This window comes from Chitinophagales bacterium (assembly GCA_020636495.1).
Lineage (GTDB): Bacteria > Bacteroidota > Bacteroidia > Chitinophagales > Chitinophagaceae > UBA5543.
The window spans coordinates 115,343-173,013 of record JACJXQ010000008.1 but is presented as its reverse complement, the minus strand read 5'-3'; the positions used below and the strand labels follow the sequence as shown (position 1 = coordinate 173,013).

46 protein-coding genes and 1 riboswitch (2 of these 47 running past the window's edge) are annotated in these 57,671 nt (G+C 44.7%); of the genes, 14 read left to right on the top strand and 32 right to left on the bottom strand.

Annotation, left to right across the window (positions count from 1 at the left end):
* Positions 1 to 892: the 3' portion of a glycosyltransferase family 2 protein gene (locus H6550_00815; GenBank protein MCB9044655.1), read on the top strand. 71 nt of this gene lie to the left of the window's left edge; only the last 892 of its 963 coding nucleotides appear in the window; its start codon lies off the left edge, out of view; its stop codon occupies positions 890 to 892.
* 11 nt (positions 893 to 903) lie between these two features.
* Here H6550_00815 and H6550_00810 read toward each other — a convergent pair whose 3' ends face one another.
* The 8 genes from H6550_00810 to H6550_00775 all read right to left on the bottom strand — a co-directional run bounded on the left by H6550_00810 (position 904) and on the right by H6550_00775 (position 11,477).
* A complete protein-coding gene (locus H6550_00810; protein ID MCB9044654.1) occupies positions 904 to 2,754 on the bottom strand; it encodes a 2-oxoacid:acceptor oxidoreductase subunit alpha in 1,851 nt (616 codons plus the stop codon).
* Positions 2,755 to 3,328: 574 nt separating this feature from the next.
* Complete coding sequence (locus H6550_00805) at positions 3,329 to 3,781, bottom strand: hypothetical protein (GenBank protein ID MCB9044653.1); 453 nt, start codon at positions 3,779 to 3,781, stop codon at positions 3,329 to 3,331.
* The gene (locus H6550_00800) at positions 3,726 to 4,868 is read right to left on the bottom strand and encodes a DUF4221 family protein (GenBank protein ID MCB9044652.1); all 1,143 of its coding nucleotides are present in this window, start codon (positions 4,866 to 4,868) and stop codon (positions 3,726 to 3,728) included. The genes H6550_00805 and H6550_00800 overlap by 56 nt, the downstream gene beginning before the upstream one ends.
* Positions 4,869 to 4,950: 82 nt before the next feature.
* Entirely contained in the window at positions 4,951 to 5,367 is a 417-nt protein-coding gene (locus H6550_00795) for a hypothetical protein (GenBank protein ID MCB9044651.1), read from the bottom strand.
* A 264-nt stretch (positions 5,368 to 5,631) separates the two neighbouring features.
* Positions 5,632 to 5,847 carry a hypothetical protein gene (locus tag H6550_00790; protein MCB9044650.1) on the bottom strand — a complete coding sequence of 72 codons (216 nt, stop codon included), beginning with the start codon at positions 5,845 to 5,847 and terminating at the stop codon, positions 5,632 to 5,634.
* A 1-nt stretch (position 5,848) separates the two neighbouring features.
* Entirely contained in the window at positions 5,849 to 6,583 is a 735-nt protein-coding gene (locus tag H6550_00785; GenBank protein ID MCB9044649.1) for a hypothetical protein, read from the bottom strand.
* On the bottom strand, positions 6,567 to 7,484 hold the full coding sequence (locus tag H6550_00780; protein ID MCB9044648.1) for a hypothetical protein: 918 nt from the start codon (positions 7,482 to 7,484) through the stop codon (positions 6,567 to 6,569). Before H6550_00780 ends, H6550_00785 begins: the two co-directional genes overlap by 17 nt.
* Before the next feature lie 843 nt (positions 7,485 to 8,327).
* A complete protein-coding gene (locus H6550_00775) occupies positions 8,328 to 11,477 on the bottom strand; it encodes an ATP-dependent helicase (GenBank protein ID MCB9044647.1) in 3,150 nt (1,049 codons plus the stop codon).
* A 74-nt stretch (positions 11,478 to 11,551) separates the two neighbouring features.
* Here H6550_00775 and H6550_00770 point away from each other — a divergent pair, with 74 nt between their 5' ends.
* Positions 11,552 to 12,064 carry a thioredoxin fold domain-containing protein gene (locus H6550_00770; protein MCB9044646.1) on the top strand — a complete coding sequence of 171 codons (513 nt, stop codon included), beginning with the start codon at positions 11,552 to 11,554 and terminating at the stop codon, positions 12,062 to 12,064.
* A gap of 5 nt (positions 12,065 to 12,069) precedes the next feature.
* On the opposite strand, the gene H6550_00765 is transcribed toward H6550_00770, so the two are convergent.
* Both H6550_00765 and H6550_00760 read right to left on the bottom strand, forming a co-directional pair.
* The gene (locus tag H6550_00765; GenBank protein ID MCB9044645.1) at positions 12,070 to 12,831 is read right to left on the bottom strand and encodes a DUF3108 domain-containing protein; all 762 of its coding nucleotides are present in this window, start codon (positions 12,829 to 12,831) and stop codon (positions 12,070 to 12,072) included.
* Between the two features lie 85 nt (positions 12,832 to 12,916).
* Positions 12,917 to 13,858, bottom strand: a complete 942-nt coding sequence (locus H6550_00760) for a flippase-like domain-containing protein (GenBank protein ID MCB9044644.1) — start codon at positions 13,856 to 13,858, stop codon at positions 12,917 to 12,919.
* A 14-nt stretch (positions 13,859 to 13,872) separates the two neighbouring features.
* On the opposite strand from H6550_00760, the gene ruvC reads away from it, so the two are divergent.
* Together ruvC and H6550_00750 are read left to right on the top strand one after the other, a co-directional pair.
* Positions 13,873 to 14,469 carry a crossover junction endodeoxyribonuclease RuvC gene (ruvC, locus tag H6550_00755; protein MCB9044643.1) on the top strand — a complete coding sequence of 199 codons (597 nt, stop codon included), beginning with the start codon at positions 13,873 to 13,875 and terminating at the stop codon, positions 14,467 to 14,469.
* Positions 14,470 to 14,750: 281 nt separating this feature from the next.
* Positions 14,751 to 15,461 carry a response regulator transcription factor gene (locus tag H6550_00750; GenBank protein ID MCB9044642.1) on the top strand — a complete coding sequence of 237 codons (711 nt, stop codon included), beginning with the start codon at positions 14,751 to 14,753 and terminating at the stop codon, positions 15,459 to 15,461.
* Between the two features lie 74 nt (positions 15,462 to 15,535).
* Here H6550_00750 and H6550_00745 read toward each other — a convergent pair whose 3' ends face one another.
* From H6550_00745 to H6550_00715, 7 genes are all read right to left on the bottom strand, one after another.
* Entirely contained in the window at positions 15,536 to 16,594 is a 1,059-nt protein-coding gene (locus tag H6550_00745) for a PorP/SprF family type IX secretion system membrane protein (GenBank protein ID MCB9044641.1), read from the bottom strand.
* A 22-nt stretch (positions 16,595 to 16,616) separates the two neighbouring features.
* A complete protein-coding gene (locus H6550_00740) occupies positions 16,617 to 25,259 on the bottom strand; it encodes a PKD domain-containing protein (GenBank protein MCB9044640.1) in 8,643 nt (2,880 codons plus the stop codon).
* Between the two features lie 254 nt (positions 25,260 to 25,513).
* Positions 25,514 to 26,230 carry a pyridoxine 5'-phosphate synthase gene (locus H6550_00735; GenBank protein ID MCB9044639.1) on the bottom strand — a complete coding sequence of 239 codons (717 nt, stop codon included), beginning with the start codon at positions 26,228 to 26,230 and terminating at the stop codon, positions 25,514 to 25,516.
* Between the two features lie 45 nt (positions 26,231 to 26,275).
* Positions 26,276 to 26,665, bottom strand: a complete 390-nt coding sequence (locus tag H6550_00730) for a DUF1801 domain-containing protein (protein ID MCB9044638.1) — start codon at positions 26,663 to 26,665, stop codon at positions 26,276 to 26,278.
* A 6-nt stretch (positions 26,666 to 26,671) separates the two neighbouring features.
* The gene (locus H6550_00725) at positions 26,672 to 28,132 is read right to left on the bottom strand and encodes a hypothetical protein (GenBank protein ID MCB9044637.1); all 1,461 of its coding nucleotides are present in this window, start codon (positions 28,130 to 28,132) and stop codon (positions 26,672 to 26,674) included.
* Positions 28,133 to 28,154: 22 nt separating this feature from the next.
* Entirely contained in the window at positions 28,155 to 28,493 is a 339-nt protein-coding gene (locus tag H6550_00720) for a dihydroneopterin aldolase (protein MCB9044636.1), read from the bottom strand.
* A 67-nt stretch (positions 28,494 to 28,560) separates the two neighbouring features.
* Positions 28,561 to 30,048, bottom strand: a complete 1,488-nt coding sequence (locus tag H6550_00715) for a hypothetical protein (protein ID MCB9044635.1) — start codon at positions 30,046 to 30,048, stop codon at positions 28,561 to 28,563.
* A 156-nt stretch (positions 30,049 to 30,204) separates the two neighbouring features.
* Here H6550_00715 and H6550_00710 point away from each other — a divergent pair, with 156 nt between their 5' ends.
* From H6550_00710 to H6550_00700, 3 genes are read left to right on the top strand one after another with little or no spacing between them, the layout of a single operon-like run.
* Positions 30,205 to 31,641, top strand: coding sequence for a hypothetical protein (locus H6550_00710; GenBank protein ID MCB9044634.1), 1,437 nt, complete (start codon positions 30,205 to 30,207; stop codon positions 31,639 to 31,641).
* A gap of 44 nt (positions 31,642 to 31,685) precedes the next feature.
* Positions 31,686 to 32,564: an NAD kinase gene (locus tag H6550_00705; protein MCB9044633.1), complete on the top strand. Its 879-nt coding sequence runs from the start codon at positions 31,686 to 31,688 to the stop codon at positions 32,562 to 32,564.
* Positions 32,565 to 32,619: 55 nt separating this feature from the next.
* A complete protein-coding gene (locus tag H6550_00700) occupies positions 32,620 to 33,474 on the top strand; it encodes a hypothetical protein (GenBank protein MCB9044632.1) in 855 nt (284 codons plus the stop codon).
* On the opposite strand, the gene H6550_00695 is transcribed toward H6550_00700, so the two are convergent.
* Positions 33,471 to 33,923, bottom strand: a complete 453-nt coding sequence (locus H6550_00695) for a GNAT family N-acetyltransferase (protein MCB9044631.1) — start codon at positions 33,921 to 33,923, stop codon at positions 33,471 to 33,473. The two genes, H6550_00700 and H6550_00695, sit on opposite strands and share 4 nt — an antisense overlap.
* Positions 33,924 to 34,079: 156 nt before the next feature.
* Here H6550_00695 and H6550_00690 point away from each other — a divergent pair, with 156 nt between their 5' ends.
* The 6 genes from H6550_00690 to H6550_00665 all read left to right on the top strand — a co-directional run bounded on the left by H6550_00690 (position 34,080) and on the right by H6550_00665 (position 40,990).
* The gene (locus H6550_00690) at positions 34,080 to 35,636 is read left to right on the top strand and encodes a PglZ domain-containing protein (GenBank protein ID MCB9044630.1); all 1,557 of its coding nucleotides are present in this window, start codon (positions 34,080 to 34,082) and stop codon (positions 35,634 to 35,636) included.
* 3 nt (positions 35,637 to 35,639) lie between these two features.
* Positions 35,640 to 36,131 (top strand): hypothetical protein, encoded by a 492-nt coding sequence (locus H6550_00685; protein MCB9044629.1) that lies wholly within the window; start codon positions 35,640 to 35,642, stop codon positions 36,129 to 36,131.
* A gap of 387 nt (positions 36,132 to 36,518) precedes the next feature.
* Entirely contained in the window at positions 36,519 to 36,965 is a 447-nt protein-coding gene (locus tag H6550_00680) for a hypothetical protein (protein ID MCB9044628.1), read from the top strand.
* Between the two features lie 121 nt (positions 36,966 to 37,086).
* Positions 37,087 to 38,097 carry a MoxR family ATPase gene (locus H6550_00675; protein ID MCB9044627.1) on the top strand — a complete coding sequence of 337 codons (1,011 nt, stop codon included), beginning with the start codon at positions 37,087 to 37,089 and terminating at the stop codon, positions 38,095 to 38,097.
* A 27-nt stretch (positions 38,098 to 38,124) separates the two neighbouring features.
* Entirely contained in the window at positions 38,125 to 40,176 is a 2,052-nt protein-coding gene (locus H6550_00670; GenBank protein MCB9044626.1) for a hypothetical protein, read from the top strand.
* Positions 40,177 to 40,246: 70 nt separating this feature from the next.
* Positions 40,247 to 40,990, top strand: coding sequence for a ParA family protein (locus tag H6550_00665; protein ID MCB9044625.1), 744 nt, complete (start codon positions 40,247 to 40,249; stop codon positions 40,988 to 40,990).
* 27 nt (positions 40,991 to 41,017) lie between these two features.
* Here H6550_00665 and H6550_00660 read toward each other — a convergent pair whose 3' ends face one another.
* The 13 genes from H6550_00660 to H6550_00600 all read right to left on the bottom strand — a co-directional run bounded on the left by H6550_00660 (position 41,018) and on the right by H6550_00600 (position 54,734).
* Positions 41,018 to 41,209, bottom strand: coding sequence for a hypothetical protein (locus H6550_00660; GenBank protein ID MCB9044624.1), 192 nt, complete (start codon positions 41,207 to 41,209; stop codon positions 41,018 to 41,020).
* Between the two features lie 184 nt (positions 41,210 to 41,393).
* On the bottom strand, positions 41,394 to 41,597 hold the full coding sequence (locus tag H6550_00655; protein ID MCB9044623.1) for a hypothetical protein: 204 nt from the start codon (positions 41,595 to 41,597) through the stop codon (positions 41,394 to 41,396).
* A gap of 58 nt (positions 41,598 to 41,655) precedes the next feature.
* Positions 41,656 to 44,160 (bottom strand): T9SS type A sorting domain-containing protein, encoded by a 2,505-nt coding sequence (locus H6550_00650; GenBank protein MCB9044622.1) that lies wholly within the window; start codon positions 44,158 to 44,160, stop codon positions 41,656 to 41,658.
* A 24-nt stretch (positions 44,161 to 44,184) separates the two neighbouring features.
* Positions 44,185 to 45,150: a hypothetical protein gene (locus H6550_00645; GenBank protein ID MCB9044621.1), complete on the bottom strand. Its 966-nt coding sequence runs from the start codon at positions 45,148 to 45,150 to the stop codon at positions 44,185 to 44,187.
* Between the two features lie 4 nt (positions 45,151 to 45,154).
* Positions 45,155 to 46,288 carry an ABC transporter substrate-binding protein gene (locus H6550_00640; protein ID MCB9044620.1) on the bottom strand — a complete coding sequence of 378 codons (1,134 nt, stop codon included), beginning with the start codon at positions 46,286 to 46,288 and terminating at the stop codon, positions 45,155 to 45,157.
* A 105-nt stretch (positions 46,289 to 46,393) separates the two neighbouring features.
* Complete coding sequence (locus H6550_00635; GenBank protein MCB9044619.1) at positions 46,394 to 46,969, bottom strand: phage tail protein; 576 nt, start codon at positions 46,967 to 46,969, stop codon at positions 46,394 to 46,396.
* A 35-nt stretch (positions 46,970 to 47,004) separates the two neighbouring features.
* Complete coding sequence (locus H6550_00630; protein MCB9044618.1) at positions 47,005 to 47,577, bottom strand: phage tail protein; 573 nt, start codon at positions 47,575 to 47,577, stop codon at positions 47,005 to 47,007.
* Between the two features lie 36 nt (positions 47,578 to 47,613).
* Positions 47,614 to 48,183 carry a tail fiber protein gene (locus H6550_00625; protein ID MCB9044617.1) on the bottom strand — a complete coding sequence of 190 codons (570 nt, stop codon included), beginning with the start codon at positions 48,181 to 48,183 and terminating at the stop codon, positions 47,614 to 47,616.
* 337 nt (positions 48,184 to 48,520) lie between these two features.
* Positions 48,521 to 49,516 (bottom strand): hypothetical protein, encoded by a 996-nt coding sequence (locus H6550_00620; GenBank protein ID MCB9044616.1) that lies wholly within the window; start codon positions 49,514 to 49,516, stop codon positions 48,521 to 48,523.
* 130 nt (positions 49,517 to 49,646) lie between these two features.
* Complete coding sequence (locus H6550_00615; GenBank protein ID MCB9044615.1) at positions 49,647 to 51,050, bottom strand: MBL fold metallo-hydrolase; 1,404 nt, start codon at positions 51,048 to 51,050, stop codon at positions 49,647 to 49,649.
* A gap of 19 nt (positions 51,051 to 51,069) precedes the next feature.
* Positions 51,070 to 51,759 carry a zinc metallopeptidase gene (locus tag H6550_00610; protein ID MCB9044614.1) on the bottom strand — a complete coding sequence of 230 codons (690 nt, stop codon included), beginning with the start codon at positions 51,757 to 51,759 and terminating at the stop codon, positions 51,070 to 51,072.
* 149 nt (positions 51,760 to 51,908) lie between these two features.
* On the bottom strand, positions 51,909 to 54,128 hold the full coding sequence (locus tag H6550_00605; protein MCB9044613.1) for a TonB-dependent receptor plug domain-containing protein: 2,220 nt from the start codon (positions 54,126 to 54,128) through the stop codon (positions 51,909 to 51,911).
* Between the two features lie 118 nt (positions 54,129 to 54,246).
* Positions 54,247 to 54,341: riboswitch (TPP riboswitch) on the bottom strand.
* A 63-nt stretch (positions 54,342 to 54,404) separates the two neighbouring features.
* The gene (locus H6550_00600; protein ID MCB9044612.1) at positions 54,405 to 54,734 is read right to left on the bottom strand and encodes a hypothetical protein; all 330 of its coding nucleotides are present in this window, start codon (positions 54,732 to 54,734) and stop codon (positions 54,405 to 54,407) included.
* 134 nt (positions 54,735 to 54,868) lie between these two features.
* On the opposite strand from H6550_00600, the gene H6550_00595 reads away from it, so the two are divergent.
* Positions 54,869 to 55,879: a MoxR family ATPase gene (locus H6550_00595; protein ID MCB9044611.1), complete on the top strand. Its 1,011-nt coding sequence runs from the start codon at positions 54,869 to 54,871 to the stop codon at positions 55,877 to 55,879.
* 83 nt (positions 55,880 to 55,962) lie between these two features.
* On the opposite strand, the gene H6550_00590 is transcribed toward H6550_00595, so the two are convergent.
* A protein-coding gene (locus H6550_00590) for a DUF2341 domain-containing protein (GenBank protein ID MCB9044610.1) crosses the window boundary here: on the bottom strand, positions 55,963 to 57,671 show its 3' portion. 343 nt of this gene lie beyond the right edge of the window; only the last 1,709 of its 2,052 coding nucleotides appear in the window; the start codon falls outside the window, past its right edge; its stop codon occupies positions 55,963 to 55,965.

The window sequence follows — 57,671 nt, the reverse complement described above, 5'->3', positions numbered from 1 at the left end:
GCTGGTAAAAAGGCTCACCAATACAGCTCGCCATATCACTCCTGATTATGAGATCATCCTCGTAAACGACTCCAGCAGGGATAATTCATTGCTGAAGATAAAAGAACATGCACAAGCAGACCCCCGGGTACAATATGTAAGTTTCTCCCGGAATTTTGGCCACCAGATAGCCATACTGGCAGGAATGGACCATTCTACAGGGGATGCTATTGTGACCATAGACGCTGACCTGCAAGACCCGCCTGAACTAATAGAAGACATGTATCGCGAGTATCAGAAGGGCTTTAAAGTAATATATGCCAAACGTAGTAAACGTAAGGGGGAAAGCCTGTTTAAACGAGCTACAGCCAAATGGTTCTATCGCCTGATGGCCAGCCTCGTGAGCTTTGACATACCCCTGGATGTAGGTGACTACAGGATGATCAGCCGCGATGTGCTGGTATACCTGCAACGGATGAAGGAGTACGACAAGTATATCCGCGGGCAAATAGCCTGGCTGGGTTTCAAAAGCAGCTTTGTGACCTTTGAACGCGATGAGCGTAAATATGGCACCACCAACTATCCGTTTAAGAAGATGTTACGCCTGGCATTTAACGGGATAACTGCTTTCTCTGATGCCCCGTTGAAACTGGCAACTAAGCTTGGTTTTGTAGTGTGCGCCATATCATTCCTCATGATATTATATGGTCTGTACGGCTACTTCTTTGATGCTCATACAGTTCCGGGTTGGGCCTCTACCATTATTACAATAACCTTCCTGGGGGGCGTTCAGTTGCTTTCGCTGGGGGTGATAGGAGAGTATATCAGCCGTATCATGAACAACGTACGCGACAGGCCGTTGTATGTTGTTAACCAGACATCTGTAGATAAGGACGATACCTCCCATGAATAGGAAGTGTGCCCTTAATCCAGCAGTTGCTCAATAGCGTCTACCAGCTCGGCGCGGGTGATAGGAACGCCTTTAATTTTATTATATCCTTTGGCATCTACCAGGTATTTATCGCGGATGATCTTTATTAACTGACCATTGTTTATTTCCGGTATCAATACCTTTTTGTAGTTGCCTATTATCTCGCCCAGGTTTTTGGGGAACGGGCGCATATGACGCAGGTGCGCATGTGCAACCGATACGCCCTTGTTCTGTAGTTCTTTTGTAGCACTTTTTATAGCACCGTATGTAGAACCCCAGCCCAGTACCAGTACATCTCCTTTTTCAGGGCCACTATCCAATGTTTGCAGCGGAATATAATCGGCAATGCGCTCTACCTTTTCTTCGCGCAGTTTTACCATATGCTGGTGGTTCTCGGTGTCGTACGACACATTACCCGTGATGTCTTCTTTCTCCAGTCCGCCTATGCGGTGTTCCAGGCCGGGAGTACCAGGTACAGCCCAGGCGCGTACCAGCTTCTCGTCCCTTTTGTAGGGCAAGAACTGGTCTTCGCCATCGTCCAGGCCTTTCTTAAAGCGCACTTCAATAGGCTTCAGGTCTGCACTTTGCGGGAATTTCCACGGCTCTGCGCCATTGGCAATGTAACCATCGCTCAGCAGCATGACAGGTGTCATGTGCTGTACGGATATCCTTACAGCTTCATACACGGCATCAAAACAATCTGCGGGCGTAGAAGCAGCCACTATCGGCATGGGGCATTCACCATTACGGCCGTAGTATGCCTGCAAGAGGTCGCTCTGCTCTGTTTTGGTGGGCAGGCCAGTTGAAGGGCCGCCACGTTGTATATTCACTATCAGCAGGGGTATCTCCAGCATTACCGCCAGTCCCATTGCTTCTGTTTTCAATGCTATACCGGGGCCTGATGAGGTGGTCACACCCAGGCTGCCGCCATAAGAGGCGCCTATGGCTGCCGATATGCCCGCTATCTCATCCTCGGCCTGGAAAGTACGTATGCCAAAAGTTTTATGCCTTGCCAGTTCATGCAGTATGTCAGAGGCAGGTGTGATGGGGTAGGTGCCCAGAAATATAGGTAAGCCTGACTTTTGTCCTGCGGCTATTATGCCGTAAGCAAGGGCAGTATTACCTGTGATGCCGCGGTAAGTACCTGCGGACATTTTAGCCTTCTCTACCTTATAGCGGGTAGTAAAAGCCTCAATTGTATCACCATAATTGTAACCGGCCTGTAGCGCCAGCAGGTTACTTTGCAGTATATCTTCTTTTTTGCCGAATTTCTCTTTCAGGAAGGTGATGGTGTTATCCATATTCCTGTTGTAGAGCCAGTACAGGAAGCCCAGCACGAACATATTCTTGGCACGGTCTTTTTCTTTTGTGCCCAGGGCTATATCTTTCAGTGCTTCGCGTGTCAGTTTGGCAATATCTATCTTATACAGGTGGTAGCCGTGCAGTGCATCCGGGTCTTCTATCGGGTTGGCGCCGTCGGGGTAGTTGGCCAGCCTCAGGTTCTTGGCATCAAAACCATCAGTATTAGCGATGATGATACCGCCTTTTTTCAGTTGGGGCAGGTTCACCTTCAGTGCGGCGGCATTCATCACTACCAGTACATCGCAGCTATCGCCGGGGGTGTACACCTCGTTGCTGGAGAAGCGCAGCTGGAAACCGCTGACACCGGGCAACGTGCCCTGCGGGGCGCGTATCTCGGCCGGGAAATCCGGGAAGGTAGACAGGTCGCTGCCTGCCAGCGCGGTATTATTGGTAAACTGTGTACCGGTCAACTGCATCCCGTCGCCGCTATCGCCGGCAAACTTGATCACTACTTCTTCTATAACCTGTGTAGATACTGACATAATATTAAATGGGTTGCAAAGTTAGGCATTTTGGGGTTCTGTGCTATGATATAGGTCATATATAAGTGAAAAGTAAAAAGTGAAAACCCTAAAATAAGTTATATGGTTTGATGTGCCATTTGCCAGGTGATGGGTGGTCGTTTTTTGAGTTAGCCAGCCCGCTGACACTAAAATGTTAAGTAGTGCAAAACGGGGTTTAACTAAAGGCAATATTGATATTTTGTAACTGATTGATAAATAATGTATTAGCCAAAAACTGTTAAGTAATGTTAAGTAAAATGGTAAACGTGTTGTACTTAACAACTCATAAAAAAGCCCCGCATGTGCGGGACTGACGCTTACTGAATGGCTTTGGTATGGTGGTGGGTACATGGTTTTGGTTTATTATTATACTATCCCGCATGGGCGGGATTTCCATAAAAGCATTCGAATTTACTACAACAAATATACGTAATTTTTGTCTGAATCAGGATTAAAGGATGATAAAATTTTCAGGATGTGCGAGTGTAGCGATACAATCGCTGTGTCGTTACATCCTAGTTGCAAGCGAGGACGAGTAGGGTATTGATTAGTATCATAAGAATTCCCAAAAGTAGATTGTGTTATTTACATATGCTATCTTAATATTTCTCATCAGGGAAAGCCCATACCTTGGAATTTTTTTCATGTCATCTGTAACTATAGTGCAATTTTCCTTACAAATATCTTGCTGAATATGAGCTTGTATAGAATTACTTGTGTCTGATAAAATAAACACTTTTTTGTTCAAATTTTTTTGTGCATCAGCTTTAATATTTGCAAAACTGGTTTCATTACATACGTTACATTTTTCAACCTGGATAATGTATATAGTCGCACTATCAGCATTTAAAGCAATATGATAATCTTGCAGTAATCTATTTGTGTTAACTATTCTCTGTTCATAATTATCCTCTAATGGAGAGGTTGTCTCTTCAACTCGTTCATTACAACTACTTAGTAGATACAGGCTTAAAAATATTGAAGGTAAAAGACGATCTATTTTCATTTTTTGATTTTGTATGTTTATTGGTCATGATATATAGTCCATCCGGCATAATAAAAGAATAATACGTCAGATAACTCTTTCCGAGAAATACTTCGTCCTGAAGGTTAAAATCTTTGTCAAACAGCATTAAAACATAATCTTTATCAAAATATCCATTATAGGTGCCATCTTCATTCTTTAACTTAACACCGGTGACAAAAAAGCGGTAGAATCCATCATTGTATGGGTCGTAAACTATGTTTGTATACAAAGGGCTTATTGTTAAATGTTCAAATATTTTATCCATTTGCCCTTTATAGTTCTGGTTCAGCGAACTGATAGCCAGAGTATCATATCTACTTTTTTGATGGGTAATATGAGCTGTTTTTTGAGTTTTGATATTATATATTTCTAAATCAGTAGACCCTAAAAAACCTGTTATAATATCATCGTTTGCTTGCTCATTAAAACAATATGATGCATCTCCATAGTAATCCTTTAGATACATGTCCGGGTAATATACCGGTATTTCATCCAACCTATTGTTCTGAATATCCCATGTAGCAATTACAGGTATCTTATAATAATCAGGGTTGTCATTGCTTATTGTATAAGGATATTGACCAACAAATAATTTTCGTAAATACTCTGACCAATTAATTTTGCCTACCCCTCCTATGTTTCCAATTACAATCGTATCATCTGGTGTATTAAGTTGATTAATTGAGAACGCATACTTCAGGTTACCGCTGCTGTCTATTATTGCTATCTGATCATTGAATTGCAAAAAAATACTATCATAATTTACCAAGTCAAAACAGCGCAAATATGACTCAGATAACCCCTTTATGTTTGCATAACTGATTGTTACAAGATTTGCGCCTGTATTGTTGAATAATACAATACTCTTGTTTTTTGAGTTGTTAATCGCGATCGACCGTTCTCCATTCAAAACAGGATTATCGTAGCAAGACAACGTGTTATATGGTACATCATCAAATGTAACAGAGTCTATTTTTAAAATTTTTGATCTGATACTTGTTACATCATTCTTGCAACTACTTAGTATTAATGCTAAAATACACAGGCCGTAAAGACATTCTTTCATATAGCAGTATTGACGATAATATAAATGGATATTGATAGTAAAAGGCAGCTATCTCAACATAGCTGCCTTTTTATTTATATTACTATTCACCTAAAGATGCCGCTCTTTCCATTAAAATTGTGTGTGCCAAATTATAAGATAAATCCCAACAATCCTGATCGTCCTCAATGTAATCTCCTGCAACCATATTATTTGCATGTTGGGCAGACCATACATCTACATTATCTAATATTTCCTGTACAAGATCAACACATCCACCTGGTATAGCCTCGCAATCACGGGCTTTTTTACATGAGCCTTGTGCTAACTCACATTTTGTACCTGCACAAGTACCGGTAATACATGCCCGTTCTGTGTAATTTTTATTGTTAACGTTTGCAAGGCTTGATAAATTGGGAGCAACTTTTTCATTTGTAGTCGTGTTGGTAGTTTTTGTACAGGATGATAGTAACAGTACAGACGTTACGAAAGTCAATGCTAGGAATTTCATGTTTTTCATAATATAAATGTTTAAAGTGAATTGTAAACGTAGTTCTATTACATTAATATAAAAAGGGTGTTTTTCACGTTGATATTTAAGAAAAAAATACAGGTAAGAGTTGTTTATACAATACAACGTTTTTTTTCGATATGCTTTGCAGAAAATATCGAACAATGAGTTGATGCATGCCGCATGTTATGTGCCAGTGTCTGGGTGAGATCACCACGTCAGTATTTATATTCATAAATACTTCCTCGTGATGACGTGAGTTGGGTACCATTACTATGCTTTACATTCTGCGCCTGTAGCGGTGGCACATTCGGGGCAGGATGGGTAGCCGGGTTCTTCGCGAATGAGCGTACCACCCGGGCCTTTGGTGTATTTGTACCATTGCCCGTTGTATTTCAGGCATCTGCCGATGGCGGGTATGTCAGACGATGTGTTGGACTTGTTGCCCCAGCTGAAGAGCCTGCCCAGGAATGATCGGTTCTTGCTCATGTTATTGACGGTTTAAGCTTTTCAGATACCTGAACTTAATAGTACTGATATCAGGAAATAATTTTTCCATAGGGAAAATAATGGGTTTAGACCCACCTACTTTATTTTTTTCGTCCAGGATAATTTCTGCCAGTGCAATAGAGTCGCGCTTGTGTGTATACAGGCTGTTGGCCGTTTTGAATACCAGGCTGCGTTTGCCATTCAATTCCAGGTGGCAGTCGCCGCTACGGCAGTCTTTCATTTTCAGCGACCGGTAGAAACGGATGTGGTTGTCGCCTGCATACTCGCCCAGGTAGATGGCCGGGAATGAGAGGTATTTGTTGACCGTTTCAGAATCATTGGCTACAGTGCCGTACTTAACGGCCATGTATATGAACACATCGCCACGGGCGGGCGTGTCTTCCTGCATGATCCTGAACATATACAGGTCCTGGTCGTAGCCCTGCAGCGTTTTGTATTCCACAGGTTTGATATCAGAGTCCTCATTGAGCAAGGCTATATCTACCACGTTGCCATTTTCTACCAGCGATTGTTTAAATACAGACCTATAGCAAACGATCTCCTTCATATCTGCCTCTTCCTGTGTTTTGCCGGTCTTTACCAGTATGGACGGTATCTCCCTGAACATTCCGGGGTTGATATCTTCCTCGCTGAAGTTGACCGCATGCTTCAGCGCATTGCAACTGCACAACGCCAGCAATGATATGATGCATAATATGTTACCTGAACGATACATGGTTCGTGTTGTTGTAAGTGCCGCCAAAATAATATCTCGTATGGTCAGTATTAGGGTGCAGGGCAAACCTGCCCAGTGTATGTATGATCTCCTGCAGGCCGAAGTAAGTACCGTTCTTCGACATGAGTCCGCCCATAGCACCCACATCGATACCAAAGCCCTGCGTGGGGCATACTTTCAGGTTGTAGGCCGATGTGTTGAATGGTTTCGGCACCTGGTTGCTTTTGCCTACCGTATCCAGGTTGTAATTGGGCACGTCGATACCCAGCATGGTAGACACCTCGTATAATAATGGTTGATAACCTGTAAACTGGTCGAATGTCAATTCTACTGTATTATATCCTCTTTTGTCATGAATGAACAAGCCGATACCGCCTGTCCAGTAACGGTCGAAATTGTCGGATATGGGCAGTATGCTTATGGGTGGCGCGCCATCGTTGTAATACATGATGGTCACATTGCCCTGTGTGACACTCAGTGCCCCGTTCACCTGGTTGTGCCCGCTGGTGTTGAGTATGAAGTTGCTGGTGAGTAGTGCCGAGCCCTGCTGGTTGCTGACCACGTTGTAATAACAACCGTTGCCCATGGTACGGTAATATTTATCGTAAGTAAGTGTTTTGCCCCACCAGCCGCCGAAGCTTACAGAGTTGATGAGGTCTACCTCAAGATTATTGAACAGGGGATTGATATTGGCACCCAACGTTTTGGTGTAGACTGATAAGGAAGGCCCGTAGTTGAGCAGTATATGATCTTTGTGTTTGGCCATAGCACTGAAACCCGCATAGAGGCGCAGGCCGGGAAATTTCTGCCCTTTGCCGAACACGTATATGATATTCATTCCGCAATTGAAATTGCCGCTATAGGACCAGGGCTTTTGCGCCTGTGCGGCGATGCCACTCATTAAAAAGGCAGCTAAAAAAAGGTATATGTATAAGGCTGTTTTCATGAGATGTAAACATATGATTATTTTATGTAAAAAGCTATAGGGCTATGGATGCGTGTTGCTTTGTTCCTCGTAAGCACCCGTAGTTCGGTACGGTGACAACACCGACCAAAAAACGGGGAAAAGGGAAATACTTATTATGGTCGAGAATATTGTGGAATTGTCAAGACTAATGTATCTACACGGTCGGATTTAAGTCTTTCTTGTATAGTTTGATAAGCGATATATTTATCGTCAACTTTTTTATAGTAACTGTTAGTTTAATTGGCCTCCAGTTGCCAGTATTCCAAAGTCCCAGTCGGCAAATACAAGAATCACCATCGTATATAAGGAATTCATTTGGTCCATATTTCATATTGATTTTTAGTCTTCCACTATTCAATTCCAGTCTGGTCGTGTCATATGGTGGCTTAGAGTGGAGGCCCAACTCTCTCATTTTTCTATACGTAAGTTGATTTTCAGTCTTATATTTTATATGCAGGTTTTTGAATTTAAGGTCAGACTGGTTATTGAAAACAAAAACTGTTTCCGCCTTTAAAATGTATTGGTCTATCCTCAATATATATACAATCACAAGAAATGCGGAGAATGTCAGTATCAGTATATAAAGCAGAAATTTCTTTATCATCCTATATAAAGGTAATTCAAAAAGCAAATTACTTTTTCTTATTAGGAGGAGATTGACTCGCTATGTAGCCAATATTATATGCTCAGGAGATTATCACGTCGTTCGTTCCTCTCTCCTCATAATGACGGTTCTATTTAACTTTTGGGTTTTGAGCTTTTACTTTTTTGATCTGACTATATATCATCAATCTCCACTCCTTCTGCAGGGCGTACCAGTTCATATTTGCGGGCGAAGTTGCACCAGTGACAATCTTCTTTTCCGCAGCCTTTGCTGAAGTCGTGGTTGATGATATGCGCATAGGTTTTGCGTAGCTGCTCCAGTACTTTTTGTTCGTCCTGTGGAAAGAAAGGTATCTGTATGCGTTTGAACTGATTACTTGTACCACCGCGTTGTATATAGTCGAACATACCTTTGCCTACGGTCCAGTTACGCTCTTTGAAGTTCTCTATCAGCAGTTTGTAAAATACCATCTGCCTCCAGTAGTCACCGCCATCGGGATTGTCGTCATTAGGCGGACTGGTGTACTTTTTCGCACTCTTATCCGGGTCGCCTGTTTTGTAGTCTACCACGGTGAGTGAATCTCCATTGAATTCAATCAGGTCTATCTTACCTGTTACGGGTACCCCATCCAGTATATAGCGTGGTATCTTGAATTCCACTTCCACCTCTTTTACAAATGTGTCGATATATTCATCGTAGTATTCGGTAAGCGCAGTATGTCCCTGCTCTGTGCGGCGTTTGTACTGGTCGGGTGTAAGTGCCGATGCTTCCATGCGCATACCGTAGTCGAAATAATTAAGTAGTTCTTCTTTGGTGGGGAATACTTTGCCCTGGTCTTTCATCACGCGGTAGAAACGTTCCAACGCATAGTGCACGGCGCTACCAAAAGCCAGCGCATCGTTCTTCTGGAAAGGTACGCGGAGTATATTCTCGTAATAATAAGTAACCGGGCAGTTGATGTATTTGGACAGGGTGGTGTAACTCATAATAACCTGCTGCACCATCCGCTCTATGAATTGCGCGTTGGCCAGTTTGATACGTACTTCCGGCTCGGGTTGCAAGGCCCATGCTATGTGGCTCACCAGTTCCTGCTCGCTCAGGTTCACTTTTATTCTTTCTTCTTCGCTGCTTATCTCGTCAACAAATGCAGAATGTTCCAGTGGTTTGCCTTTAGCATCCTGCGAGGCATAGGATACGTGCAGGTGTTTTTTTGCACGGGTAAGCGCTACGTAGAACAGGCGTCGTGCCACCTCTGTTTTGTAGATCTTGTCTTTGTCGTCGTTGGTGCCGGTGAGGGTGTCGGGTAGCTTGTATTGGTTGCTGCCCCCGGCTTTGGCCTCCCAATAGTTTTTGGTACAGCCGATGAGGAATACATGTTCGAACTCGTTGCCCTTGGCGCCGTGTGCCGTGTACAGGTGTACGCCGTTATCGGCCTGTATGGTCTTTTGCAGTGGTATGGCGATGTTCTCGTCCTTCATCTGCTCAGTCATCTGCAACAGGTCGGCAGCTTTTATCCTGACATTGCGGCCATACACTTCTTTCACATGATCGAAGAAGGTATTGAGCACCTGTATATTCCATGTATAGTTTTTAGTACCGGCGAGGTACAGCACGATACCGCTTTCGTACACCAGTTTTTCTACTAGCAATGGTAACGGCAGTTCGCTTAGTTGCGTGAGCCAGTTGTTGATGTTGTTGCCCATACGCTGTATGGCCTCTGTACTTTTCAGCCCCAGCGTTTCCAGCATCAGCCCGTTGGATATGACCATGCGCCAGTAGCCCATGCTTTTGTCCTTGCTTTTGTTCTGCTGCATGTACAGCGACAGCGTGGCGATGTCTACGGAGTCGATGCCGTAACAGGGCATGTGTAACAGCTCGAACAACAGGTGTTCGCCACTGAAAGCCTCTTTCTGCTCCAGTACCAGGTACTCCAGCAGTTTCAGTATCTGTTCCGTTACGGGCAGGTCAAGAATATTTACCGGGCGCTTAACGGAGAAAGGTATGTTCTTTCTTTCCAGCAGGGCGATGATATTGTCTGCCTGTTTGTGCTGGGCGTACAGTATGGCAATATGGTTGAGCGGTACATTGTTTTTCTTCAGTGCTTCTATCTGCAAAATAATGTCGGCCTCTTCGTGCAGGATGTTGGTGTATTGTTTTACTACAGGCGCTATGGTTTCGTTCCCGTCTTTAAAACGCTCGGCGGCCGCAACGATGTTCTTGTTCAGCTCTATATCCGTTACCTGTTTTACCAGGCGCTGTTCGTTGTTGTCGATCGTAGCCATGGCCTTATCCAATATGGCCTGCGATGAGCGGTAGTTTTGCGGCAGCACAACTATGTTGATGGTCTCTTTGTACCGCTCGCGAAACTCGATGATGTTACGGATACGTGCGCCCTGGAACTCGTAAATGGATTGGTCGTCATCGCCCACCACGAATATGTTGGGATCTTCCCAGAATTCGGTGAGCAGTTTCAGCAGTTCGTTCTGCGCGCCGTTTGTATCCTGGAATTCGTCTACCAGTATGAACTGGTTGCGCTCCTGGTAGCTGAGTAATAAAGCATCATTCTTTTTGAATGCTTCCAGCACCCAGAGTATCATATCGTTGAAATCGTACCAGCCATGTTGCCTCATTTTGGCCACATATGTATCAAAGAGTTCCGCCGCTGCTTTGGTGCTGGTCATACGGCGGGTCTCCTCGTCTATCGATGCCTGTTTCAGGTCGCCTTTTTCGTAGCCCTTGCCTTTGCGTTTGTAAATGTATTCGTCACGTTCAGGGAGACTGCTTATATATTCATCAGCCGCATGGATGATGTCCTGCGAGGATATGTTCTCGCGTTTCATCATGTCGAACAGGCTGTTGAGTTTGAAAGTATCGTAGTAGACATTACCACTCAGGCGGCGCAGCTCGTGACCTTTAGGCAGTTCGTCCAGTATCTCGCGTAACAGAGTGGTGCGCTCCAGGTCGGTAATGGGTTGCAGTGGCCTTTCGCTGAAGCTTTCACTGTTGTTTTGTATCACGTTGTTACAAAAAGCGTGGAACGTGCCGATGTTCACCCTGTGTGCATCAGGGCCGATGATCTGCAACAGCCTGCGGCGCATAGAGTTGGTAGCCTCATCGGTATAGGTGAGGCAGAGTATCTCATTGGGTTGTACCTGTGCCTCACTGCGCAGCAGGTTGGCTATGCGCATAGACAGTACTTCGGTTTTGCCGGTGCCGGGCCCGGCTATGACCATTACAGGCCCGTATATGGTGTTGACAGCTTCCTGCTGTTCTTTGTTGAGCTTGTTGTACCGCTCCAGGAAAGCCGCTTCATTAATAGACATATTGTAAAACTATCTTGGGGTATGAAGTTAGGAAAGGTATCGTGAAAACCACAGTATATATTACTTTTGCAGTGATGAAAAAGATAGTATTACTGGTAGTATTGATCAGCAGCCTGGGTATAAAAGGCTTGGCACAGGAACAAAAGGCAGATACCCTTCCTTACCTTAAGTATCCTGTATTACCGTCGTTCGAGATATTGCTGCCGGACAGCACGGAGAAATTCAGCACCTATTACATTCCGGAAGGACGTCCTATCGTAATGATGTTTTTCAGCCCGGATTGTGACCACTGCGTACGTTTTACCGAGCAGCTGCTCGAGCACAAGGATGACTTTAAGAAAACCCGTATTTATATGATCACCCCGATGACACTGGCGGCTACCAAAGTGTTTGCCGACAAGATGGGGCTGGATAAGCATAAGAATATCAAATGGGGCAAGGACTACCAATACTTCTTCATCAGCTTTTACGGGGTGAAGTCATTCCCGTTTGTAGCTGTGTATGATGGCAAAAAGAAACTGATAGAAGGTTTCCCCGGCCACTTAACCATAGAAGACGTGATAAAAGCTGTGGAACGAGCTAAGTAATCCTGCTATTTCTTTTTGATCAGTGCCGTCATCGGGTGGCGCAGGTTCTCATATTCCATCATATCTACCTTTACACTGCCAATAAGTATAGGACTGTCTACACGCACAGGAATATGGTTCTCATCATCCGTCACCCAAACAGACATTTTTTCACCACCTTTGAACATGGTACCCTCTACTAATAGAGGCGCTATTTTTATGGTCCGGAACGTTCCGTATTTGGTCTTGATGATCTCCTTGCCTACGTAACGGATGTACAGGCTGAAGACCTCATCATCGAGGAACATATTGAAATGTATCTTGTCGCCGGGTTTGTATTTGTTATAATCTATGTTGCGCGCATAGTATATAGTAGATAATACGTCCTGTACACATTCCGGTACGTCGAATACTCCATTTGTAGAAATGGCCTGGTTACGTTCGTGATTGAAGCTGACATTGTTCTTGAACTTGAAGCCGCCTTCATTCACATCGCGCAAAAATTTTATAGGCATCAGGTTGGTCGTGTCAATATATGAATCATACACGTCGTACACCTTGTAGAACCATTCATATGAAGAATAGGTTTTTCCTACGCCCTGCACATGGTAAACTGTTTTGTTATTATAGTTTTCCAGTTTGGTGGTAAAAGTAGCTGTACCTGCACCTGCCCAGATGAAGCCTGCATTGTAGTATACTTTATATTCTACTTTTTCTCCGTTCTTGAAGCTACGGTTCTTTATGCCGCAAAACTCATTTTGCGCCTGCATCTGTCCACCCAGCAGCATGCATACTAATATCCACCCTGTTTTATATAACCTGTTCATGATCTCAAATTTCATTGTTTTACTGAAATGTTAAAACAAATAATTGTTAACGTAAAAAGCGCATTCTGAGTAATAATATGCTGCCAAGTATGGCAGGTATTATCAGGTTGATGCACCAAATTCCTACCGTTGCTGCGAGTATGCCCACAGTGTTTTCTGAGAAGTGATGGAAGAGGTACAAACCTACCTGTCCTCGCTCTCCCAGCTCTACCAGCGTGATGGACGGAATGATTGTGATGACCCAGAAGAACAGGGCCGACATCCAATAACCGTCAAAAAATGGCATACTTACATTCATCCAATAAAGTAAAAACAAATACTGTGCCGTATAGATACTATACCTTAACAACGAAATGCCTAAAATGGTTAATTGTTCCCTTTGGGAGAACTTCTTTAACAGTTTTTTATATACCCTGAACCTGCGCAGCCATTTTATTTTTTCGATCACGGGTAGCCAGGTCTCAAACCGCCAAAAGGCAATACCCAGAATAATAGTGATAAAAGCGCTGGCTATCATTACCGCAAAGGCGAATGGATAGTAAAAGTTCATGTTGAAATATACCAGGCCAATAGTACCAAAGATGAACAGCGTGAGCATCTGCGTGAGTGCACCCAAAACTGAGACACTTACCAGGCGGACTGTATTTTTACGTTTCAGGTACAGCATACGTCCCGGGTATTCACCCAGCCTGTTGGGCGTGACCATTGAAAAAGCAATACCACCCAGGTAGCTGGCCATAGCCCCCCTGTATGACAGCGGTTGCGCAGAACCCGCCAGTATCTGCCATTTTTTTGCTTCCAGCAGCAGGTTGACCGGCATAAGGATTATGCATATCCATAAGTAATAATCGGGCCCTGTTTGCCAGATCGTGTCGAGGTCAACCTTTTTGAGTTGTTTGAGTACCTGTAGGTATATGCCCCATAGCAGCAGCAGCGAAATCGTTCCGCCGAGCAGGTAATTGAGCCATATTTTGGTACTTTTGTTCAAATCAAGAGGAAGTATTGAGATCAGACCCCCAAATTATTTTAGGTATAGACCCCGGCACACTTGTGATGGGGTACGGACTGATCTCCGTGAGCAAAAATAGTATTTCGCTGGTGGAAATGGGGGTATTGCAGCTGGCAAAAAATAAAGACCATTCCGAAAGGCTGAAACTCATCTTCCAGAAGATGGAAAGCCTGATAAAGATACACAAACCCCAATCGGTAGCTATTGAAGCCCCCTTTTACGGGAAGAACGTGCAAAGTATGCTGAAACTGGGCCGTGCACAGGGGGTAGCCATTGCAGCGTCGATGATGCACGGACTGTCCGCAGTGGAGTATGCCCCAAGGAAGATCAAACAATCCATCACCGGAAGAGGTAATGCCACTAAAGAACAGGTGTATGAAATGCTGCAGCGTATGCTGAAATTTGAAGAGGATGTACGTTTTATGGATGCTACGGATGCACTGGCAGTAGCAGTATGTCATCATTACCAGGGAAAATATGATGAGCTGACAGGTACGGCTGATATACCGAAAGTAAAAGCTAAAAAGAAAAAGGTCGGTTGGGAGACTTTTTTATCAGCTAACCCCGACAGGGTGAGAAAAGGTAGCTAGTTTGCCATAATAGCAAACATTGAAACATTATTACATTTCACAATATTTACTTTACTTATTTAAAAAAGTAAATTATCTTGTAACTGTTTCCGGGCATGTATATACCATAGGGTATGAGCAATCTTGTCACGCATTCATACCGCGCAGTGTACATACCAATACAAAACGTAATTTTTAAAAATATACATGCATACACGGGGCGGATTATGTATCTTGCAAAGTGAAAGGGAGAAATGTGTAGTTTGCAGGAGTAACACTTACCTGAAAAACAATGTTTATATATGGCGGTTAAAGCGAAAATACTGTTAGTTGAAGACGACGCAACGCTGAGCTATGTGGTAAAAGACAGCCTGAGTAAAAATGGCTACGAAGTAGTGCATTGCCCGGATGCAGAAGCAGCCTGGCAACAATTTATGAAGCACAATTTTGACATCTGCTTGCTGGATGTCATGTTACCTAAAAAAGATGGTATGTCTCTTGCCAACCAGATCAGGCAAAAGAATGCTAATATTCCTATACTGCTATTGACCTCAAAATCAATGGATGATGATAAAATAGCGGGTTTCAGGAGTGGTGCTGATGATTATATCACTAAGCCATTCAATATGCAGGAGCTGCTGCTGCGCCTTGAGGTATTCCTGAAGCGTACTATGAAACAGGAAGAGGAAATAACTGAATCTATCAAACTGGGCAACCTGGAGTTTGACTATAATAATCTGACACTTAAAGGCGGTGCCAAGGACAAACAGCTTACCCAGCGCGAAGCTGACCTCATAAAGTACCTTTGCCAGAATGCTAATAAGGTATTGAAAAGGGACGAGATACTGCTGAATGTATGGGGAAAAGAAGATTACTTCCTGGGCAGGAGCATGGACGTATTTATTACCAAAGTAAGAAAGTACCTGAAAGACCAGCCGGGCGTGGAGTTGCAGACCATACACGGTATAGGTTTCAAATTTGTTTTTGACGGGGCTGCAGAAGCGGCAGAATAGACCCTGATATACATAAAAAAATTAAGCGGCATGTCTACAAGACATGCCGCTTTTATATAGTGCCATAACAAGAGTTAGTTATATAATCCCGGATCACCTTGAAGCATATGATCGAAGCGGGGACAGTTCACATTAGGCCCGTACTGATCAGCCTTTTTATAACGTCCGCGCAGGAACAGCGATAACTCGTATCCGCCTGCGCCTGATGTAGCAGTTTTCAGTCCTGAGTTGTTTACATCGTAAGTAAATGTAAGCGAGTAGATACTGTAATCGAGTTTGAAAGTGGGTATAATTGCATCTTTACGGCGAATGAACAGGCCTGCATACAGTTTTATGTTATTACTGTTCTCATTGGTTGTTTGCCAGCTTAACATGCCGCCGCCTATCATTTCGGTGTAGGTTGCCTGCTTGCTGTAGTCCATATGTGCCGTGAGGCCGAACTGGTTGGTGATACGCCAGCTGAAGCCGATATTGCCGGTATATTTGGGAGCCAGTACTATCAGGATATTATCATCGTCAAAGGTTTGTTTGGGTTTGTTCAGGTGAAAGGCGGAAAAGCCAACATAGTAGTTGACTATATTGCCCGGCCCGGCAGAGCTATTAAGGCTGACACCAGCTGCTACATCATAATTTTCTAATGTAGTGTTGTTAAAATTCTCCCCTGAAGGGTTGTTGGACGAGTAGCTGCCATTTACATACTGAGAGCTGAACGTAGCCTTCGAAAAATCAATAGAGCGTTGAATGTATCCACCAGCAAAGCCTACTGATAAGTAGGAATTTCGTTTATCTTCTAACGACTTGTTGTAGTTGAGTGCGGGATATACCTGCATACTATTGAAGCTGATAGAGCCCGCCTTATCGTACGTTGCTGCAACGCCGAAACTCAGGTAGTCGCCGATAGCTCTGTTGGTAGCCACCCTTGTTTCTGCTGATACAAGAAAAGTTTGAAAGGGGACAGAGATATTACTCCATTGTGTACGGTAGTTGGCACCTACTTTATAGTCTCCGCTGAAGATACCGGTAAGTGCCGGGTTGCGCATAATAGCATTTTCGTAGAACTGCGAAAAATGTATGTCCTGAGCAACAGAGTTGACGGCAGGCAACAGCAACAATAACGCTAAATATTTTTTCATACAAATGTTTTAAATGTTGTTATTAACGTACCAATGAAATATCTCCTTTTATTTCAATCGGCTCACCGTTCTCACATATAGCACGGATGATATAGACAAATACATCCGGTTTCAGAGGTTCGCTTTTGAAGGTGCCATTCCATCCAGCTGCCGGGTCATTCACCGGCATATTCTTCCTGTCAAATATCAACTCACCCCAACGGCTGTAAATGCTGAAACGCTCTACCTGTGCCAGTCCCCTGCCTTGTGGGAAGAACATGTCATTTACCCCGTCGTTATTCGGCGTGAAGGTATTGGCAACGAATATCTGTTCTCCACCGCATGTGACATGTATCGTGATGTCATCCGTTGCTTCACAGCCATATTCTGATATCGCTTTTACTGTGTAGGTAGTAGTACGTTTCGGCCTGATGATAGCATTGGCACAAGTATAACAGTCAATATCATCTGCCGGTGACCATTCGTACGCGGCAATGCCTTTGCCCAGTGCAGATACATGCACTTCCGTTCCGCCGGAAACGGTCTGATCCGGTCCGGCATTGACGGTAGGAGGATTGAATACACCGATAGTGATGAACCCCGTATCTGTAAAGCAATCGCCTTGTTTGATAATAACGCGGTATACAGTACTGGCAGAAGGAGAAGCTGTAACGCTCGCACCTTTAGAATTACTTAAATCATCTGCCGGTGCCCATGTATAATCAGTACCACCGGAAGCTGTAAGTTCAACCTGCTGCCCGATACAGATGGAATCATTATCTCCGTATGTAACGTCCTGCCTGAGTATGGCTGAAACAATTACATCATCGGTGTTGCTACACCCGTTACCATCTTTACCTGAAACGGTGTAAGTGGTTGTATTGTCAACCGTTGCGAGAGGATCAGGACAATTAGTACAGCTAAGACCCTGGGCAGGTGACCAGGTATATGATGTAGCACCTTTTGCCAATAGTTTTGTTGAAGCACCTGCGCATATAGTTACATCAGGGCCTGCATTTACAGGTGGCAGTGAATATACAGTTACAAGCGTTGTATCTGTATTAGAACATCCATTGGTGTCAGTACCTGTTACAACATAGCTTGTTGTAACCTGCGGACTTGCCAACGGGTATTGGCAGTTGGTACAGCTTAATCCCGCGGACGGTGACCATACATAGGTAAGTGTGCCATTAACCTTCAGCGTATCCGATCTCCCCTGACAGAAAGCGATATCCGGCCCTGCTTTTACATATGGCCTTGGGCGTACATTGATGAATACGGAAGCTGTGTCGCTGCAACCATTTACAAAACCTCTGACCACAAAAGTAGTGTTGATCTTAGGACTGGCAACAGGATTCGGGCAGTTGTTGCAAGACAAAGCATTTGTAGCTACCCAGGCATATGTGTTACCACCTGTAGCCTGTAGTTGTGTAGTATCTCCATCGCAGACAAAGCTCCTGGCCGAGGTGACTTTTATGACCGGTACCGGTTTAACGGTAATATTTATATCGGCAGTGTCGATACAGCCATTCACGTCTGTACCCGTTACCAGGTAAGTAACTGTACTGTCAGGCATAGCCAGCGGATTGGCACAAGTGCTGCACGACAGCCATTTTACAGGTGTCCACACGTATGTAGCTGCACCTGTTGCCACTATTCTTAAAGTGTCGCCACGACAGATAGCGGTGTCATTGCCCGTAGATACAACAGGTAACGTATTTACATTTACAAAAACAGTATCGTTGGCTACGCAGGAGTTAGCCCCGGTACCCGTTACCACGTATCTTGTAGTAATGGCCGGGGAAGCTTTAGGGTTGGCACAGTTGGTACACGACAGTCCGGCCAGTGGTGTCCACGTATATGAAACAGCACCTGTAACCTGTAGTTGTACAGAGTCGCCAATACATATTGTTTTATCTGAGCCTGCATTTACAGGTGGCAATGGCAGTATAGTTACTGTGATCGTTGACATATTGATACAACCGTTTGCATCGGTACCGGTGACCGTATATACCGTTGTTGATGGCGGACTCGCTTTAGGGTTGGCACAATTAGTACAACTCAACCCCGTTGTTGGCGACCATGTATATGAAACAGCGCCTGTAGCTGCCAGTTGTGCAGAGTCTTTCAGACATATGCTCTGGTTACTTCCTGCACTCACATTAGGCAGTGGGTTAACCGTTACAGTAACCGAGTCTGTGTTTTTACAACCATTGGCATCTGTTCCTGTTACTTTATACAAAGTAGTTGCAGTTGGACTGGCGAAGGGTGCCGCACAATTGGTACATGACAAGCCTGTAGATGGTGTCCATACATATGACACACCGCCGGTAGCCGTTAACTGAACATTGCTGCCGAAGCATATTACCTGATTGCTTCCAGCGTCAATGTTGGGTAACGCGTTTACGTTCACAGTAGCTGTTGCAGTGTCTTTACAACCGTTGGCGTCAGTACCCACAACCGTGTAAGTAGTAGTAGTTGCTGGTGATGCCTTTGGATTGGCACAGCTTGTGCACGACAGGCCCGTAACCGGAGACCACAGGTAAGACGTAGCACCGCTACCCTGCAATTGTACTGAGTCAGCAAAACAAATGGTTTTATTTCCACCGCCGCTAACAGTTGGTTGCGGGTTAACGTTCACAATTACAGTATCCTTATTAACACATCCGTTACCATCTGTTCCGGTAACAATGTAAGTAGTAGTTACTGTAGGCGAAGCTGTCGGACCGGCACAATTCACGCAACTTAACCCTGTGGTAGGTGTCCATGTGTAGGAGGTTGCGCCGGTTGCTGTGAGTGTAACACCAAATCCAACACAAATTGTCTGATCGTTACCTGCACTTACATTCGGCAGCGGGTTGACCGTTACCGTAACTGTTGCAGTGTCTTTACAGCCATTGGCATCTGTGCCTATGACAGTATAAGTCGTAGTTGTGGTGGGGTTGGCGCTAGGATTAGCACAGTTAGTACATGACAGCCCTGTAGCCGGAGACCATACATACGAGGTAGCGCCTGTTGCCTGCAGTGTTGTACTGTTGCCGATACAAATTGATACATTGTTGCCTGCACTTACCGTAGGTGGTGTATTAACTGTTATGGTAACCGTTGCGGTATCCTTGCAGCCATTAGTGTCTGTGCCAATTACAGTATATGTTGTAGTACTGTTAGGTGACGCTTTGGGGTTGGCACAACTTGTACAAGACAACCCTGTTGCCGGCGACCACAAGTATGTTACAGCACCTGTCGCCTGCAATTGTGTAGAATCTGCCGGGCAAATGTTAGTATTACTGCCGGCACTCACAGTTGGTTGCGGGTTGACATTCACTACGACCGTGTCCTTATTCTTACAGGTATTGGCATCGGTACCCGTAACGATATAAGTTGTTGTAACGGTTGGTGTTGCTATCGGGCCGGGGCAATTGATACAAGACAACCCGCCGGTTGGTGTCCAAGTATAGGAAACAGCTCCGGTTGCCTGAAGCGTAGCTCCAAAACCTATGCAAATGGTCTGGTCATTTCCGGCACTTACATTGGGTAACGGGTTTACCGTTACCGTAACTGTTGCAGTGTCTTTGCAACTATTTCCGTTGGCACCTATTGCGGTGTAAGTAGTTGTAGTAGCTGGAGAAGCCTTAGGAGTAGCACAACCTGTACATGACAAACCGGTATTTGGCGACCATGTGTATACTGCTGCTCCACCAGCCTGCAGGCTTGCACTGTCGCCGATACATATAGCAGTATCGGTGCTGACAGTGACAACCGGTGGTGCATTTACGATCACATCTACGGTAGCGGTGTCTTTACATCCGTTAGCATCTGTCCCTATTACGGTATATGTTGTGGTACTTACAGGCGATGCCTTGGGATTGCTGCATATAGTGCATGACAGACCTGTTGCCGGTGACCATGCGTAAGTAGTAGCACCGGATGCTTGTAGCTGGGCAGAGTCAGCAGGACATATGTTACCATTACTACCGCCATTAACAGCCGGTTGCGGATTTACATTCACTACAACGGTATCTGTGTTCACACAGGTATTTGCATCCGTACCTGTCACAACATAAGAAGTTGTGGTAGCAGGGCTGGCTGTTGGTGCAGCACAAACAGAACAACTCAATCCAGTGGTAGGCGACCATGTATATGTTGTGGCACCCGTAGCGGTAAGTGTCACACCAAATCCGATACAAATGGTGTCATCATTGCCTGCGTTGACATTCGGCAAGGGGTTAACTGTAACAACTACGGTATCTGATGCTTCGCAGCTGTTTCCGTCTGTACCTGTAACAATGTAAGTTGTTGTAGCGGTTGGCGTAGCTGTAGGGCTCGCACAGCCTGTGCAAGATAATCCTGTTGATGGAGTCCACGTGTATGAGGTAGCGCCGGTAGCATGTAGTATGGCACTCGCGCCAATACATATTGCAGTATCAGCCCCTGCACTCACATTCGGCAGCGGGTTTACATTGACGGTAACTGTAGCAGTATCTTTACAACCATTTGCCGCAGTACCTATTGCAGCGTAAACAGTAGTTACAGCCGGTGCCGCTCTAGTTGTATCACATGACGCACAGGACAGTGCAGTAGTGGGTGTCCAGGTATATGAAACAGCACCTGTAGCTACCAGCAAAGCAGTATCGCCCATACATACAGTCTTATCAGAGCCTGCATCAACGGTAGGTTTAGGAATGATGGTAACTGTGACACCTGCCGTATCGGCGCAGCCATATGTGTTTGTGCCGATGACAGTATATCCGGTAGTAACAGTCGGCGATGCAGCCGGCGTCGCACAAATGGTACATGACAAACCGGTGCCGGGTGACCAGGAATAATTATCAGCACCACTTACTGAAAGCGGGGCATAAGCACCTTCACATATGGTAGTGTCGTTGCTGATACTGATCACAGGTTTAGGATTCACAACTATGGTAAGGGTGTCATTGTTCATACACCCGTTAGTGTCTGTACCTGTTACTATATATTGGGTTGTTGCCTGAGGATTGGCCATCGGGTTAGGACAGGTAGTACAGGATAATCCGGTAGCAGGTGTCCATAAGTAAGTAGATGCACCTGATGCTGTAAGTTGAGAGCCTGTTGGTTGTCCGGGACAAATAGAGTCGCCCGATGATACAATAGCTACTGCCGGCAGGCCATGTACGGTTACTGTTTTTGTCACGGTGTCAGAACACCCGTTGCTATTAGATATGATCAGTCTCACCTGGTAGGTGCCCGGAGTGCTGTAATAGTGACTTGGATCTTCGGCCGTACTGGTACCTCCATCACCGAAATTCCATGACCGCGATGAAATGGCCGATAGAGTGTAGCTGACTGTGTCGTCAAAGAACACGGTGTCGGCATTACATAAGGTTCCCGCAGAAGTGAAACTGAAGTCGGCTTCCATTTCATCTACCCTTATGGTATCGGTATTTTGCAAAGGTACCTGGCAGGATGCACCATCACTTAATATAAGCTTCGGCACATATTTACCTCGCTGCGTAAATGTGTATGAAAAATTACCTGTACCTGTGGTTTGGGTAAAGCCATTGTTCATATCCCATATATATGAGGTGGTGTTGCTGGACGTAGCAGTAAACGTAACCTGGAGTGGATTACAGCCAGTTGTCGGCGTGTAGTTATATGAACCGGTCGGGCCATTCACCGTTACTGACTTACTGGTAGAGTCTTTACACCCCGCACTGTTTGTTGCAATGAGTTTAATAGGGTATACACCCGGGTAGGTATATGTTGTTGATGCATTGGTATTGGTAGATTGATTATTGTTACCAAATGTCCATTGATAGGTAGAACCTCCGGAGGTAGTATTGGTCAGATAAACGGTAAGGGGAGGACACGCACTTATACTATCACTCATTGTAAAGGCTGCTGTAGGCTTCTGCACCTTGATATATGCAACTTTTGTTGCAGAGTCTTTACACCCGAAAGTATCGGTGAGTATCAACTGGACGGTATAATTGCCTAAAGCAGAGTATACGTGAGCAGGTGTAATATTAGTACTCGTACCACCATCGCCAAATTTCCAGAAAGAGGTAAAGCTATTACCACCTGAATTATTCTGAAACTGTACGGTGTCACCGGCACAGATATTTGTATCGGCACTGTAGAACTGCGCAATAGGCTTGTTTACGTATACGTAGCTGGTTTTGGTCAGGGAATCTTTACAGCCCAACGAATCGGTTATCACGAGTTTAATATCATATGGCCCTGTATTATTGAAGCTATGTGTAATAGTGGTAGCTGTAGTATCAAGGTCTAACCCATCATCAAAGTCCCAGTGCCTGTTGGTAATAGGGAATGCCCCGGTAATACTCAGGTCATTAAATGTCAGGGGTGTTTCTTTACACGGGTTTAGCGTACTTGCAGTGAAATTGACACTTGCTCCCCCTACCTTAATGAGATTTGACTTAACCAGGCTATCTACGCACCCCAGGCTATCGGTAACTACCATCTTTACATCGAACACGCCGGGAGTACTGCCCTCGAATTGTGGCTGAAGGTTCTGCGCGTGTTTATGTTGTGTGCCGAAATACCAGTCATAAGTCAGTCCTGTAGTTGCGGTGCGAGTGATCCTAAATACTTCATAACGGCACAGAATACTGTCGGAAACAACGAATGTAGGTAGTGTCAATGTATCAGCAACTATAATCAGAGCCATCGTGTCGACACATCCGCTGGATGTATTGGTTACTCTTAATACAGCATTGTACGTACCGGGTGTAGCGTATGTATGCGATACGTTGCCTGACGTTGTAGAGGTGTTGCCGTCTCCAAATTCCCAGACATACGAATTTGCCCCAATTGAACTATCATAAAAGTTATAGGTAAGTCGGGCATTACAAGTATTGCTGGCAGAGAAATTGGCAAGCGGTAAATTAACGGTTACATAATTACTTCTTAACAGGGTGTCTTTGCATCCGCTGTTATTGGCTATGAGGCGAATATTATATATGCCATGTGAGTTGAACGTATGGCCTGGGCTTGTTGTAGTATCCGTAAATCCGTCTCCGTAGTTCCAATTATATGACGTAGCTCCGGAGGAGCTGTTGGTGAAACTTACTGTAGCATCAGGACAAATTACAAGGGGAGTACCTGTGAAGTTGGCAGTTGGTTTTGTACGGATATTAATAGTGCGCGTTAATGTATCATTACAACCAGAGGCAGTTGATACAACCAACTGCACATTATAAGTACCTGTTCCGGTATATGAGTGCGATTGTATATTACATGATGAGCAGCTGACAATACCACTACCATCTCCAAAATCCCAACGATAGTTTGAAGCGTAGAGAGGAGAAGCAACAGATCCCGTAAACTGTATGGGTTGGTTGGCGCATGCGCCTGTGTCTGATACCGTTAATGAGCCTACAGGAGCCTGTAGTTTTATATAGTTGGTCTTTGTCAATGTGTCACCGCAGCCCGCAGTGTTACCGGTTATTAGTGTGACCGTGTAGATACCTAATGCATTATACTGGAAATTAGGATTGGTAGCGCCGGAGGTACCTGCACCAAATTGCCATGTATAACTTGTGGCTCCGCTAGAATTATTTGTAAAGTGCGCAATGAAAGGTACAGAACAGCCTACGGTATCCGGTGTAACAAAAGCAGCCGTTGGCTTGGAGGATACGGTAACTGTTTTAGAAATGGTATCATTACAACTATTGGCATACATCTCTATCAGCGTTACGGTATATGTGCCTGCTGTATTATAAGTATATGTAGGATTGGCTGATGTACTGGTTGCACCATTACCAAAGGCCCACTGCCTGCTGGTGCCAAGTCCCGGTGTTGTAGTGTTGGTAAAGGATATGGGTCTTCCTATACAGTTGGGTGTGCCTATTGTAAAGTTCGCTGAAACCTGGCCGATAACAATATATGAGCTCCTCGTAAGCGTATCCTTACACCCGTTAGGGCCGGTTGATATCAAGCGTACACTATAGGTGCCTGAACTGGTATAGGTATGACTTGGATTTGATGATGTAGATGTATTACCGTCTCCGAAATCCCACTCGTAGGTGCTTCCGTTTGTAGTGGTGTTGGTAAATGTCACTGGGAACGGAGCGTTACAACTTGAAGTATTATTTGCACTGAATGCTGTTGCAGGTTTGGACAGGATATTTATATATGAGTTCTTTGTGAGACTGTTTGTACAGCCACTGCTGTTCACCACCACCAGTGATACCGTAAAGTTACCAGAGTAGGAGTAGGTGTGCGTTGGACTAGCCACAGTTGAAGAGTCACCATCACCAAAATCCCACAAGTAAGAGACGGCACCACCTGCACCGGGAATAGTTGAGTTAGTAAAGGTTACTGTTTTTGTTCCGCAGGTTGTAGTTGTGTCGGCACTAAAAGCAACTGTTGGTGAGGTATACACCGTAATATAATCTGTATCGCTGCTGCTTCCGCTACTGTTGGTAGCCGTAAGGATCACCCTGTAAGTGCCGGGTGTAATATAAGAAGCTGCCGGGTTCTGGATTGTAGATGTACCTCCATTGCCCAGGTCCCAATACCAGCTGGTAGGAGTGTTCGTGCTCAGGTCGGTAAATTGAACCACTACCGGCGAGCAACCGGATGTGTTGTTGGCTGAAAAATTGGCTGCCGGTGCCTGCGCGCTAGTAATAAATGGCATAGCAACAATAGTGCATAGTATTGCTAATGCATATAATCCTTTGGTCATAAATCAGGTACGTTAAACTTCTCTATATGTGTCAGGTGTATAGCGGGTACGGTTACTTCTTCCTCAAACTGTTAATAAAGTTATAAAATGTTGATTTAGTGTGAGTAATTAAAAAGCGAATGTGAATAATTATATTTCCACTTATTCACAGAAAAATATTAGTTAAACTATAAAATGAACTAAATCAAGTATTTATAACATCCTGAAGATGTACATTTTTTGTTAACCAGATGTTATTTCCTTGTTAACAGAAGTTAGAGGCAGCGCTTGTAAAGCTGTATGGTATTTTCAAGGCCATAATATAAAGCATCTGCTATTAGTGCATGGCCAATAGATACTTCGAGAAGGTTAGGAATGGATGCTGCGAAATAGCCAAGATTTTTCCTGTCCAGATCATGGCCTGCATTGATGCCCAGGTTCTTTTCGTTAGCTACAACTGCTGCTTTTACATAATCAGCAATTGCCTGTTCTTTATTCCTATGAAAATTTGCAGCATAAGCTTCGGTATAGAGCTCTATACGGTCGGTGCCGGTGTCGGCAGCAGCAGCTATCATATTTTCTATAGGGTCTACAAAAATTGAAACACGAATGCCGGCTTTTTTGAATACATCAATAATGTCGCACAGGTATTTAGCTTCAGTTATAGTGTTCCAGCCGTGATCTGAGGTTAGTTGCCCGGCGGCATCAGGCACCAGTGTTACCTGGTGTGGTTTTGTTTCCAGCACAAGTTGCACAAACATATCTTCTTTGGGGTTGCCCTCTATATTGAACTCGGTAGTGATGATCGGCATGATCTGCCTCACGTCGTTGTAGCGTATATGGCGTTCGTCAGGACGCGGGTGCACGGTTATGCCATCGGCGCCAAATAACTGGCAGTCAATAGCGGCCTGTAATACATCTGGGGTATTGCCACCCCTACTGTTGCGTAATGTTGCTATCTTATTGATGTTGACCGAGAGCTTTGTTGCCATAGTGTAAAAATACGCTGTATTTATTTATACGTACGAAACCTGCTGTTAATACCAGCCCATTTTCTTGTACATATCATAACCTTTTTTCATGGCATCCTTTACGTGTTTCATCATCTCTTTATCAGCAGTTTTCATATGAAAGCATGATTTCCCCTTCAGGCACTTTACCAGTTCGGGTGCCAGTTCGGCTTTCATTTCAGGCCGTGCATATACAGGCATAAAGTAGAAACCTACATAGCTGCTCTGTATAATAAGCCCGCAGAAATAGACAGCATCCATTTTCCTGCCTTCTACTTCCACTTCTTTTTCTGCCCACAGGTCGTACTTTCCTTGTATATCAATACGTGGGTGCATATTACCTTTCCGGTATGGACTGATGATCTTTTTCAGTTCATCAAATATGTTCAGCAGGTCTTCTTGTGTAAGCTTAGCCATAAAAATCTATTTAAACCGTGCCGCGGCACCGTATGGGTCAACTGTTACTTCAAATCGCTTATTGGTATAAGGCTCAAAAGTATGGATGTCATATACCTGGTAAAAACCATTGCGTCCGTCGTAGGGAGAGCTATGGTGTGGAGGTGGTCCGTTCTTGTCTTCGTTGCGGCTGAATACATATAACAAACCTTTTCTGTCATCTACTACAATTCCGTAGGGCTGAAAGAATTTTCCGGTTATCTTTTTTACTACCTGATTGGTTGTGTAGTCAATAACATATACGCTGCCCACCTCCAGCTTACTGATGGTATCATTCATACAAGTAACAAACATATACGGAGTTGTAGCCGAAAAGCTGATATTCTGTGGATTCTCACCAACGGGTATCGTGCTTACTATTTGTTCCGAATTAGCGTTCATCACACGAACCTCATGTGTATTGGTACAGGTGATGAAATATTTGTCCCTGTTAGGCGACAGGCCGATACTATAAGGGTCGGGCGTGCCGGGAGCCGTTGCTTGCACAGGAGCATTCCCGTTTATACTGATAGTCGAATATGTTCCGCTGTTGCTTATCCTGTAGATAGTATTACCGAATTGTGAAGTGGCATAAAAACCATCGCCGGCAAGAGTTTGCTCGAAACCGGCAATGAACTGCATATCCTTCCCGAAGTTTTGTATCAACTGCATGTTTACAGCATCTATCAGCAATACATCCTGTGTATACCAGTTGCAGGCTATCAGCTTTGTGCCATCTGCGTTTAGGGCTATGGCTTTCTGAAAACCCTTAGGCGTTTGTATCTCAGCGACAACACTATCTATCCGGGTATCTATTTTTTGAATCAGGTTGGCATTCCAGAATGACACATAGGCATATCTGCCATCAGGAGCAACAACTATATTGTTGGGTTGCTCTTTCCCATACGTTTTACCTACTTGTATATAACGTGTCACCACCTGTTCTTCAGCATCTATTACGCCTACCAGGTCACAGCCCTGCTGCACCATATATATTTTTTGCTTTGTATCGGGATGGTCTGAAAAAGGTATACTGTCATTCTTTGAAGGTGCCCCGTTGTTTATCCAGTCACGCAGTAAAATATATTCGTCCCTGCTGAGAGGAGTGTTGTTATACGGCATAGTAGGGAGTGCAGTATTGCCCAGTTCTTCATAGGTATTTACGAAATACAGCATTGAACTGTTCTCTGCATTGAAGGCCACTGCTACTGCACCGTTGCTGCCACCCATAAACAGATGATCCCAGCTATCCAGCAACAATCCTCCGGCACCTTTGTAGCTGCCGGCATTATGGCAACCTGCTGTAGCGCATTTATCCAGCATTATTTCTTTTATGCCATCGGGGAAATTATCAACCACAGTATCAGACGGGCTTACCGCGGCTTCATGCTTACAGCCGGTGATGGCCAATGCAATGACAAACGGAAATATGTAGGCGAGTTTCTTCAATGCAGTGATAAAGTTAAGGATATCAACCTTCGAACACAATTTGTGCGTATCCTACCTGTCCGGGCATTGGCGGATTCATTTTCCTGATACCAATTTTTATTTTTTCTGATCCGGGAAATTGTTGTTTCAATCCTGCATGAATATCACGGATGTAATGCTCAATGATATCATATGGCTTTTCAAACATTTCGGCCACTACTTTGCGTATGATGCTATAATCAACAAACGGTATCTCATTGGTATCAATCGCAGGTACCATAATATCAACGTCTATTTCAAATCGGTTCTCTATTTTCTGTTCTTGGGCATACATACCGCGTTTGGCATATATCTTAATGCCGTGTAATGAAACTGTAAGCATAGGCCAAAAATACGAAGTGCCGCATTAATAGCGGCACTTCGTGTAATACTGATAATAAGTATCTGAATTACTTGAATCGCATACTGATGGAATAAGGGTCCGGAGTCACTTCATAACGCCTTCCGTTGGCAGGGGCAAGTGTATTGATGTCATACACCTGGTAGTAGCCATTGCGACCACCACAGTCGGAAGTATGGTGAGGTGCCGGGCCATTTGCGTTAGAGTTGCGACTGGCTATATAAAGTATGCCATTTTGCTCGTCTACTGCCATACCATGTGGTTGGTAGAACTCGCCATCTATACGTTTAACTATATTGAGCGTGTTGTAGTCAATAACATATACGGAGCCTTTGAACAGGGAAGACACCTGTGATACATCTTCCATGCAAGAGACAAACAGGTAAGACCTTGACTTACAGAGGGCCATTTCCTGTGGTTTCTTGCCTACAGGTATTACTTTAAGGAGGCTATCACCCAGCCTGTCCATCACGCGCACCTCATTGGTCTTTTCGCAGGTAAGGAAATATTTGGAGTAATCAGGCGTCATCATGATCTCATGCGGGTCTGGCGTACCATCAGATGATAAAGTGACGGCCGGTTTGCCATCCATGGATATTTTCTGAACGCCTGCATTCTGTACTACCTTATATACAGTATTGCCATATTGACCGGTAATATAAAATGTGTCAAATGTAGGATTTGAAGCAATACCATGTGGATTATCTACACTGGCAATTGTGGCTGCCAGTGTCATGGTTGAAGTATTTATGAGCATGATCCTGCCGTCGCCAATTAGTTGTGAAGCTATCAGTTGGGTGCCGTCATCAGATACATGTATCACATTGATACCTTTACCTTCATTATAGGCTTTGCTCAAATCGCAGGTGCCGACCACCTGGTCGGTTTTAGTATCTATTTTCTGTATTACGCTGCCGTTTACCACACATATATATGCATACGCACCCGCATTATCAACCATCACAAAGTGGGGTGACTCAATATTATTCGGATTTGCCCCAACTTTTATGTATCGCATGATGACCTTCTTTTCAGCATCAACGACCCCCAGCAGATCGCAACCTTGCTGCGTCATATACGCTTTCTGCCTTGTGTTGGGGTTAGAACCGAAAGGAATACTGCCATTCTTGTCAGGCGCGCCGTTTATGATCCAGTTTTTTATGATGTCATACTCCTCTTTGCTCAGCGGATCCTCATTATAAGGCATAGTAGGAGCCACACTGATAAAATCATATTTATTAGCTGCCGGGTTGAGAAAATACAGTAATGAACTATTCTCGGGGCTGTATGGAATAGCTACGGCTCCATTTGAACTACCTTCAAACAAGTATTTCCAGTCATCAAGTCTTAAAGAGCCGGCCGCTTTGTAACTGGCTTCGTTGTGGCAGCCTGCTGTAGCGCATTTATTGATCATTATTTTGGCCACCTCTATTGGATATTGGGTAGAGGCAGGGTCAATGCCCGGTTTTGTGACCGCAGGTGGCGGGTCGTGTTTACATGAAGTGACGGACAGCAACGTAAAGAGCCCAGCTGCCATGCAGATATGATAAGCTGTTTTAAGATTCATATGTTTAAAATGTACGGTTTAGTGAGGAAAGTTACCTTTAATAGACACTTAAAGATGGCATAAAGTTGGAAAGAATTCATTTTTTTCTGTGTAGTGGCGCTAGCTCATTATCTTGCATGCTTTAATATGCCAAAGCATCTGTTGCTATATATCATCCTGTTTGTAACCGTATTACCCGCCCGGGCGCAGGTGACGGGTAAGGATAGTGCTGATTTTGCGCAACTTTCAGCAGAGTTGAATAGCGTAAAGGCGGAGCGTGTATTGCTGCGGTCGATACATATAACGGGCAATAAGAAGACCCGGCGCAGTATCATCTTGCGCGAGATGAATGTTTCGGAAGGAGATTCGGTGATAAAAGATGAACTGCCCTCGATTCTGGAACTGAACAGGAAACGCATTTTCAACTTGTCGATATTTATAGAGGTGCAGGTACATGCCGATAGCATATCTCCAGGTATTATTGATCTCAGGATCGCTGTGAAGGAACAATGGTATACCATGCCGGAAGTAACCTTCAAACTGGCCGACCGTAATTTTAATGTTTGGTGGGTAGAGCATAATAAGGATATTCGCCGGGCGAACATTGGCCTGTCACTCAAGAACAGGAATTTCAGGGGCAACCTGGAGAATGCCGGTATCATTGCCCAGGTGGGTTACACCCAAAAATTCGGACTAGAATACTCCAGGCCATACGTAGATAAGTCGCAGCAACATGGTTTTGGTGTAAAACTGTTCACCAGCAGGAACGAAGAGTGGTATTTTAAGACAGACAGCAATAAATGGGTGTTTGTAAAAACACCGGGCTCTTATATTACTAATGCTTTCGAAGCGTCGGCCAATTATACCTACAGGCCTGCATATGCCAGCAGGCATTTGTTAGAATTGCGTTTCCGCAGCCAGGCCATAAAGGATACAGTGTTAACGGAAAATGCAGGTTATTTTCTGAATGGGAGTACCCACCAGCAACTCATAGAGTTTCTTTACCGTTATGATCTGAATATGGTGGATAACTGGAATTATCCAACTAAAGGACTTAAGGCGGTAGTGCATTCCATTGCGCGTGTGGGCTGGGTAGGTTTTGATTTTCAGAACCAGTATATGGCAGAGATCGCCTATTTCAGGAAATGGCATAATAAACTGTACACTTCGCACATTTTCCGGGGCAGGTTATCATTCCCCGAAAAGCAGCCTTACACCTATGTATATGCCATGGGAGTTGGCAGTGAATACCTGAGAGGGTATGAATATTATGTGATAGACGGCTCGCACTACGGCTTGTTGCGTACCAACCTGAAATACGAGCTCATTAATCATGTGATACGCAAAATACCCATCAGGTATATTGCCACCATACCGGTAAGGGTATACCCGAAAATATTTACCGATGTGGGTTATGTACGCAATAAGTTTGGTGGCAACAGCTACCTGAACAACCGGCCTTTGTACTCTTGGGGTGCAGGTATTGATATTGTTTCTATCTATGATTTTAAGTTCAGGATAGAATATGCATGGAACCATTTGGGTGAAAAAGGGCTATTTTTGCACATCAACAACAGCGAATAACCGGCACTTACAGTTGTAATGCCATATTTTACATACATTCTTTTATGCTGGTAGCTTTATACAACCGTACTTTCGAAGAAGAGAACATACCCAGGATACTGCATGTGATAGAACTACTGGAGCGTCATAACCTGAAAATGGTATTTCATAAGGAATTCTATGAACGTATTGAACCACACCTGAAACTGAAAGAAACGCCGGGATTATTTACCAGTGCAACAGACCTGCCGAGGAATACGGATATGCTCTTTAGCCTGGGGGGTGATGGTACGCTGCTGGATACAGTGGCATTTGTAGGAGCTTCCAATATTCCGCTTATAGGCATCAACCTGGGCAGATTGGGTTTCCTGGCAGCTATTTCTGAAGAAGAGATAGAAGCTGCTATATCCTCGCTTGTAAGAGGTTCTTATACAGTTGAACAACGCACCCTGATACACCTTGATTCCAGCGTGCCTTTGTTTGACGGTACGCCATATGCATTGAATGAATTTACCATCAACAGGAAAGACTCCTCGTCCATGATCAAGATACATACCTACCTGAACGGTGAATTCCTGAATACCTATTGGGCTGATGGCCTGATAGTGGCTACACCTACGGGGTCCACTGGTTATTCGCTGAGCTGCGGCGGACCTGTGGTATTTCCGCAAACCTCCAGCTTTGTGATAACACCGGTTGCATCGCACAACCTAAATACACGGTCCATTGTGGTGCCGGACGATACGGTAATATCTTTCGAGGTAGAGGGCCGTGCTGACCAGTTTTTGTGTACTCTCGATTCCCGCACACAGATCATTAGCAACCAGGTGCAGTTGGCAGTGAAAAAGGAGAATTTTACCATTTCGCTGGTAAGGCCGGACGAGCATAATTTCCTGAAGACGATCAGGGAGAAGCTTTACTGGGGTATTGACAGCAGGAATTAGACTGTTTTGCTTCCTGCAATAAAACCTTACATTTGTAGTTATTCAGGGTAGTATTATGCGTAAACTATTATTCATTTTCGGGATTGCATTATTACCGTTTACCGGTATCCGCGCCCAGATGTTCTATACCAGTACAGAATATGGCTTAACCCTGGGTGGTTCGCAATATTTCGGCGATCTGAACGATAATTATGGTTTCCAGACAATTTCGCCGGCTATCGGAGCTTTTACGCGTATACATATGAACCCATATATCTCGGTACGCATCGGGGCGAATTATACACGGTTAAGTTACAACGACCAGTTCTCAAAATTTGCATTTAACAAAGCCCGCAACCTGAATTTTACCAGTGACATACTTGAGGCAGCCATCTTTACCGAGTTCAACTTCTTCCGTTTTATGACGGGTGAAGAAAAAAGCCGCTGGACACCCTACCTGGTAGGAGGCGCAGGTATTTTTTACTACAACCCCTACACGCACCTGAATGGCAAAAGATACAATCTGCGTGACCTGGGTACAGAAGGGCAGTATTCCGGGTATGTAGACCGCTCTTACAGCAATACCAGCTTTATGTTTCCTGTGGGAGCAGGATTTAAATACTGGATACGCCCCGGCGTGAATTTCGGTTTTGAGATAGCAGACAGGCTGACACTGACCGATTACCTGGACGATGTGAGCAAAACATACGCAGGTGCTTCCAGCTTCAAAAACACTCCCGGGCTGGAGAATGCCGCTTACCGCTTGCAGGACAGGTCGACAGAAGTAGGAGATGTGGCCCTGGGAAGAGCAGGTAAACAAAGAGGTAACAGTGCATCTACTGACAAATACCTGATGTTTACCTTCAAACTGTCTTTCCAGCTAAGGACCTATCGTTGTCCCAGCTACCTGAAGCAGGGTTATATGTACTAAAAACTGACATTCACATTCAACCATCCTGCATCGAAAGAGGCGTTGTACTTTTCATAGAATTTTATTACCGGCTCATTCCAGTCCAGCACCTGCCACATCATACCGCTGAAACCTTTATTGCGGGCTATGATGATAAGCTCGTCCAGCAACAGTTTACCAATACCTTTACCACGATGTTCTTCCGTTACTATCAGATCTTCCAGGTACATACGCTGCCCTTTCCAGGTAGAATAACGTATGTAGTACAATGCGAAACCAACAATGATACCGTCCAATTCCGCAACTATCGCCCACCATACGGGGGTGGCGCCAAAGCCACTTTCTTCAAAGTGTTCTAAACTTACGGTTACGGCATCCGGCTCGCGCTCGTAGGTGGCCAGTTCCTGTACGAGTTCCATCAGTCGAGGGCAATCCTCGACTACTGCGGAGCGTATGTTTATCGTACTCATTTATATTATAGCTTTATCATTAATACCTTTGCAGGCGGTACGCTAAAGTAATAATACTTGCAAAACTTGCGTTAAAAGCCTTTTTGCTACATATTAGAAACGTACTTTTAACCGTTACAAAACTGAAACACACACATCATTCAGAAAAACGAGCACATGAGCACTATTCAAGGAGATATATTATGGGTGGACGATGAGATAGAATCTTTAAAATCCCAGATACTGTTTTTAAAGAACAAAGGGTACGAGGTGAACTCCGTAACCAATGGCTATGACGCCCTTGAGCTGCTGAAAGAAAAAGCTGTAGACGTAGTACTGCTGGACGAGAGTATGCCAGGCATGACCGGGCTGGAAACTCTGGCCAAGATCAAAGAGATACGTCCATCGCTGCCCGTGGTTATGGTGACCAAGAATGAGGCAGAGTACATCATGGAAGAGGCGATAGGTTCGCAAATAAGTGACTACCTGATAAAGCCGGTGAACCCCAACCAGGTGCTGTTGTCGCTGAAAAAGATCATGGATGGGAAACGATTGGTCTCTGAAAGGACGACCACCGCATACCAGCAGGATTTCCGCAACCTATTCATGGCGCTGAGCTCAGACCCCGACCACAACGAATGGAGAGAGTTATACAAGAAGCTGATATATTGGGAGCTGGAAATGAGCCGCAGCGACAGCTCTGAAATGATGGAGGTACTCACCAGCCAGAAGACGGAAGCCAATACAGAGTTCTTCAAATTTGTACATAAGAACTATGCTAAATGGATAAAGAATGGTGACGGTCCACTGATGTCTCACCAGGTATTTAAAGAGAAGGTGAAGCCCTATCTAAGTAAGGACAAACCTACATTCCTGGTGGTGATAGACAACCTGCGTTTTGACCAGTGGAAGGTGCTGGAGCCTATTATCAGCAATACGTTCCGCGTTGTGGAGGAAGACAGTTTTTACAGTATACTACCTACGGCTACACAATACGCTCGCAACGCACTCTTTGCAGGTATGTTGCCCGCTGATATCGAAAAGAAATTTCCCAACGAGTGGAAGAATGACGACGATGAAGGTGGCAAGAACCTGTACGAAGAGGTATTCCTGATGCACCAGATGAAACAACTGGGGCTGGGCGACCTGAAAACGCAGTATCTGAAAATAACCAACAACGAGAATGGTAAGCATTTTGAGGACGACGTGCACAACTACCTGAATAATGACCTGACCGTAGTGGTGTATAACTTTGTAGATATGCTGAGCCACGCACGCACAGAAATGGAAGTGCTGAAAGAGCTGGCAGGCGACGAAACATCTTACCGTTCGCTGACGGTGAGCTGGTTTGAACACTCGCCCCTGTACCGCGCCCTGAAAAAGGTGGCAGATAAAGGCGTACAACTTATCATTACTACCGACCACGGTACGATGAAGGTGAAAACCCCGAGCAAGTGCATAGGAGACAGGCATACTACCACCAACCTGCGCTACAAACATGGCCGCAACCTGCAATACGAGGCGAAGGATGTGCTGGCCTTCCGCGACCCGACAGAGGCAGGATTACCTAAGCCAAATATCAGTTCAACGTTTATCTTTGCCAAAGGAGACGTGTTCTTATGTTATCCGAATAACTACAACCATTACGTGAATTATTATAAGAACACTTTCCAGCATGGTGGCATATCGCTTGAAGAAATGATAGTGCCTATTGTAAGATTGGAAAGTAAGTAGCACATGTTTGCATATATATCCGGCCTGAAGAAGAACGAACAGCTTTTTGAACGTTTATCGTTGGTATTGTTAGCCGTACTGTTGGTGATAACGCCCATAGTATACATGATAGTACCCGAAAAAGTGCTGATACTGAGCCAGAAAGACGCAGGCGGACTGGACAGCTACAATAACAAATCTGCCCTGTGGTTGTTCCCGCTGATAGGGATCATCATTTACGCCGCACTGTCTATACAAAAATACTACCTGATAAAATATCGCGAAGCACCCGCTAAAGGGCAGGAGCCGGAACATACTACCACGGTATGGATACTGCGCATGGTGAAAGCAATTGCCATGGCCGGGCTTATCATCAGCGTGGTAGAAGTGCTTTCAGGGGCCAGCGAGCCGGGTTCGGCTATGGTGATGGGCTGTTATGCTGTTGAACTCATCATAGTAGCAGGTGTGTTTACCCTTGCCTTTAAAGAAGTGCTATCCAAATACGGTAAGAAGTAGTAGCGGATTATTTTTCTGCTGAGCTTTGCTACATACCCAATCATTATACATTAAGAAATGCTGTTTTGTTGCATTTTGTTAAGTAATGTTAAGTGATCTTGTTGTTTTTCATCAACACTCATTCGGTATAAACGATTGATTTACATTATTCTGTAACGATCTGCCTAAATACGAGCCTTGTAGCAGTAAATAATATTACATGTATAACTGCAACAGTGGGCTGTACATAATTTCAAAGAACTCCATGTATTTATCGTAATCGATAATATTCAAATATACGTTAAATTGATGTAAATAGCAAAAATATTAACCTCCGTAATTCAGGATATTGACCGGTGGTTATGACAGGTATAGAAATACGTATATTTATGTACACAACCCTGATTGATGGATATTGATTTCCGGGAACAATTAAGAACCAAGACAGATGCTGAGCTGCGGGATATTTACATCAACCGCGAGGACTACCAGCAAAGTTTCTGGCAGCAGGCGGAACAAGAGGTGCGCCACCGCAACCTGGACACATCGGCGTGGGAAATCACCCGTCAGGAGATACTCGAACAGGAACACACCACACTCTCGCAGGCAGATGATCAAAGTCCGTGGTATATACTGGTGGTATTTGTCATTCCGTTTTTTACCGGCAAATACGGGGCCGTTGGTGCCGGTATTGTGGGAGCGATATGGGGTGCCAGGTTTGCCTTCAGCAAAAGAACGGGCCGTGACGGGACACGTTATTACAAATACAGCACCCGTGCCCAGCAGGCGGGTGTTTTCGTATTTGTGGCTTCGCTGGTATCGTTGTTCTGGGGTTTACTTATGCTGGTAACATAAACAGCAATTTTGACAGGAACCATCTACAAACCCTGTTTTCACAAAAAATTATAATCCCGTTACCCAATACCAGCCTATAAATCAGTAAACTTGTAGAAAGTAGTTTTGTATATATATGGATATGGAACCTATTGAAGAAAATATAGAACAGATCGAGGAAGTGTCCGTAACTACACCTACGGAGAAGATAACGGGATTGGTGAACCAGGTGGAAAGGGTGATCAGGGGCAAAAGGCGCCAGGTGGAGCTGGTGGTTACCGCTCTCCTGGCGGGCGGCCATATATTGATGGAAGATAATCCAGGTACCGGTAAAACAGTACTGGCGCGCACGCTGGCACAGTGTATCAGTGGCGAGGGCGACAGTGGCCAGGTGCTGTTCAAACGTATACAGTTTACGCCAGACCTGCTGCCAATGGACCTGATAGGTACCTATATCTTTGACGATAACAGCAAGGAGTTCGTATTTAAGAAAGGACCAATTTTCTGTAATATACTGCTGGCGGATGAGATCAACCGTGCATCACCTAAAGTGCAGAGTGCGCTACTGGAGGCTATGGCCGAGCATCAGGTGACTACAGGAGACTCGACGGTAAAGCTGGAAAAGATGTTCTTCACCATCGCCACCCAAAACCCGATTGAGATGGAAGGCACCTATCCACTACCCGCAGCACAGCTGGACAGGTTCTTTATGAAGATATATTTCGGCTATGTTGACGAGGAGAACGAGATCAATATCTATAAAGAATACTTAGACATTGCCCGTAACCTGGTGTCGCTGGAGCGTGTGCTGACCATGCACGATATACTGGAGCTACAGCAGGAGGTAGAAAAAGTGTTCATCCATGATGAGATCATAAAATCGGTGAGCCATATAGTGCGCGGCACACGTGCACATCCTGATATTACCCTAGGGGCTTCTACCCGTAGCGGTATCGCTTTTTTAAAATGCCTGCGCGCGTATGCATTGCTGCGTGGCAGAACATTTGTGATAGAAGACGATGTGAAAGACCTTGCTTACGAGGTGCTGGAACACAGGCTGGTGTACCGCAACAAAGACGGGAAGCTCTCAGCCCTGAACAGTATCATTCACAAGGAGGCCGAAAGGCTGGCTAAACTCAGGCTGTACGCCTGATGATAACTACCAACGCAGAACGGTGACATGGATTTTTTAAACAACAAAAAAACATGGATACATATAGCGTGTTTGTGCCTGCTTCTGGCGGGTGCATTGCCTGTTGCCGCACAGTTACAGCCAGAACTACGTGGACCTAATGCCGCCAAACGTTACGAGATAAACGCAAAACGCACGGGCACGAGTATGTTCAGCGAAGATGCTTTGCCCCGCTCGCGAGAGTTTAAAAGAATAGACAGTACTTACTATGTAGGCTGGATGTATGAGGGCGTGTATAAGTATGATCATGCAGCCGACTACCTGGGCTTTAAACACGCCTCTGTTCCGCTGGAGCGTGCGTTGGACCTGATAGAGCGAGACTTTAAGCCTGAGCTGCGCACCCGCACATCAGACATCATCAAGTATTACCCGGTATATTTTTATCATTACGAGTACACAACCATCGCCTACTTCCTTATGATGTGTTACAACAATATGGAAGAGCCGATGAAAACGAACGCACTGTTGCGCCGAGTGCTGAAATGGAATTTCCAGAAAGACTATTTTAATATGGATGTGTACAACCACCTGGCGTGGAACGTGCATCGTTACCGCTATTACACTAGTGAAAAATACCCTTTCCTGAAAAATTCTATAGATGCTAACGAGCAACTGGCCAACCGCTACCTTGATTCGCAGTTGCGCCGGATAGCTATCAACAAAAGGCTGAACTCAGAGATATTCAGGCCGGGTTATGAACAGGGAGAAAGAATGTCGGTGTATCACTATAAATCTATACTGTACAGCTATGCATTGAAGATAGATTCTGCTGCCTACTATTACAACCTGATGAAGAACAGCCCGATATTCCCGCATAACAACTATGCTACTTTCCGGACCATATGTGGTGATTTCAGGGAAGCAGAAAAGGAATATGATGCTGCAGTAGAACAAGACGCAGGCGATAAACGACTGAAAGAGTGGGCGTATTATACCACAACACTGGATATATACAAAGCACAGCCGGAGAAAGGTATAGAGCTGATGAAGGATATGATAAAGGCCAACGGCTCCACCCCGGGTTTCGGCTGGTATAATATCGCATTGGCCAGGGCAGAATTTTACAATGGCAAAGTATCAGAGTCGGAACGATATATCAAGAAGGCAGCGGAGTTTAAGGAACTGCATATAGGCACTACGCTCAGCCAGCAGCATTATGATTTCAGTACGCAGATGATCAAACTACTGAACATTAACGCAGAGATAGAACAAAACAAGTTTGAGAACAGTAACTGGTGGTATAACCCCAAAGCATTGGCAAAGATAGCTAAAGCAACAGCTGATAAATACACACAGCAATTCCTGATCATCAACCAGTTTGCCCAAAACCCCGAACGGGACAGGGTAGTTTATAAACTCTTCTCTACCGAGAGCACTATCAGCTGGGATGAGGTGTGGTACCTGATACGGGATTTCAGCACGCGATATTTCATTACCCGTTTCGAGCATGAAGTGCAGACCGATGAGCGCCGGTACATCCGCAAATACTTTAAATATTTCATTGCCCGGCTGAATATGAAACTGGACAATTATAAGGAGGCGCGCATCATGCTGGACGAGATACTACGTGACCCTGATATAGATGTGGAATACGAAAAGTTATTCCTTGCCAGGGTATACCAGGCACAGGCAGAATGTGCCGAAGAACAGGATGATGATGCAGCATACGCTAAATGGATGATGAAGATGTATGCGGAATATCCGCAGCTGATACCTTATACAGGGCTGAAGATGAATATGGAATTGCATGTGAATGGTAATGACGGCACGGTGATCAGGCGGCTGAGGGACTGCAATATTAACTGGACGACAGGAAAAGAAACTCCGCGTGCGTTTGTTACGATTACCAACAATGGTAAAAAGGGCCAGGTGAAGTATTACGTACTGGACAGCAAAGGCAAATATATAGTACCGGAAAGTACTTTCGGTTATGACAACAACGAAGCTGCTGCGGCCAATGCCGGTATCAATCTTGCCTACAGGCTGTTCAATATAGGAGAATCACCGGCCGTTGAACCACGGAAAGTTAACAAAGAATGATTGTAATACTGCTGCTTAAATGTTAGCTTTAATAGTTCGTGGCTGAGATCAGCCGAATAAAACCTGCAGTATGTTTGTTATCTCGTTATACAACCTGAAGGGTGGAGTAGGAAAGACATCCTCGTGTGTGAACTTTGCCTATATGGCTGCCCGTGATGGTTATAATACCCTCATCTGGGACCTGGACCCGCAGGGCGCTGCCAGTTTCTACTACAAATCGAAGCCTAAACAAAAAGGTGTAGCCAAAAAGATCATTGAGCACAATATTAACCTCGAGGACGCGATCTTGTCTACTGACTATCACAATCTGGATATTATTCCCGCAGACACAGCATCACGTAAACTGGATATTGTACTGGACGACCTGAAAAAATCGAAAAAGCAACTGAAGGCTTTATTGAAACAGGTATCATCGGAATATGATTTTGTGTTTATTGACAGTCCGCCGGCGTTCTCATTACTGGTAGATAATATCTTCCAGGTTTCGGATATGATATTCATGCCTGTGATACCGACCACCTTGTCGGTACGTACCTACAATATGGTGAAAGAATACCTGGAAGCGGGTAATATAGGAATAGAAAAACTAGCCTGCTTTTTTACAATGGCAGATATGCGCAAGAATATGCACAAAGATGTTATGTCCGAGTTGTATAAAGACCAGCGTTTCTTTGAACATTACATACCTAACCTGAGCAAAGTAGAAAAAATGGGTACAGAATTGGCTCCATTAGAGATTTTTGCGCCATCCAGCTATGCCAATACCTGCTACCGCGCTTTGTGGCGGGAGGTGAAAGAAGGTGTGCTGGAGTAAGTACAACATTATACAAACGTATGCTGATCAGCCTGCACGCTTTATTGTGCCTATCATTTCGTTCTCCATTATTTTCAGCTTGTTATTAACTGTTTCTTTCAGTTCATTCAATGCTTCTGTCTGCGTTTCGATAGTACCATGCAGGGTACGTCTGAGTGCAATTATCTCGTCTTCAAGCTGTTCCAGCTTTTTTATCACCTGGTCTATTCTGTCTGCCATAGGTTTATGTTTTTGTAATTGAACAAATAGAAAGTGAGCGTGGCAGTGTCATAACAAAGTTAGGCAAAACAAGGACTGTCTGCTTCAAGGTACCTGTATTTAACACACTATTCTAAAAGATTATCGTTATAACTAAAAAAGCAGGAGTAATACTCCTGCTTTTTGTTTCGCGTGTCGGACAGCATTATTTTTTTCTGCTGTCACGTATTTTCTTTATACCATAACCGGCGGCGGCCACAGCTACCAGGGTTACACCGCCATCAAAAGGTGCCGGAACGTCTTCAACGTCTTCATCAAACCCAGGGCCTTGTGCAAAAGCGGTTGGCAATGTTATACTTATTGTTAAAAGCAGCGCTATAAATACTATGGTTTTTTTCAGTTTATTCATCGTGTATATTTTAAATCATCTTCAATAATTCTAAAGAAAATGACTGGTTATAGTTGATTTATTCTTTGATCAGTTTTTCAGTTAACCTTTCTTTTTCTCCTTGTATCATTACCACATAAACACCTGCAGGTACATTGTTCAGCGGAATGATAACGCTACCATTAGACTGCTGTATTGTTTCTGCATATACTATCTGTCCTGTTATACTTACTACTCTCAGGTATGAAGTACCTTCTATATTTGCAAAAGATACTTTTACATCATTTTGAGCGGGGTTAGGCACCAGCTGCATTTTTGCATTGGTAATAATCTTTTCGGCAGCGATGGAAGTTGGTTTACCTACCATGTTGATCTCGAAACGTTCGTTACCCTGCGTTAATGTATCGGTAGTTACATCAAACCAATATTCAAAACCTGCTTTAATTTCTTCTTTCTTATTCAGGTATTTATCGTGCAGGTAGAGTTTAGTACCGGCAGGAATATCAAAATCGCCGCTGCGGATCACGTACTTGTTATACCTGTTGTAGGCAGTAAGCCCCAATTTTATAGAGCTGCTGTCGGCATATGGCCTTACATCAAGTGCCTGGCGCTGACTGTCAGAAGACAGCGTAAAAAAGTCAAGCCCCGGGTTGTAGAACTTAACAGCATCTACCAGTAACTCGTAGTCACTGCTTGCATTATCATCAAAGCTTATCAACAATTCATCCCATTTGGTTGTGCTGTCGCTGATGATGAGTTGCACCTGAGATTGTGCAGCAGTACCTTTGAAGATAGACGCACCTCCTGCGGATTTGCAGGATTCAGGGAAAGTGATAGTTGAAGTAGAGGCAATAGCTGTAACATAGCCTGCAAATGGAGGTAATATATATGAGCCGGAATATAGTTTGACTGTATACGCACCTGCCGCACCTGAAGTCGCATCCCATACATAGTAGAAAGAAGCGATACCGCCACCCCGGGTAAGTGCATTCATTTGTATGCCGCAAGGGAATGGGTTGGCCACACCTGCGTAAATAGAGCCGCTGCCTTTTGTAACGTTTACTACCTGGCTACCCTGGTTAACTGTACCTGTCATATCGAATTTTGTATTGCTTGGCGTGTACGTGCCGCCTGCAAGCCCTTCGCCCATTGCGCCACGCACCAGTACCCTTATCATTTCATATTGGTCCCAGGCGTTGGCACCAGATCCGTTTGTACTGGTAAAAGCTGTCCATCCGGGGTCGGCAGTGGCGGAACCTGTCGCTGTCGTTACGTCATACCAGAAAGCAGAAGGGTTATTCGTAGCTGTTGTGGTAAATCCGTTTGTAGAACCTCCTGAACCTGTAATGTCAATATCATCGGTAAGTGCAGTTAATGCCTGGGATGACGTGAACGGATGCCCGAAGAAACGGAATGCTCTTTTGCCGGGGATGTAACATTCGGCAGTAACGTTGCCACTTATTGTACCCGCTGAATTGCCGATAGTACCGAAAACGGTGCTGGAAGTTGCCGATAGGGTCAATTTACTATTAGTAGTGAGTGTAGCACCTGATGCTACCGTAATAGTACCCGTAGTAGATATGGTGTTACCTGAAATGGAACCAGATGCTGCGAAGTTAAATGTTCCCACACCGCTGAAGCCATTACCATTGTTGGTAACGCTACCGTTGATATTGGCAGTAGTGCCCGAACCCATGGTCAATGCATAGGTACTGTTAATGGTCAGGTCTTTACATGTGAAGTTACCCGGAGTTGTGCTGGATGCAATTACTGCATCTAAACTGGCAGTAGGTGCGCCATTATCCCATGTAGAGCCATTCCATGTAGTAGAGGTGGGTGTACAAGAGGGGCTTGTAGGAGCAAATGCGGTACCGTTATCATAGTCCCAATAGGATCTTTGGAATAGCTTTGCACGTACTTGCGAAACTGTTCCTGTTAAAGCAGTACATTTTGCACGGGCATTATCAACTTCCCAAAAGGTACCTCCGCCGGGTGCTGTAAGCAAAGAGTCGTACAGCCAAACCGCGCTAAAGCCCGCAGTAAGTCCCGTTCCGGATAATTTGGATTGTGAACCTCCGACAGCAACGCCATCCCAATCACTATCTGTTCCATTAAGCGTACCTGAAGACGGATAAGAAGATTGTTCGACACTCATATGGACCCCGGCAATGAACGTAGGCGAACCAAGGGTGCCTTGCAAGGCAAATATCTGGTCGCCACCGGTAGCAAGACTCATAGCAGTATTTATGACCAGGCTTCCGGCGGAAGCATATCCTGAACCAGTTGGTAAAATTGTTACAACAGTAAGCGCAGACATAGCACTGGTTGAGGTCCATGTGATCTCTCCCTCTGTGCCATTCAATGCAGAACCTGTCCAACCCTGGTCAGTAAATTTGACAACGGTGCCGGAAGAAATAGGTGCCAAAAGAATAAATGAAAAACTATCGTCAGCGCCATCAGAGTTATACCCTGTAAAAGCGATATCTCCCGCTGATAAAGTTGTTTGAGCCTGTATTGTGTATACACTGAATAACATCAGTGCCAACAGGCATATTTTCTTTTTCAGTAATAATTTCAATTTCATAGTTTGATTTTTATACGTTTTTACTTATTTGTTACTTGTTTGCTGTAAGGTAGCTAAGTCCTTAAACCTTGCATTTGATTTTATTCCACATACATGTGTAAAAGTCTGTGCTGAATAAATACCTTCTTCAATCGTTATTATTTTCAGTGTAATGTTTTTATGTCCTATGCATTGCACGTGCATACCATTTGTGTCAATTTTTATGATCTCTCCAATGGTTGCTGTTTCAGATATTTCATCGGAAATGCAAGCTTCAGTTATTCTCAGCGGCATGTCATGCAGTGATGTATATGCACCTTTATTCCAGGGGTTACAGGCATTAACCAAAGCAATTATCTCTTCTGCTGTTTGCAGTTCCCATTTTATAGATATGTCATCAATAACAGGTTTGCTGTAGTACGCGGCATTTTGTTCCTCTTGTTTCACCGTGTTGATATTACCGGAAAAGATGCCGGGTAATATTTTTTGCAGCACGGCTATGTTCAGGTTGGCCAATCGTGCACTATACATGCCATATGTATCAGTAGGAAGTATAGCTTCTTTTTCAATATGCAAAATGTCACCTGTATCCAGGTCGGCATCCATCATGTGTACTGTTATTCCTCCATACGGCTCCCTGTTTTTTATAGCGGGGAATATAGCATTGGCACCGCGATACTGAGGTAATAAGCCAAAATGAAAATTAAAAAAACCAACGCGAACCTTATTTAATACATCTGCAGGAATCCGCCAGGGAAATGTGAAGACGAACACTACGTCAAGCTGATTGTCTTCAATCCACCTTGTCAAACTTTGTTCCAGTGTCGGCTTTGAGAGTATAACAGGATCAAAATGATATGCCGCAGTGAGTTGTTTAATATCATTAATAGCGTCGTGTCGCCTGTCCGGCAAGCCTATTGATGCTACCAGTTTGTTTTGCAGTAAAGCATGCAATGATGGTATGCCCAGGCTGCCATCAGTTAATACGCCTATTTTAGGTTGCTTGTTCATAACACTAGGTACAAGGATAGGGATTTAACCATCCTTCATTAGGGTGTGCTTCAAGGTTGTCTTTACGCCATTTTTCCATATCGGCATGGATGGTATCTGTTACTATCTCTTTACCGTCGTTATTTATTTTTGCCAGGTAGCTATTGGCTACCGTGTAATTTTTTTCTGGATCATATCTCACTTCACCTCTCGGGCTATTGATGGTGTTGTTCTTTATATTGCTGGCCGTATTTTTTACATCCAGGAACCCGTTCTCATTATAACTTGCGGCATTCAGCAAAGCCATCCCGCACTCATAACCCAGTACAGAAAACCTGTCAGCTTCGTTACCGGTAGCTTTCCTGTAATCTTCCAGGAATGTTGTGTTGAGCTCATTTGACAGGGCAGGATACCATGCTGACGATGTTGTGATACCTGTGGTAGAGGGTTTGTACTTTTCCAGTATTTCCGGCAATGTAAGTAAGCCCGGACCAGCAACCGCCAGCTCTTTATTGATGATCATCTCACCAGCGTTTTGCCAGAATTTATCTGCATCATCACCTGCAAATCCGCAATAAATGGTGTCAGGTTGCCACTCATTTATTTTTTGCTCCAGTTCCGCATAAAAGGCCGGGTCAGTATTAAGTTTTGCTGTGTGATATCCGATAGCTGAGCCACCACCTTCTTCAGTTCCCCTGAGAAAAGCATAAGCAAGATGATAACCTACATCCATAAGTGAAAGACAGAATAGGATTTTTTTGTGTCCTTGTTCTGCCATGTGCCTGCCCAGTGAGTAGGATGCAACCCATTCATTCATGGTATGATGAAATACATAGTCAGAATATTTCAGGTCATACGTCATGTATGCTCCCCAGTCTGCCAATACAAGTATTTTTTTATATTTATCAAACAGGTTGCTGAGTCCCTCATGTGTTTTAGCACCGGTATAAGCTATTACAGCATCTACCCTGTCTTGCAATAACAGTTTATTGGCTTTGCCAACTGTTTCATCACTATCGGCAGCATTGCCACCGTCTTCTACTATTACCTGTATTTCTTTTTCTTTGTTTTGTTGCAATGCAAAATTTACCCCATCAATAAATTGCAGGCCCACAAGTGGGAATAGCTCGGACCTGGGTACTATTAATCCTATCTTCATACACTTTCTCTTTACTAAAGTTTGTTTGTCCCGGTAAAATGTCAATTACAGAGTATTTGCTACAACCCTGTAATTGACATTAATAATTAACATCTAAACGGTCGATTAATTGCGGCTTGGATATATTCCATACAAAGCAATCATATAATTTACCGCGAGTATAGGCATAAGGTTGTTATGCGGCTGATTACCACCGGCTATTGCAGGTGTAACATTACCACCGAAATTTGTTAGCGGTGTTGGTTTGAACTTAGTACCGTCTGATGAGCCTGCATAAGTGCTTGTGGCTGATGCCGCAGGAACAGCGCCGGTAGGTTCGTTAGTATTGCCTGAAGTTGCATCAGAACATGCTGGGCTCCACGTACTATGAAGTGAAGATGTCAATGCATGGGTGTGAACCGGCAGGTTAGGCTGTAATAAAGTAACTGTTTCCGACCCATATACTTCGCCTAACCGTATAGTAGACAAACCAGGACCGGTACCTGTACCTACTGCCACACGGCCTCTCAGGTCCGGCAAGGCGAATGTTGTGCGACCATCACCGCCGAAAGTTGTACCTAATATTGAAAATAAAGCGTTGTTTGCGGCAATGGAAAGTAATTGCCCCTGGCAAAGAGCCCAATTCCTTGGTGCAAAATTTCCGCCAAACATGCGTACTTCACCTATGTAACTGTCCATAATATTTTTTTTGTTGTGTTAACGTTTTGATTAATACATTAATTCCTGGATGGGAAAATCCCTGCTGTACAGATAATAAAGTTCATACCCAGGCTTGGCTGCTCGTTTGAGTGAGGATAGCTGGCACCTGCATTGCCCATTTGTACTGTGGCATTATAGGTACCGGTCACAGTTCCCATTACGTTATTGGCTGTCACGTTGTATATTTCCAGGTCGTTGTTAGGTAGCGCATAACCCGCTCCGCTCGGCTCAGAAGAATTCGCCTCATCATTGTATGAAGGCAGACCGGCCTGTGCTGTCAGGTGGATAGCAATATCGTGCGTATGAGATGGCATCTGGCTAACAGTCAGCGTTTCATTCTCTATACCGCCTTTTTCTCCCAAATCATAAATAGTACCGGAGTCAGCCTGACCTACACCTACAGCAACCCTGCTGCGCAGATCAGGAATTCCGAAAGTGGTGCGTCCGTCGCCGCCGTAGGTAGTGCCTAATAGTGAAAATAAGGCTGTGTTTGCTGCTATTGACATCAACTGGCCTTCACAATATGCCCAGTTGCGTGGTGCAAAATTGCCACCAAACAAACGTATTTCGCCCATTGTACCTTCCATAATATTTTTATTTTATCGTGTTAAAATTGGGTTTGTTAATTAGTTTCTTGATGGGAATATACCATACTGGCATATGATGTAATTGATCGCGATGAATGGCTGCCTGTTTTCGTGAGACTGGTTACCACCGTCAAGCGCGGCATTGATTGCACCTCCTACATTTACATTAGACATTTGCATGAATTCATCGGCCCTTGTATCGTATAGCGTAAAGCCATCTACCAGCGCCGGATAGCCATTAACCGGGCTTGCCTGGTTAGGCTCATCATTAAAGCCACCCATGGTTACGGAGCCGCTTGGATTTGTAACTAAAACCGTGTGGGTATGCGCCGGCATTTGTGTAATGTTTAGCGTTACGGTTTCGGTACCTGTTTTTTGTCCTAACCTGTAATCTGACAGACCCGGCCCCCTGCCTGAACTAACGGCAGAACGACCGTTGAAGTTTGGCAATGCAAAAGTAGTAGTGCCATTACCGCCATACGTTGTTCCCAGAATGGAGAACAAGGCCGTATTTGATGCAATAGACAAGATCTGTCCCTGGCAATATGCCCAGGCCTTGGGAGCGAAATTGGGAGCAAATAGTCTTATCTCCCCAATCATTCCTTCCATAATTTGATTTGTTTTTAGAGTGAATAATAGAATGTATTATAAAAAAGGTTCGAATAGTGATTGTCTATTGTAAGCGAAAATTTCCACGTTGTTGCTCATTCATCTACCATCTCCATACTGTTTATTACAGAACACGTAACGCCGGAGATTAAAACTACTTTTTAACGGGGTGGGAAAAAACGGGAAAAACACCCTTTTTTATGCGGGGAATATTTTGTATTAGTTCTCATATGTTGTTCCGGTTATAGCATGATCAATAGAATAAACGTCAATGCAACAAAATAAAAAAAGCAGGAGATTGTTCTCCTGCTTTTGCAATTATTAATAATAAGTTGTTTTAGAACATCAACGGACCTTTCTTACTGTTGAAGAAGTATGTGAACCTTGGTGTGATCATCCATTTGCGATACAGACCGGCAGAGAATACATCGGTACGTACAACGGGCGCAGCTACATTCAGGTCAAGCTTGTATTGACCATAACGGCCCATACGTATGAATGCGTTACCGCTCAGGTTAAGTGTAAGACCCTGTGTGCCTTCCACCTCATACCAGCCACCGGTATTCCTGTCCTGGTACAGATCATTTTTCAGATGGTAAATAGCCAGCACGCCACCGGTAACACCGCCACGTTCATTCACCAGGTGACCCTCCAGGCGCATCATTACATCGCCCTGGCGATATAGCTTGCGCGAAATAGTATACGCATCGCTACTGTAGAAAGTATCATTGACCTGGTTGGCTGCAAAGAATTCGTTTTCGTTGTACCTGTAGAAAGGTTGCTGATATCCCGCTGATACCGTTGCGTATTGTTTGTAGGTTACACTACCACCTACCATTACGTCTGTGCTACCGCGGCTGGCCTGATATGCCATAGGTAATGGCCTTGCCTTACCATCTGTAACATTCGCAGTACCCATGCCCAACAAAAGGCCTGCCGAACCTTGTATGGTCCAGTCTTCTATGCCCAGGAACATATGCGTATATGATGCAGATACATCACCTAATCCCCATGTGTTGGCAAGCTCGCCACCTGCTGAGAAGATAGGTACTTTTATATCAAAGTAACCGCCGCTGTATAATCCGAACAGCGGTAGCCTTGTTTCAAGTTGAGAGATGTTGAGCCTCATGTCCCTTTCGCCTTTGGCAAAAGTATGCCCAAGACTGAAATGGGCACGTTGGTTCTCATAGTCATGTTCATTGATCATCAATGCAGATGTCGTACGCATAGCGCCCGTAGATGCAAAGCCGGGGTCTGCCTCTCCCTGTGCCTTTACGGCCGTAGATGCAAAGCCCAATGCCACAAACAGGCATATAGCGGAAATATGTCTCATGTTAATCATTTAACAGATAAGCTTCAAATATACTTTTCTAAACTTAAAAATACATGCCCTGCTGTACAATTGCAATAAAAAAGCCCCTTTTCTGATAAAAAAGAGGCTTTACATATAGTTATACTTTTAATTATAACGCTTCCTTTTCAGGCGTTACTACTTTCAGACCTTTCTGCTCTTTCATAGCAGCAAACCCGCCGAGTATGTTGCGCAGGTTGTTATATCCCTGTCTTTTGAGCAAAGAAGCAGCAATAACTGAACGGTAGCCACCTGCACAGTGTATATATAGATTCTTGTCTATATCCAGCAGGGCTACATTGAAGGGATCCATCAGTTTGTCCAGCGGAGCATTGGTAGCACCTTTCAGGTGGCAATTGTCAAATTCTGAAGGTTTGCGTACGTCAACCACTTCCAGTTTTTTGTCATGCGGTATATCCATCGCCAGTTCGTCAGGCTCAATATCAACGATCATATCCGACTGTTCGCCTGCATTTATCCATGCTTCCATTCCGCCGTTCAGGTAGCCCTGAACATTCTCAAATCCTACTCTTGCCAGCCTGATTACACTTTCTTCTTCTTTTCCCGGCTCTGTTACCAGTACCAGTGGCTGGTCGAACGGCAACAGGCTACCGGCCCACTCGGCAAAACGCCCTTCAAGACCGATACTGATAGCACCGGGAACAAACGCTTCTGTGAAGACGGTGGCCGGACGGGTATCCAGTACCCAAACACCATTCTTGATTTTTTCTTTTAGTTCTGCAACAGTTAGTGGTGTCATGGATGTTTGTTTCAGTTCATCCATGTTCTCATAACCCTCTTTATTGATCTTTGCATTGACGGGGAAGTATGCGGGCGGTGCAGAAAGTCCTGATGTAACCACAATGATAAAATCGTCACGCGTCATGTCCTGCAGGGCATAATTTGTTTCTTTTTGTTGCCCGATGGTACTGAAAGTTTCAGCACCCAGGTTTTTGCCGCATGACGAGCCGGGACCGTGAGCGGGATATACAATCAGGTTGTCGGGCAGGGTCTTGATCTTCGTGTTTAGCGAGTCATACATCATGCTGGCCAGTTGCTCTTTGCTCATGTCGCCGCTGAACAGGTCAGGACGGCCCACATCGCCTACAAACAGGGTATCACCTGTAAATATGCAGTGTTCTTTACCCTCCTCATCGCTTAGCAGGTAGCAAGAGCTTTCCAGTGTATGGCCGGGGGTGTGCAGTACTTTTATCTTCAGCTTACCTATACTGAATTCTTCGCCATCTTTCGCTACATGTACAGGGAATTTTGTTACTGTCATGGGCCCGTATACAATAGGCGCTCCCGTTTTCTTAGACAGGTCAAGGTGGCCACTCACGAAATCAGCATGAAAATGCGTTTCGAAGATGTATTTGATCTTCACGCCCATTTCTTCCGCCTTTTTGATGTATTCATCCACATCGCGCAGCGGGTCTATTACCGCTGCTTCACCGTCGCTGGCTATAAAATAAGCTGCTTCACTCAGGCACTTTGTATATAATTGTTCTACTACCATCTTGTTCATTTAACAGGGTTTAATCCCTGCGGTTCATAAAAATAGAAATATAATACAAAAGCATCGCCACCGAGCTTAGTGCGGCCACTACATAAGTACGTGCCGCCCATTTCAGTGCATCTTTTGCTTTATCATGTTCGTTGCGGGAAGTAAGTCCCGTATTTTCCATCCAGGCCAGTGCACGGTTGCTTGCGTCATACTCCACCGGCAAAGTTACTAATGAAAACAGTGTGGAGATGGCAAACATCACAATACCCGCCAATAATAACCATTGGTTGCCACGGCCAAAGAAAAGCCCTACACCCGCCAGCAATACCCATTGTCCTAATGTAGTACTCACCTTAACTACCGGTACCATAGCGCTACGAAACTGCAGCATGCTGTATGCTTTGGCATGTTGTACGGCATGACCGCATTCGTGTGCGGCTACCGCAGCAGCTGCAATACTTCGCCCACTGTATACATCAGGGCTGAGGTTCACCGTCTTGTCGGCCGGGTTATAATGGTCGGACAGGAACCCTTGCGCAGAGTTGACCGTTACATCATAAATACCATTATCACGGAGCATTTTTTCAGCTACTTCTTTACCGCTCATCCCGGCGCCCAGGGGCAGCTCGCCATACTCCCTGAATTTCGATTTCAGCCTGCCGCTCACAACTGAGCCCAGCACCATGAAAAACACTACAATTAACAAATATCCTATTCCCATACAGGTACTATCATCAAATTACTTACCAATGTAATTCTGTCAGTATGACAAAGGTATTTTATCCGTTTTTTCTGCCCTTTATACAGGTATAGACAAAAAATGCGCCCTGCATAACACAGGACGCATCATAACGCATGAAAAAATTGCCTTTACCACTTCATATTGACACCTAACAAAAAGTTAAAGCCTGCCTGCGGGTAGTAGTAGTTAACCGTATTGAGCTGTGCGCCAGATATGTAGCTGAACGTGTAACCATTGCTGGCGTATTTCTTATCGAAAATATTGTTCAGCATCAGGTTGAAGCCCAACTCTTTTACCGCTTTTGTTTTGATGGAGTACCTGATACGGATATCGCACAGGCCATAAGGGTCGATGCTGCGATTGTCATCGCTGGTATTGTCCAGGTATTGTTTGCCTACGTATTTGCCCAAAAGGTCCATTTCAAAGCTCTGCCCATGTTGCATATACCTGAACGGGCTGAAAGTAAGCCCGCCCGAACCTAACACATTGGGAGAAAATGCGATATCTGTAGTGCCATGTTTTACTACATTCTGTACACCATAGGGGTCATCATAGTTGTCTATGTACTCAGTAAAGTTTTTGATCTTGTTCTGAGAAAAAGTTGCATTGGCAAAAGCCTTTAGCCAGTAGGTAGGTACATAAGACGCCTGCAGCTCTATACCCATCCTGTAGCTGTTGTCTACATTGGTACGCGTATAAGCGCCTACGTCATTTATCTGTCCTGTCAGCACCAACTGGCTTTTGTAGGACATGTAATAATAGTTAGCATTCAGGTGGAGCTTGCTCACCGTTCTGTCGAAACCAACTTCAACATCGTACAGTTGCTCATGTTTGGGCTGGTCAACAGGTGAGGCTTCAAAATCGGTCCTGTTAGGTTCCTTATTTGCAACGGCTATCGATGCATACAGCTTTTCAACTTTGTGGCCATTGTTGGCTATAAAATAGGTAGCACCGGCTTTGGGGTTAAAGAAGTTATATACCGGCATAGGCTGTATAGCCGGGTTATCGCGGAAACCATAGATGTTATATGCAACATTCCTGTACTGCAGGTCGCCGAACAGCATTAGCTTCTCGCCTGCATATTGCTGTAGTTTCAGGTACAGGTTCAGGTCGTTCTTTTGAGAATTCAAGTCGTACCAGCGGTAGTTATCCGGCACACCGCCATTCATGGTCCATAACACATCGCCGTAGTGGTTACCTGCATATTGGTTCCACCCGCCACCAAAGGTCAGTTGTGTTTTGTTCTTCTCATATATCAGCGAGAATACGGAGCCATAATAGTAGTTGTCTAACCAAAGTTGACGGGTAAGGTCTGTGCTGGTCAAGGTATCGTTGCCTGTTACATAATCAGGCAGGCCGTAACTGCCGTATGCCTGGTCTTGCTTGTACTCCTGGTAGTAGCCCCTGCCGCGCGTCATGAACAATGCGGCATGCCCCGAGATGTATTTTGAGAACTTATGGTCAACAAAGAACTGGTAATAGTCCTGCTGGTAGTTGTCTGTCTGGTTGTTGTAGTACCCACCACCCGTCATAGCTCCCAACTCGTTGAAGGTACGGTTGGTAGCCAGTGAATCCTGTACTACACCGTTCCATGCCTGTTTGGTCATTTCTTTACCGGTCATCAGCATGAAACGCAGTTGTGTTTTATCGCTCACTTTCCAACCAGCTATGAACTGCATAGATTTCAGGTCGCTGTTAGAGCGGTCGATATATCCGCGTGAGTTGATCTTTGATAGACGTACATCGAACTGGAAACCGCCTTTCAGCAAGCCTGTACCAGCCTTCAGTGTGTTTCTCCATGTATCGAAAGAACCATAGCTGCTGTACAGCTCAGCACCAGCCTTCTCATACTGCTGCATATTACTGATACTCATGGTTGCGCCAAAAGCACCCGCTCCGTTGGTAGAGGTACCTACACCACGCTGCAACTGTATGGAGCCCGTAGAGGAAGCTAGGTCGCTGAAGTTGACAAAGAATGTTCCCTGTGACTCAGGGTCATTTACCGGGATACCGTTCAGTGTTACGTTGATGCGGGTACCGTCCGTACCACGCACCCTGATACCTGTGTATCCTACACCCGCGCCTGCATCGGAGGTTACAACTGCCGATGGGGTGTATTGCAATAAATACGGCAGGTCCTGCCCAAGGTTAGCTTTTTTGATTTCTTTGCTATCCAGTTCGATCTTAGCAAATGGAGCATCGGAACCGGCACGTAGTGAGCGTATCTCTACCGGTTGCAGGTACTGTGGTTGCAGCAGCGTTCGTTCTGCCGCTTCTGTTGAATCTGATTGTGCATAGGCTGACACCAGGCCTCCTAATGCAAACATTGTAAGTAATGGTTTTTTCATTGCCGAGCAATATTCATTTTAGTTAACGAATATGGGGCTGTTGCGATGGCTGTGAACCACTTCAATAGCGCATAAATGAAGGCCTTACATTTATGTAGCAATTGAGGGACACAGAATACTCAGCTGAATGTTCAATCCCTAACCGGCATTACCCGGTCCAGGTTCAGCGGGTATGATCTCAGCCTTTTATTTAAGGCACCCCGTTATTTGTCCTATCAGGACTATACGACAAAGGTAGCTAAGAGAATCTGAAATGCAATAGGTGGTGAAAAGTAGCTACAGCTCAAAGTAGTTAATAACACATTCCTTTAGCAGCAATTCCTGTAATAAGATACCTGCTTCAGGGGGAGCCTTTAAGGCTTTGAAATGTGGCCAGCCATCACCATCACGACCGGTAAACTCGTAGTAGCCCTCTTTGCTCAGCAGTGTGCATACCGCTACGTGCATAAAATCCTGTTTTTGTTCTTTGGTAAACTTACCTCCCGGGTTTACGCCTACCTCGTTGATGCCTATCAGGTATAATATGCCTTCCAGGTCGGGCACCTTTCCGAAGCGCTCATGCATGAGCGCTTCCACATTCTTCCATCGTTCTACGATATTTTCCATAAAATTAGTTGGCAAATGTAGTCAGAATTTGGTTTAACGCAGTTTTAACAGCCTGTAAAGCTATCTCGTGATATTTTTGAACCCTGATTTTTTTACATCATTCCGTTTCGTAAATTGAACTCGTTATGACTGACATGGAATTACCATCTTCGACATCTGTAGATATCCGGGAGCTGAATGAGCGCATACACCAGAACAGCGCCTTTATTGAGCTGCTGACAATGGAACTGAACAAGGCCGTTGTAGGCCAGAAGCATATGGTGGAGCGCCTGTTGATAGGACTGCTTGCCAATGGCCACGTGCTGCTTGAGGGAGTGCCCGGACTGGCAAAAACATTGGCTATCAAATCACTGGCTTCAGCAATACACGCAAAGTTTGCCAGGATACAGTTCACACCGGACCTGCTGCCGGCTGACGTGCTGGGTACTATGGTATACAACCCGCAGGACCACGAATTTGCCGTGCGTAAAGGCCCTATATTCGCCAATTTCATACTGGCGGATGAGATCAACCGTGCTCCGGCGAAAGTGCAGAGTGCCTTGCTGGAAGCAATGCAGGAGCGCCAGGTGACCATCGGCGACCATACATACAAGCTGGAGGAGCCTTTCCTGGTGTTGGCTACGCAAAACCCGATAGAACAGGAAGGTACCTACGAATTACCTGAAGCACAGGTAGACCGTTTTATGCTGAAGATCGTTATCAGCTATCCTAAAAAAGAAGAAGAACGTCACATCATACGTTACAACCTGAATCCGCAAGGTGCTGCTAAGATCAACCAGGTGGTAACACAGGAAGACATCATCAAAGCACGCCAACTGGTGCGCGAGGTGTATATGGATGAGAAGATAGAACAGTATATACTTGATATAGTATTTGCTACCCGTTTCCCTGATGAGTATAAGCTCAAAGGACTGAAACCATTGATAGCTTATGGTGGCTCACCGCGCGCTAGTATCAACCTTGCTCTGGCCGCTAAAGCTTATGCTTTCATCAAACGTCGGGGTTATGTGATACCTGAAGATGTACGTGCTGTATGCCACGACGTGATGCGCCATCGTATTGGTGTTACGTACGAAGCGGAAGCAGAGAATGTGACCAGCGAACAGATACTGAACGAGATATTAAATGCTGTGGAAGTGCCATAGCAGGTGAGTGAATCAAACTATTTGAATAAAAAAAGTGCCCTGTTACAAACAGGGCACTTTTTTTATTCTTTGATTGAAGTTTTTTAAAGCTTAGTGAATTTTTGCATGCTTATCCTGTTGCCGTCAGCATCCGATATTTCTACAAAGTAAACATCTGGTGTAAGATCGGTAATGTCAATTTTGGTAATACCTGTGTTTTCCAGGTTTCCATCACTTACAATTCTGCCAAGTTTATCGATCATTTTATAATTCATTTCTGCCGGTAATGTGTGGTCGGCTTTAATAAACAGTTCGCTTCCGCCTGTAGGATTGGGATAAACGATCACCGTATTCTGACTGCTGACATCGTTCACAGATTTTGGAGGATTGACTGTCAGCAATGCCGCCTCGCTGGTATCTCCGGGCGATAAACAGCTTCCTGAATTGAATAACAGGCAGCGGAACAGGAATCCGTTTTGAACATAAGATACACCTCTTACCAGGAGGTTATTTGTTTTAACACCTGAATAGATTGGGCCGTCATTGATATTCACAAATACATCATTTGGCGACGCAACCTGCCATTGATATGTTGCGGTTTTTGAAGCCGTTTTTACAGAGAAGTTTACATTAGAGTTCGGGTTCGTTGTCACATCCAATGGCTGGGTGCTGACTATCGGGTCAACCTGTACAATGAGTTTACCCCCGTTAGACGGTTTAGGTAAAGCACATGCACTGGTCACCATACAGCGATACAGGTTGCCATTGTATGCATTTTGAGACTGTAGTATCGTTAGCTTTGGTGTATTCACATTAGCATAGTCACCACCGTTAGATAGGTCGGTCCACGCACCACCCTGTGCCATTACCTGCCATTGGTAGGCTATTGAAGGTCCTTTGGCATCCGAGCTGAATGAAGCCGGGTCACGCGGACAAACAGTAGTGTCTTTAGGTTGTTCAGTCGTAGTAATAGAGCCGCCCACATTGATGGTTATCGTATGTGACTTACCTGCACCGCAAACGCTTTTCATCGTCAATGTACCCGTATATATCCCCATTGGTGCAGACACCGGTACAACAACCGTAATAGGGCTTGTGGATGGCATGGCTGCATTCACAACATTTGCGAATCCTGCATTTGCTGCGGTAGCTCCCCATGTGATATCATATTCCTTTGGATTACCTGTTGTTGCTGTAAAAACAATTGGTGCGCTTGAACTACCGGGACAAACGTAAGGCATCTCGCCCAGCGTAATATCAGCATTTCCTGACCCGGTGGTAGCCAGTTGGTATGTAGGAAGGTTAGTGATATTGTTGGTATCAACTGTATAATACTCCATATCAGGCACACCATACATGTTGTTGGTCAGTACCGTTGTAGGGAACGTGTTTTCCGTACAACTGTTGCAATAGCGCATATCTCCATATGTTATATACTGCGAAGATTGGCCCGATGCACCATAGTAGTACATGTCGCCACTGCCATTGTATAGTGCCAGTATATAGTCCTGGTTAGCGTTTAACCATATGTGGTTAGATAAATTCTGGAAAGAATATACAGCCGCAGCACCGGAAACCTGCATTTGCCTGAGTATGGCCTGTGAGTTGAAGTCGAACAGGGTTACGTACCTTGTAGTAGCATCCGGGGTACGTTTACCAAAACTGGAAACAATAATATCCCTGTTGGCGCGGAACTTCATGCTGCGCTGGCAGTTAGAAACTGTATTTGTACTTGGGGGAGTAACACTGTTCGTACCCGTATATGGGCCGTTAAAGGTGTTATAAGTAGACGCAGTTGACACGGAAGTGTTGC

What these genes read in the sequence shown, in the direction of transcription:
- H6550_00705 (MCB9044633.1), top strand. Translation starts at nt 31,686, where the DNA reads ATGCTGGTAGCTTTATACAACCGTACTTTCGAAGAAGAGAACATACCC.
- H6550_00665 (MCB9044625.1), top strand. Translation starts at nt 40,247, where the DNA reads ATGTTTGTTATCTCGTTATACAACCTGAAGGGTGGAGTAGGAAAGACA.
- H6550_00680 (MCB9044628.1), top strand. Translation starts at nt 36,519, where the DNA reads ATGGATATTGATTTCCGGGAACAATTAAGAACCAAGACAGATGCTGAG.
- H6550_00765 (MCB9044645.1), bottom strand. Translation starts at nt 12,831, where the DNA reads ATGCTGCTGGGTGGACAGATGCAGGCGCAAAATGAGTTTTGCGGCATA.
- H6550_00730 (MCB9044638.1), bottom strand. Translation starts at nt 26,665, where the DNA reads ATGGCTAAGCTTACACAAGAAGACCTGCTGAACATATTTGATGAACTG.
- H6550_00785 (MCB9044649.1), bottom strand. Translation starts at nt 6,583, where the DNA reads ATGTATCGTTCAGGTAACATATTATGCATCATATCATTGCTGGCGTTG.
- H6550_00800 (MCB9044652.1), bottom strand. Translation starts at nt 4,868, where the DNA reads ATGAAAGAATGTCTTTACGGCCTGTGTATTTTAGCATTAATACTAAGT.
- H6550_00735 (MCB9044639.1), bottom strand. Translation starts at nt 26,230, where the DNA reads ATGGCAACAAAGCTCTCGGTCAACATCAATAAGATAGCAACATTACGC.
- H6550_00605 (MCB9044613.1), bottom strand. Translation starts at nt 54,128, where the DNA reads ATGAAAAAACCATTACTTACAATGTTTGCATTAGGAGGCCTGGTGTCA.
- H6550_00810 (MCB9044654.1), bottom strand. Translation starts at nt 2,754, where the DNA reads ATGTCAGTATCTACACAGGTTATAGAAGAAGTAGTGATCAAGTTTGCC.
- H6550_00710 (MCB9044634.1), top strand. Translation starts at nt 30,205, where the DNA reads ATGCCAAAGCATCTGTTGCTATATATCATCCTGTTTGTAACCGTATTA.
- H6550_00670 (MCB9044626.1), top strand. Translation starts at nt 38,125, where the DNA reads ATGGATTTTTTAAACAACAAAAAAACATGGATACATATAGCGTGTTTG.
- H6550_00655 (MCB9044623.1), bottom strand. Translation starts at nt 41,597, where the DNA reads ATGAATAAACTGAAAAAAACCATAGTATTTATAGCGCTGCTTTTAACA.
- H6550_00690 (MCB9044630.1), top strand. Translation starts at nt 34,080, where the DNA reads ATGAGCACTATTCAAGGAGATATATTATGGGTGGACGATGAGATAGAA.
- H6550_00675 (MCB9044627.1), top strand. Translation starts at nt 37,087, where the DNA reads ATGGAACCTATTGAAGAAAATATAGAACAGATCGAGGAAGTGTCCGTA.
- H6550_00745 (MCB9044641.1), bottom strand. Translation starts at nt 16,594, where the DNA reads ATGAAAAAATATTTAGCGTTATTGTTGCTGTTGCCTGCCGTCAACTCT.
- H6550_00715 (MCB9044635.1), bottom strand. Translation starts at nt 30,048, where the DNA reads ATGGCAGCTGGGCTCTTTACGTTGCTGTCCGTCACTTCATGTAAACAC.
- H6550_00685 (MCB9044629.1), top strand. Translation starts at nt 35,640, where the DNA reads ATGTTTGCATATATATCCGGCCTGAAGAAGAACGAACAGCTTTTTGAA.
- H6550_00775 (MCB9044647.1), bottom strand. Translation starts at nt 11,477, where the DNA reads ATGTCTATTAATGAAGCGGCTTTCCTGGAGCGGTACAACAAGCTCAAC.
- H6550_00720 (MCB9044636.1), bottom strand. Translation starts at nt 28,493, where the DNA reads ATGCTTACAGTTTCATTACACGGCATTAAGATATATGCCAAACGCGGT.
- H6550_00620 (MCB9044616.1), bottom strand. Translation starts at nt 49,516, where the DNA reads ATGAGACATATTTCCGCTATATGCCTGTTTGTGGCATTGGGCTTTGCA.
- H6550_00780 (MCB9044648.1), bottom strand. Translation starts at nt 7,484, where the DNA reads ATGAGTGGCATCGCCGCACAGGCGCAAAAGCCCTGGTCCTATAGCGGC.
- H6550_00660 (MCB9044624.1), bottom strand. Translation starts at nt 41,209, where the DNA reads ATGGCAGACAGAATAGACCAGGTGATAAAAAAGCTGGAACAGCTTGAA.
- H6550_00805 (MCB9044653.1), bottom strand. Translation starts at nt 3,781, where the DNA reads ATGAAAATAGATCGTCTTTTACCTTCAATATTTTTAAGCCTGTATCTA.
- H6550_00650 (MCB9044622.1), bottom strand. Translation starts at nt 44,160, where the DNA reads ATGAAATTGAAATTATTACTGAAAAAGAAAATATGCCTGTTGGCACTG.
- H6550_00695 (MCB9044631.1), bottom strand. Translation starts at nt 33,923, where the DNA reads ATGAGTACGATAAACATACGCTCCGCAGTAGTCGAGGATTGCCCTCGA.
- H6550_00795 (MCB9044651.1), bottom strand. Translation starts at nt 5,367, where the DNA reads ATGAAAAACATGAAATTCCTAGCATTGACTTTCGTAACGTCTGTACTG.
- H6550_00790 (MCB9044650.1), bottom strand. Translation starts at nt 5,847, where the DNA reads ATGAGCAAGAACCGATCATTCCTGGGCAGGCTCTTCAGCTGGGGCAAC.
- H6550_00740 (MCB9044640.1), bottom strand. Translation starts at nt 25,259, where the DNA reads ATGACCAAAGGATTATATGCATTAGCAATACTATGCACTATTGTTGCT.
- H6550_00625 (MCB9044617.1), bottom strand. Translation starts at nt 48,183, where the DNA reads ATGGAAGGAATGATTGGGGAGATAAGACTATTTGCTCCCAATTTCGCT.
- H6550_00610 (MCB9044614.1), bottom strand. Translation starts at nt 51,759, where the DNA reads ATGGGAATAGGATATTTGTTAATTGTAGTGTTTTTCATGGTGCTGGGC.
- H6550_00600 (MCB9044612.1), bottom strand. Translation starts at nt 54,734, where the DNA reads ATGGAAAATATCGTAGAACGATGGAAGAATGTGGAAGCGCTCATGCAT.
- H6550_00770 (MCB9044646.1), top strand. Translation starts at nt 11,552, where the DNA reads ATGAAAAAGATAGTATTACTGGTAGTATTGATCAGCAGCCTGGGTATA.
- H6550_00750 (MCB9044642.1), top strand. Translation starts at nt 14,751, where the DNA reads ATGGCGGTTAAAGCGAAAATACTGTTAGTTGAAGACGACGCAACGCTG.
- H6550_00595 (MCB9044611.1), top strand. Translation starts at nt 54,869, where the DNA reads ATGGAATTACCATCTTCGACATCTGTAGATATCCGGGAGCTGAATGAG.
- H6550_00645 (MCB9044621.1), bottom strand. Translation starts at nt 45,150, where the DNA reads ATGAACAAGCAACCTAAAATAGGCGTATTAACTGATGGCAGCCTGGGC.
- H6550_00640 (MCB9044620.1), bottom strand. Translation starts at nt 46,288, where the DNA reads ATGAAGATAGGATTAATAGTACCCAGGTCCGAGCTATTCCCACTTGTG.
- H6550_00700 (MCB9044632.1), top strand. Translation starts at nt 32,620, where the DNA reads ATGCGTAAACTATTATTCATTTTCGGGATTGCATTATTACCGTTTACC.
- H6550_00615 (MCB9044615.1), bottom strand. Translation starts at nt 51,050, where the DNA reads ATGGTAGTAGAACAATTATATACAAAGTGCCTGAGTGAAGCAGCTTAT.